Origin of the sequence: Aeromonas dhakensis (genome assembly GCF_002285935.1) — a bacterium.
Classification (GTDB): domain Bacteria; phylum Pseudomonadota; class Gammaproteobacteria; order Enterobacterales; family Aeromonadaceae; genus Aeromonas; species Aeromonas dhakensis.
This window is the reverse complement of the sequence record NZ_CP023141.1, coordinates 442,501-497,994: the sequence shown is the minus strand read 5'-3', so window position 1 is coordinate 497,994 and position 55,494 is coordinate 442,501. Positions and strand designations below refer to the sequence as shown.

The window sequence follows — 55,494 nt, the reverse complement described above, 5'->3', positions numbered from 1 at the left end:
GGCATGACGGCGTGGCTGATGTGCGCCGTCTTTCCCCATGCCGCCGGCACGGGGTGGTAAAGGGGCATGTCGTTCATGAACAGCGCCCATAAAAAAACCGGAGCCAAGGCTCCGGTTTTTCATTGTGCGGCAAGTGATCAGCTGCGACCGAGACGATTGTCCGGGTAGTTCTTGGCCAGCACTTCGCGGGCGTGCTGGGCCAGGGTCGGCATCTTCAGGGTGTCGTAGGAGTTGATCATGATCTCCAGCGCCTTCTCGGTTTCGGCCGTGTCGGGATAGGTCTCGACGATCAGCTTGGCCCGGTTGGCGGCGGCGATCAGCGCATCACGCTTCACATAGTACTCGGCCACGCTCAGATCGTAGCGAGCGAGCCGGTTCTTCAGACCGATCATGCGGGCGCGGGCATCGGCGGCGTAGACGCTGTTGGGGTAGTTCTGCAACAGGGTCTTGAAATCCTGGAAGGCCTGACGGGCATAGGAGGGGTCTTTGTCGTCCCGATCTATGCCCAGGAAGTCCTGGAAGAAGTTGTAATCGCCGGCCATGTTGGTCAGACCGCGCATATAGAAGACGTAATCGATATTTTTATGCGCCGGGTTGAGGCGGATAAAACGGTCGATATTGGCGATCGCCTGGGCAGTGTCATCCTGCTTGTAGTAGGCGTAAATGAGGTCGAGCTGAACCTGGTTGGAGTAGGCACCGAAAGGATAGCGAGAATCCAGCGCTTCCAGTAACTCGATAGCATTCAGGTAGTTACCGGCATCCAGCTTGACGCGTGCTTTCTGGTACAGGGTCTCCGGCGGTTCGTCCGGTACCTTGGGTTTGGTGCTGGAACAGCCTGTGATCAAGGTAGCGACCAAGGCGAGTGACATCAGCAGGTGAGACTTCTTTCCCATCAACAACATCCGGTCCATTTCCACGAAATTGGCAAAGTATCCGTTATGCTTGGCTAAAAGAAAAGCTAGAATACCCGGATTATTTCGAATTGATACCCCCCGCTCAAGAGACCATACATGAGCCAGCATATTGAACTGACAGGCGAATTCCAGGATCACCAATTCGGGCAGCGACTCGACCAGGCCCTGGCCGAATTGTTTCCAGACTACTCCCGCACCCGCATCAAGGAGTGGATTTTACAGGACAGAGTGACCCTGGATGGTCAGGTTGCCAATACCCCGCGCGAGAAGGTGCTGGCCGGGCAGAAGGTGCATGTGGATGTCGAGCTGGAAGATGACACCCGCTTCGATGCGCAGGATATCGAGCTCAACATCGTTTACGAAGATGAACACATTCTGGTGATCGACAAGCCGGCCGGTCTGGTGGTTCACCCGGGCGCCGGTACACCCGATGGCACCATTCTCAACGCCCTGTTGCACCGCTACCCGGACATCGCCGAAGTGCCCCGCGCCGGTATCGTGCACCGTCTGGATAAAGACACCACGGGTCTGATGGTGGTCGCCAAGACAGTGCCGGCCCAGACCCATCTGGTGGAGGCGCTGCAGGCGCGCCAGATCACCCGTGAGTACGAAGCGATCGCCATCGGTCACATGACCGCCGGCGGCACCGTCGATGCCCCCATCGGCCGTCACCCGACCCAGCGCACCCACATGGCCGTGGTGCCTAATGGCCGTCCTTCCGTGACCCACTACCGGGTGCACGAGAAGTTCCGCGGTCACACCCGGCTGCGGCTGCGGCTGGAAACCGGTCGTACCCACCAGATCCGTGTGCACATGGCCCACATCAAGCACCCGCTGGTGGGTGATCCGGCCTACGGCGGTCGTCTGCGTCCGCTGCGCAACGCCATCCCCGAGCTGACCGAAGCCCTGCGCAACTTCCATCGCCAGGCGCTGCACGCCACCATGCTGCAGCTGGCGCACCCCATCACCGGTGAGGTGATGCAGTGGCACTCGCCGACGCCGCAGGACATGCTAGATCTGATGGAAGTGCTGCGGGCTGATACCCTGGCCAATCCGGACGATCTGGTCTGGAACTGATGAAGAGGGCACGCTTGCGACGATTCCTGCCGTGACCCGCCCTGCATGACTCGAAACGGGGCCCCTTGACTGGTTGCAGCCAAGGGGCCCCGTTTTCATATGAACGAAAGGAGCCACAGATGAAATGGATCGAACCCGACTGGCCGGCCCCGGCCAGGGTCAGAGCCCTGTCGACCACCCGTGACGGCGGCGTCAGCGAGGGGGTCTTTGCCGGCCTCAACCTGGGGGCCCACGTGGGGGACGAACCGGCCAGGGTCGAGGCCAACCGGGCCCGACTGCAGCAGGCGGCCTCCATCCCCGGCACTCTCAACTGGCTCAATCAGGTGCACGGCACCGCGGTGCATCCCGTCAGCAGCGACTATGGCTGCGCGCCGGATGCGGATGCTGCCTGCGCCCGAGACGCGGGGCAGGCCTGCATCGTGATGACCGCCGACTGCCTGCCTGTGCTGTTCTGCGATCGGGCCGGCACAGTGGTGGCCGCCGCTCACGCCGGCTGGCGTGGGCTGCAGGGGGGCGTGCTGGAGGCGAGCATCGCCGCCATGGGTCGCGAGCCGGGCGAGATCCTGGCCTGGCTTGGCCCGGCCATCGGCCCGCAGGCCTTCGAGGTGGGTGGCGAGGTGCGCGAGGCCTTTATGGCGGAGCAGGCTGCAGCAGAGGCAGCGTTTGTCCCTTCGCCCAACGAGGGCAAGTGGCTGGCGGACATCTATCAGCTGGCCCGCCTGCGCCTCGCCCGCGCCGGCGTCACCGCCGTTCATGGCGGCGAGCACTGCACCTTCAGCGACAGCGAGCAGTTCTACTCTTATCGTCGCGACGGCCAGACCGGCCGCATGGCTTCCATCATCTGGCTGGCCGAATAAACACTGAGCGGCCCCTTGTTTGCCAAGGGGCCGTGATCCCCTCACGCCTGCATCTGCAGAAAAAATAACCAGCCTCGCCCCTTGAAATAGTCCGTACGGGCCTCATCTTTCATCTCAGAAAGTTATGTTGTTTGCCGCGCAAGCGGCGTCTGCCTGTTTGAAGGGGGAGTGCAATGCGCCTCGATCGCCTGACCAGCAAATTCCAGATTGCTATTTCCGATGCCCAGTCTCTTGCGCTGGGTCGTGACCACCAATTCATTGAACCCGTTCACCTGATGACCGCCCTGGTCAACCAGGATGGCGGCTCCATTCGCCCGTTGCTGACCCTGACCGGGCTGGACATCAATGCCCTGCGTTCGCGTCTGGGTGAAGAACTCGACCGCCTGCCGCGTGTCAGCGGTGTGGAGGGGGACGTGCAGCTCTCCAACGGCCTCGGCCGGCTGCTCAACGTCTGCGACAAGCTGGCCCAGCAGCGCAAGGATCAGTTCATCTCCTCCGAACTGTTCGTGCTGGCGGCCCTCGACGAGAAGGGGACGCTGGGCGAGCTGCTGCGTGCCCAGGGGCTGACCAAGGAGAAACTCGAAGCGGCCATCGACAAGGTGCGTGGCGGCAAGAAGGTGGAGGATGCCAACGCCGAGGAGAATCGCCAGGCGCTGGAGAAGTACACCATCGATCTGACCGAGCGGGCCGAGATCGGCAAGCTCGACCCGGTGATCGGGCGGGATGACGAGATCCGCCGCACCATCCAAGTGCTGCAACGCCGTACCAAGAACAACCCGGTGCTGATCGGGGCTCCCGGCGTCGGCAAGACCGCCATCGTTGAAGGGCTGGCCCAGCGCATCATCAACGGCGAGGTGCCGGAGGGGCTCAAGAACAAGCGGGTGCTCTCCTTGGACATGGGGGCCCTGGTGGCCGGTGCCAAGTATCGCGGCGAGTTCGAGGAACGGCTCAAGGCGGTGCTGAACGACCTGGCCAAGGAGGAGGGCAACGTCATCCTCTTCATCGACGAGCTGCACACCATGGTCGGCGCCGGCAAGGGCGAGGGGGCCATGGACGCGGGCAACATGCTCAAACCGGCGCTGGCGCGGGGCGAGCTGCACTGCGTCGGGGCTACCACGCTCGATGAGTACCGTCAGTACATCGAGAAAGATGCGGCCCTTGAGCGCCGTTTCCAGAAGGTGCTGGTGGAAGAGCCGAGTGTGGAGGACACCATCGCCATCCTGCGCGGCCTGAAAGAGCGTTACGAGCTGCACCATCACGTGCAGATCACCGACCCGGCCATCGTGGCGGCGGCCCAGCTGTCGCACCGCTACATCGCGGATCGTCAGCTGCCGGACAAGGCCATCGACCTCATCGACGAGGCGGCGGCCAGCATCCGGCTGCAGATCGACTCCAAGCCCGAGTCCCTCGACCGGCTCGAGCGGCGCATCATCCAGCTGAAGCTGGAGCAGCAGGCGCTGATGAAGGAGGATGACGACGCCAGCCGCAAACGGCTCGAGCTGATCAACCAGGAGATCGGTGAAAAAGATCGGGAATACAACGAGCTGGAAGAGGTGTGGAAGGCCGAGAAGGCCGCCCTTGCTGGCACCCAGCACATCAAGGCGGCGCTGGAACAGGCCCGTCAGGATCTCGACGTGGCTCGCCGCGCAGGGGACTTGGGCCGCATGTCCGAGCTGCAGTACGGCCGCATTCCGGAGCTGGAGAAACAGCTGGATCTCGCCACCCAGGCCGAGATGCAGGAGACCAGCCTGCTGCGCAACCGGGTCACCGACGTGGAGATCGCAGACGTGCTGGCCCGCTGGACCGGGATTCCGGTGGCCCGCATGCTGGAAGGGGAGCGTGACAAGCTGCTGCGGATGGAAGATCAGCTGCACAGTCGGGTGATCGGTCAGGAGGAGGCGGTCGAAGCGGTCTCCAACGCCATTCGCCGCTCCCGTGCCGGTCTCTCCGATCCGAACCGCCCCATCGGCTCCTTCCTGTTCCTCGGGCCCACCGGGGTGGGCAAGACCGAGCTGTGCAAGGCGCTGGCGGAGTTCCTGTTCGATACCCAGGACGCCATGGTGCGGATCGACATGTCGGAGTTCATGGAGAAACACAGCGTGGCCCGTCTGGTGGGGGCGCCTCCGGGATATGTGGGTTACGAGGAGGGCGGTTATCTGACCGAGGCGGTACGCCGTCGCCCCTACTCGGTGATCCTGCTGGATGAAGTGGAGAAGGCCCACCCGGATGTGTTCAACATCCTGTTGCAGGTGCTGGATGACGGCCGGCTGACCGATGGTCAGGGTCGCACCGTGGATTTTCGCAATACCGTGGTCATCATGACCTCCAACCTGGGGTCGGATCTCATTCAGGAGCACCACTCCGAGAAGGATTACGACGAGATGAAAGCCATGTTGATGGAGGTGCTGGCACGCAGTTTCCGGCCGGAGTTCATCAACCGGATCGACGAGACAGTGGTGTTCCACCCGCTCGGCGAGGAGCACATCAAGTCCATCGCCCGCATTCAGCTCAAGAGCCTGATGAGCCGGCTGGAGGCCCAGGGCTACGAGGTGGAGGTGAGCGAAGCGCTGCTGAACAAGCTGGTGCACGCCGGGTTCGACCCCGTCTACGGTGCGCGTCCCCTCAAGCGGGCGATCCAGCACAAGGTGGAGAACCCGCTGGCGCAGGCGCTGCTCTCCGGCCGCATCGTCCCCGGCAAGAAACTGCTGCTGGGGGCCGACAGCAACGGCCTCACCATGACCCAATAACTGGATCGCTGATAAAAACGCAGGCCCCGAGCCTGCGTTTTTTTGAGGGGTAATTGCATGCTCACCTTTTCCGTACTGGTGGATGACGATGTCCATCTGCCTGGCTGTCTGCCCGAGAAGGGGCTGTCGCTGCTGCTGGAGTGCGACGGCCTCAGGGTGCTGTTCGACAGCGGCCGTGGCCGGGCGCTGCGCCACAACGCCGCCGTGATGGGGATCGATCTCGCCTCGCTCACCCATGTGGTGCTCTCTCACGGTCACTATGACCATGTGGGCGGGGTAGGCTCGCTGCCCGTCTATCCGACCCCCATTCCTCTCATCGCCTGTCCGGACGTGTTCTGCGAGCGGGGCTACTTCCTGCCGCTTCCCTTTTGGCGGCGCAACCTCTATCGCCTGTCGGGAGTACTGGAGCGGGAGTCGCTGGCGGCCAGAGGCTTGCTCCCCCACTGCTCGGCCGAGCCGGTGTGGCTCTCGGAGCGTCTGGTGTTCCTCGGCAGCATTGCGCGGCGCGAGCGGGCAGCCCCCTCGCTGCTTGGCTACATCATGCGGGACGGACGGGTGGAAAAAGACCTTATCAGCGACGATTCCGCGCTGGTCTACAAGAGCGAACAGGGGCTGATCGTCTTTATCGGCTGTGGTCACGCCGGGACCGAGAACATTATCGAGCGGGCCAGGGAGGTGTGTGGCGATGAGCGGATCCACGCCGTCATCGGCGGCCTGCACCTGAAGTTTTCCGGTCCGCAGCGGGCGGCGGCGCTTGGAGCCTATCTGCAGGAGGAGGCGGTGGAGAAGCTGTTTGCCTGCCACTGCACCGGCAGCAGGAAAGCGGATCTGCCGCGCCAGTGCCAGATCGGGGCCGGTTTCGAATACCGTTTTTCGGCGTAAAAAAAACGGCAATCCGAAGATTGCCGGGAGGAATGTAGTGAAGCGACCTGACGTGGGTTGAGCGGGTCGCAGGGGCAAGCCCCCGATGGCGAAGCAAGGCCGCTGCCGGCCTTGCCTCTTACAGCCTGCCGGGGTTGCGCTCGCTCAACCCCGACGGCCACTTGCCTGTCGCCATGCCGGCGTGATGACGCCGGCATGGCCTTCATTCGTTACAGCATGCCTTGCACGGCGGCCTTCATCTCGGCCGGCCAGACACCGACCTGAACCTGACCTATGTGCTCTTTTTGCAGCAGCAGCATGGCCAGACGGGATTGACCGATGCCGCCGCCGATGGTTTGCGGCATCCGCGCTGCCAGCAGATCCTGGTGCCAGTCGTACTGCAGGCGATCCTCGTCGCCGGTGATGGCGAGCTGGCGGCGCAGCGCCTCGGCGTCGACCCGGATCCCCATGGAGGAGATCTCGAAGCTGTCCTGCAGCACCGGGTTCCACACCAGGATGTCACCGTTCAGACCGGCCAGACCCAGCTCGCTGTGGCTGCTCCAGTCGTCGTAGTCCGGGGCACGCACGTCGTGGCGCTCGCCGTGGGAGAGGGCACCGCCGATACCGATCAGGAACACGGCACCCAGCTCCTTGGCGATGGCCCGCTCGCGCCCCTTGGCGTCGAGATCCGGGTAGCGGGTCAGCAGCTCTTCGCTGTGCACGAACTGGATTTCGGCCGGCAGGAAGGGGGTCAGCTCATGTTCGGCACAAACCGCGCGCTCGGTGGCCTTGATGGCGGCCCAGATGCCACGCACCGTCTCCTGCAGGTAGGCCAGATCGCGGCGCTCGCTCGGCATCACCTTCTCCCAGTCCCACTGATCCACGTAGACGGAGTGGATGGGGGTGAGGCGATCCTCGTCCGGACGCAGTGCCTTCATGTGGGTGTAGATGCCTTCGCCCGGACCGAAGCCAAAGCGGCCCAGGGTCTGGCGCTTCCATTTGGCCAGTGAGTGCACCACTTCGTAGCTGTGCTGCGGCAGAGTCTTCACCTTGACCTGCACCGCATTCTCGTGGCCAGAGAGGTTGTCTTGAGTGCCATCACCGACCCGGCTCAGGATGGGGGCTTGTACCTCCATCAGACCCAGTTGCTGGGCGAGTTGGCGGGAGAACATCTCTTTGACGAAGCTGATCTGTTGCTGGCTGCGAATGTAGTGCTGTTTCATGCTGAATACCTGTCTTGAACCCGTTGGATGTGAAGATTTTTCAACAGATCGCCAACTAAATTCAATATTCGATAATAGAAATAGGCTTTGTGTATTTTTTTCTTCAAAATACACCGGTGATTAATGATGAATCATCAAAGGGAGTGCAAAAAAGTGCCGGAAAATTATCGGATCGATAATCTCGATCAGGCCATCCTCACCGCCCTGATGGAGAATGCACGGCTGCCTTACGCCGAGCTGGCCAAACAACTGCTGGTCAGCCCGGGTACCATCCATGTGCGGGTGGAGAAGATGAAGCAGGCGGGGATCATCGAGGGAACGCGGGTGCAGGTGAACCCCAAGAAGCTGGGCTACGACGTCTGCTGCTTCATCGGCATCAACCTCAAGAGCGCCAAGGATTACCCCTCGGCGCTGGCCAAGCTGCAGGCGCTGGACGAGGTGGTGGAGGCTTACTACACCACGGGCCACTACAGCATCTTCATGAAGGTGATGACCCGCTCCATCGACGAGTTGCAGACCGTGCTGATCCACAAGATCCAGACCATCGACGAGATACAGTCCACCGAGACGTTGATCTCGCTGCAGAACCCGATCCTGCGGGATGTGAAGCCTTGAGCCGGGTTGCATGAGAGGGATATAGAGATCCACTCCCGTGCGAGACGCTTGTCTTGTTGCAGAACCCTAGTCTGCGGGATGTGAAGCCCTGACCGGCCGATCAGGGTTCGATATAGGGGATGCCGTACTTGTCGTAGAGGGCCTTGAGGCGGCCGTCGCGTTTCATGCGCAGCAGCTCGGCGTCATAGGCCGCCATCTGGGCCGGGGTATTCTGGTCGGCGCGGGCGCGGGCCCAGGTGTTGAAGTAGGGGCTGCTCTTGAGCGGTTTGGGCAGGTAGTCGAGCTTGCCTTCCAGTCCCTCCTCCCTGATCTGGGCGAAGGCGGTGACCAGCGGCATGGGGACCGTATCGATCCGCCCGGCCAGCAGCTTGCGCAGCTGCAGCTGGTTCATGGTGATCTCCTGGAAGTGATAGGAGGGATCGGTGAGGGCGGCGGCCAGCTCGGGGGTGTAGGAGAAATCCTTGGTCACCCCGATGCGCCAGGGTTTCAGATCGCTCAGCGTCTCGTAGCGGATCTTCAGCAGGTCGGCCTTGCGCACGAAAAAGTGCCAGCTGTGGCGGATATGGGCCTGCTGGGGGTAGATGAGGTAGCGTTCCCGCTCCGCCTTGTAGGAGTGGGTCATCACCACATCGCAGACACCGGTCTCTGCGTTGCGGGTGAGACGGGCACCGGAATCGGCCAGCTCGATCTTGATGGGGATCTTGAGTCTGCCGAAGATGGCGGTGACGATGTCGACATCGAGCCCTCTGGGCTGCTGAGCGGCATCGAGGTATTTGAGCGGGGGTTCCATCGTGCCACAGACGATCAGCTCCCTGGCAAAGGGGCTGAGCGGGAACAGTAGCCAAAGCAGGTGGATTACACGCAAACTACCTCTCCTGAACCCATTTGAAGATTATTTGGCACCTGATACCAGTATATTGGGTTGCCCCTGATTCGTAGAGGCGACTGTATATGGCAAACCCTGAAATTGAAAGCGAGCTGGACGGCATCGACAGGCTGTCGGTCTGCCTCTATCGCCTGGGCTTGAGTCTGGCAGCCTTGCTGCTGCTGTGTCGAGGGGCAAGCTTGCTGATCGGGCAGGATTTTTTGACGCCGGCACAGTGGCTGACAGCGCTGGCAGTGGCCAGCGGGGTATGCGGCCTGTGCCTGCATGTCTATGACAAGCGCATTCGCTTCTTGCTGCAGGGGCTGGGCTGGGGCGCCCTGTTGCTCAGTGCGAGCGGTGCGCCGGATGTGCTGGTGCTGGGAGCGGCCCTGGCCACGCTGGCGGGGCTGGCCTTCAAGGAGCAGTTCTGTTTCGCCATTCCGGGGATCAGGGCGGTGTCCCTGCTGCTACCCCTGTTGTGGCTGCTGGAGCTGACCGGCATCGGCTGGGCCGCCGCCCTGGTGGCGCTGGTGTGTGGCGCGCTGCTCTGCCTGCTCGCGCTGGCCAAGTGGCGGATGCCCCTGCACTTCGATATCGGCGACAAGGGGCGTTACCAGATTTAGGTGGGCAGGCAGGCCTTCATCTGGGCGTTGAGGGCCTGCATCACCTGCCGGCGGTTGATGATGCCAACGACCCGGTTCCCCTCCAGCACCGGATAGACCTTGGGTTTGGCCCCGGTCATCTGGCGGGCCAGCTCCAGTATGCTGTCATCCGGGCTGACCGAGAGCGGGGCCCGGTTCATCAGATCCTCGACCCGGGTGCGGGTATCGCAGTGGTAGCTGCCGGTGAGCAGGCTCGGGATGCAATCCTGCTCGGAGAGAAACCCGATCAGCCGCTGCTGCGGGTCCAGCACCGGCAGGCCGCTCAGGCCGGCGTCATGCAGTCGGTCCAGCGCGTCGGCCAGGCCGAGCTGCGGGGTGAGGGAGTGGGTCAGGCGGCTCATGTGGTCGCGAATATTTAACATGGACGTGGCTCCGTAGGGTGGCAATGGTGCCACTATGCCCACCGGATGGCAGCAACGGCCAATGGCTTGTGCCGTGGGGATCGATAGGCATTCCTGCGGATAAGAGAGGAGGGATTATGCGTGCATTGGTGACAGGATGTGGCCGTCGGCTCGGTTTCTATCTGTGCGAACAGCTGGTGGCGGCAGGCTGGCAGGTAACCGGCAGCTATCGCAGCGAGCGACCGGAGCTGGCGCGGTTGCGGGCGCTGGGGGTGACGCTGGTGCAGGCCGACTTCAACCGGGAGCAAGAGGTGGGCCGGCTCATCGAGGTGCTGGCCTCCCAGCCAGATCTGGCGCTGGTGATCCATAACGCCTCGGCCTTTGAGCCGCAGGCGAGCGAGCCGGCGGCCCAGCTGGCCCAGTTTGATCAATTCTACCGGGTGCACATGGCGGCCCCCTTCCAGCTCAACCGGGGGCTGGCCCCTCAGCTGGCGCGCCATCCCAACGCCAGCATCATCCACATCACCGACATCTATATCCACGCCCCGGCGCCCCAGTTCGCCAGCTATGTGGCCACCAAGGCGGGGGCCCATTCGCTCGCCATGAGCTTTGCCCGCGAGCTGGCGCCGGCCATCCGGGTCAACACCATAGAGCCTGGCCCCATTCTGTTTCTCGACGAGCATGGGGATGAGTGGCGTGAACAGGTGCTGGCGAAGACGCCGCTGGCGCGGGAAGGGGGGCTGGCGCCCATCTGGCAGGCGGTGCAGTTGCTGATGCAGAACGACTACATGACCGGGGCCAGCATCCGGGTGGATGGTGGCCGCGGTCTGGCCGTCATCTAGCCATCAACAGGGGATGGCCATGTCGCGCTGCAGGGCGACGGGGGCCAGGCCGACCAGCCCCTCCTCGATCACCTTGCCTGCCATCAAGCGAGTGTGTAGCGGCAGGGTCACCTTGGGGTCGTGCACCTCTCCTTTGCCGTAGAGTTCTGCCAACAGCTCGTCGAGATAGGCGTCAACCCGGGCGGCGGAGAAGTCGTCGTCCTCGCTGCTGGCCAGGATGTCGATGTCCAGCGGGCGGTCCCGCACCTTGCAGTGCGGATCGCTGCGATCCCGGCCGTGGGCCAGCTCCATGGCGACGAAGTGTGCCTTGAGTCTGGGCTGAGCCAGCTCGCTCTCGGCGACAAACAGGCAGTTGAGAAAGTCATGGCTTGAATGCATGCCGACCGGCTTGGTCTGGATCACCGAACTGAGCCGCAGGCGGCCAAAGTGGGCAAGCAGCTCGGCCACTGCCTGGCCGACATGCTGGTGGGGGTCAAGATTCGACCCTATGCTACACAGATAGAACATGTCATCAGTCCTTTGATAGGGCTCATCTGAAATTCTTACACAGCTCACGGTTATCGGCTTAACTATGCATTAACATCTGTTTGTCTGTTGTGATCAGGCTCTATCATCTTGGCAAGAAAGGAGATTTGCATGAGTGTGGAACTGAAATGGGCACTGCTGACCGCCTCGGGTGCGTTGGCCATGATCCTGATTATCTGTGTGGTATCCGTGGGTCTGGCATGACCCCGGAAGAGAGCATGAACCGGCCTTCTGGCCGGTTTTGCTTTTTGGGGGAGTGCGGATATGCTGACCCACCCCAGATGAAGTGAGACCGCACAAGATGACCAAGGTACGCCCACGCTCCCTGCTGCAAGTGGTATTGATGGGGTTCGTCCTGGTGTTGATGCCGCTGGGTGGCATGATCTGGCATGACAGCCAGGCCCTCGACCACCTCAGCCAGTTGACCAGCGACGAGCTGGAGCGGGCGGTGCGCGATACCCGCCGGGCCACTCTGCTGACCACCCAGGCCATCGATCTTGAGCGCACCCTGCGCCGTTATGCGGTGCTCGGGGATGAGCGCATCCTGACCAGTTACCAGCAGCAGCTGGCGAGCTACCGCGACCAGCTGGCCGCCCACCAGAGTTCCATTCCTGACGCCGAGGCCTATGGCGGCATCGAGCAGGCCCTCGTCTGGCTCGACAGCCTGCAGGATCTCGCCCGTGCCAAGGCCGAATCCAACAGCCCCAAGTTTGACGAGTTCAACGAGGCCAACCAGCAGCTCGAGATCATCACTCGCAGTCAGGTAGACGATCACGTCAGCAAGGTGCGGGCCACCATCGCCGCCCTGATGACCGAGATCTGGTGGGTCAGCGGTTTCGTGGCGGTGCTCAGCCTGCTGCTGGTATTGCTGTTTACCTACCTGATCATCCACCCCGTGCGTCAGATTGAGTCGCGGATCTTGAGTCTGGGGGCCGGTGTGGAGCCGGACAAGCGGCCGGTGGACGGGCCGGCCGAACTGGTGCTGCTGGGGGAGCGGATCGGCTGGCTGCACGACAAACTGAAGGAGCTGGAACAGCAGAAATACCAGTTCCTGCGCCACGTTTCCCACGAGCTGAAGACCCCGCTGGCGGTGCTGCGGGAGGGGGCGGATCTGCTCTCCGAGCAGCTTGTAGGGCCGCTCACCCCGGATCAGCAGGAGATCTGCCAGATGCTGGAGGAGAACAGCCGGCGCCTGCAGACCTTGATCGAGCGGCTGCTCGATTTCAACCGGCTCAGCCAGCAGGAGGTGTTCACTTTGACGCCGGTGGCACTGGCGCCCCTGCTGTCAGAATTATCTGCAGAATACCGGCTGGCGCTGGAATCCAAACAAATCAGTGTACACTTGCCGACCGATCCGATCACGCTGAAAGCGGAGCCATATCGCTTGCGGCTGATCCTCGATAATCTGTTCTCCAATGCGGTCAGCTACGGCGCCAAGGGAGGGCAGATCTGGATCCGCGCCGGGCAGGATGGCAACGGCAGCTGGCTGGAGGTGGCCAACGAGGGGCCCGCCATTCCCGTGGCCGAACGGGAGCGGATCTTCGAACCCTTCGAGCAGGGCAGTATTGTGCGCCAGGGCTTGCTGAAAGGTTCCGGAATGGGGCTCTCCATCGCCCGGGAATCGGCGATGAGCCTTGGCGGCGAGTTGGTATTGGTTGAAGATGAACAGGCGGATGTCTGTTTCCGGTTGACGTTGAAGTGAAGCCCAAGATGAAACAATGTGTTGTTCCGGTATTGATGATGAGCCTGCTCACAGGCTGTTCCCTGCTGCCAGCGCGTGACCCGGCGGCGTCGCCGGATCTCGCCCTCGCCAAGCGGATGGAGTTTGCCAACAAGGAGATGCAGGTGCGCCTGCAATACTCGGACTGGCTGCTGGCCAGCCATGCCCAGCAACGGGCCCAGGAGCGCCAGCGCCTCAAGGGGGCTACCGACCTCGAGAGCAGGGTCAGCCTGGCCATGGTCAATACCCACCCGTCCGAGTCGGTGGCCAGCCGGCGAGCCGGTCTGGACAAGCTCAAGAGCCTGCTGCCCGAGCTCGGCCTGGATGCCCAGGCCTTCCTGCGCAGCTGGATTGCCCTCGGCGAGGAGCTGCTGGCCCGTGACAGCCGGCGTGACGATCAGAGTCAGGAGGTGCAGCGTCTGCGCCGCCAGATCGAACAGCTCTCCGCCATCGATGAACAGCTCAATCAGCGCAAGCTGAACGGCAACGGCGAGGCGCTGAAATGAGTCGCATCCTGCTGGTTGATGATGATGCCAGCCTGCTCAAGCTGATGAGCATGCGTCTGCGCAGCCAGGGTTATGAGGTGGATACCGCCGACAGCGCCGAAGGGGCGCTGGACCGGTTGCGTCAGCAACGGGCCGATCTGGTGCTGAGCGACTTGCGCATGGCCGGCATGGACGGGCTGGCGCTGTTCGAGCGGATCCAGTCCCAGTGGCTGGGGCTGCCGGTCATCATCATGACCGCCCACGGCACCATTCCCGATGCCATTCAGGCGACCCGCTCCGGGGTATTCAGTTTTCTGACCAAGCCCATCGACAAGGACGAGCTGTTCGCCACCATAGAGCATGCGCTGAGCCTGACGCGCCCAAAGCAGCGCCAGGAGTGGCAGTCGCTGATCCTGACCCGCAACCCGCAGATGGAGCAGTTGCTGATCCAGGCCAGCAGCATCGCCACCATGGAGGTGCCGGTGCTGATCATGGGCCCTTCCGGTTCCGGCAAGGGGGTGATGACTCAGGCGCTGCACCAGGCCAGTAGTCGGCGTGATCAGCCGCTGTATGTGATCAACTGTGCCGCGCTGCCCTGGGCTGCGCTGGATCTGCAGCTGTTCGGCGAGGATGGCCAGTCCGGCCTGTTTGAGCAGGCCAAGGGTGCGACCCTGTTTCTTGACGAGATAGGGGATCTGTCGGAGTCGCTGCAGGCCAAGCTGCTGCAGGTATTGCAGGAGTACGGCCAAGGCACGCCTGAGGTGCGGGTCATCAGCTCCAGCCATCAGGATCTGGTGGCGGCGATGGAGGAGGGGCGCTTTCGGGAAGATCTCTTCTATCGGCTCAACGTGGCCAACATCACAATGCCACCCCTCAGTGCCCGCAGCGAGGATATCCCCTTGCTGGCCAGGCAGGCGCTGGACGAGTATCGCAGCCGACACGGCGAGTGCGCCGCCCTCGGCTTCTCGCCGGAGGCGCTGGCGCTGCTGGCGGCGGCGGCCTGGCCCGGCAACGTGCGCCAGCTCTACAGCGTGGTGGAGCAGCTGGCCAGCCTCTGCTGCAGCCCGGTGATCGGCGCAGTCATGGTGGAGTCTGCCCTGAGTGGCGGCAGTGGCGGCATCCCCTCGTTCAACGAAGCGCGGGCCGAGTTCGAGAAGGAGTATCTGATCCGGCTGCTGCGCACCACCGAGGGCAATGTCACCCTGGCGGCCAGCATGGCGGGCAGAAACCGCACCGACTTCTACAAGCTGTTGAACCGGCACGGCATAGAAGCGGCGAACTTCAAGTCGAAGGGATAAATGACAGAGGGGCGGCCCGTCGATGACGGGCCGCCCCTCTGGTTTTAGACCGGATCGGTCACGTTAGGCCGGTTCAAGCCGGGTCGGTGACGCCCGCCGTGGCCTGGGTTTTCTGGGTTTTATGGGAGAGCCAGAGGCCGCTCGCCTTCATCAGGTAGCCGAACAGCGCACCTATCACCAGGGATGGCAGGATCAGTCGCCACTCTCCCGCCGCTCCGAAGGTGGCGCAGCAACCGGCGAAGGTGCCGGGAATGTAGGAGAGCCACTGCTGCCTGGCCTGCACGCACATCAGGGTCGCCACCACCCCGGTCATCAGGTAGCCCGCCACCCCGGCGCCCCACCAGGCGTCGCCATGGATCAGCAACAGGGCCCACAGCATGCCGCTGGCATTGCACAGCAGGGTCTGCAGCAGCGCCTTGTAGCCGCCGCTGGAGGCGAAGTAGCTGGTGCAGCCGAGGAAGCCGACCCAGGAGATGAGGCCGAGGGTGACGGCGACCCAGCCCCAGACGGCGGAGAGGATCCCGGTCGTGATGGCGATGGCGATCAATGGGCTCATGGCGTGACTCTTCAGTAGTGAAATCCGGAAAAAGGGGAGCCTACCCCGCGCAGGGGGGGCGGCAAGCAGGGGCGGAATTGTGTGTGATCTGCATCACTCATTTCAACTCAGGAATACGCTTGCGCTCGCGAAAAAAATTCATGGTGAGGCGGTCGTGTCTGCACCATAGTTAGAGGCCCTGTCCTGCTCATGGAGTGAGTCTGATGGTGCCAAATGTGATCGTTCCCCTGCTGGTGTTCGTAGTGCTGTTTCTGGTCGGAACCATGGCCAAGGCACTGCCCCTCTATCAGTTCATGTAATTTTCCGTGAAATAAAACTCGGCCGGGGCGGGTCTTATGATTGTTACCCTCATCGCCCCGGGAGTTTTTCCATGTTGCTCAAGCGCCGCTCTGCCCATCACCCCACCGAACAGGACGTCACGCCGGAAGCCGTCTATCAGGATCGTCGCCTGATCCTGAAAGGGCTGGGGCTCGGCGCCGCCACCCTGGCGTTGCCGACCCAGGCCGGGGTGCTCGATCTCTTCTCTGGCGACAAGCCGGCACCGGTCGCCACCCGGGCGCTCAACATCCACGCCGCCGCCCGGCCGGAGGGGCTGATCCTCACGCCGGAGGAGAAGGCCACCACCCACAACAACTTCTACGAGCTGGGTACCGACAAGGGGGATCCGGCCCGCAACGGCCACTACCTCAAGCCCGAGCCCTGGACCCTGAAGGTGGAAGGGGAGGTGGCCAAGCCATTTACCCTGGATGTGTGGGATCTCATCAACAAGAGCACGCTGGAGGAGCGTATCTACCGGCTGCGCTGCGTGGAGGCCTGGTCCATGGTGCTGCCCTGGAGCGGCATCGCGCTGGCGGATCTGATACGCCGGGCCGAGCCCACCAGCCGTGCCAGGTTTGTGGCCTTCGAGACCCTCTATGATCCGGAGCAGCTGCCCGGTCAGGCTTCCCGCTCCCTCGGCGGCGGCATCGACTATCCCTATGTCGAGGGGCTGCGCATCGACGAGGCGATGCATCCGCTCTCCTTCCTGGCGATGGGGCTCTACGGCAAGGCGCTGCCAGCCCAGAACGGCGCGCCGATCCGGCTGGTGGTGCCCTGGAAGTACGGCTTCAAGAGCATCAAGAGCATCGTCTCCATCCGGCTGGTGGAGGAGATGCCACCCACTACCTGGAACCTGCTGGCCCCCAACGAATACGGCTTCTACGCCAACGTCAATCCAGCGGTGGATCACCCGCGCTGGAGCCAGGCCAGCGAGCGCTTCATCGGCGAGGGGGGCATCTTCGGCGCCAAGCGCCAGCCGACCCTGATGTTCAATGGCTATGCCGACGAGGTGGCGTCCCTCTATCAGGGCATGGACCTGCGCAAGTGGTATTGAGACGAGAGGAGCTGACATCATGACTCTGCGACTGACGGCGCGTCACATCACCTTGCTGCGGGCGCTGGTACACCTCGCCTCGCTGGGGTTTCTGCTCTGGCTGCTGGTGGCCGTGCCCGGCGGTCTGCTGGGAGGGGATCCGGTACAGGGGCTGACCCACTATCTGGGCAAGGGGGCGCTCAATCTGCTGTTGATTACCCTGCTGGTGTCGCCGCTGGCCAAACGCTGGCGGCAGGGGCCGCTCATCAAGCTGCGCCGCCCGCTCGGGCTCTGGTGCGCCGCCTGGGCCGGTCTGCACTTTATGGTCTGGCTGGGGCTGGATCTGCAGTTTGACTGGCGGCTGATTGGCGGCGAGTTGGTCAAGCGCAGCTATATCGTGGTGGGGATGGTGGCGCTGCTGTTGCTGCTGGCGCTCAGCCTCACCTCGATCCCGGCCCTGCTGCGGCGCATGGGGCCGGCCTGGCAGAAGCTGCACAACTGGATCTACGCGGTGGCCCTGCTGGTGCCGGTGCACTACTGGTGGTCGCTCAAGAGCGGCTGGCAGGAGCCCCTCATCTACCTGTTGCTGGCCTGCGCCCTGCTGGTGCCGCGCCGCGACAAGCTGCTGCGCCCCTGGCGCCGGCTTCGGCCGCAGAAACTGAGGGAAGCATGAGGCAGGCAAGCGGCATTACCCTGACAACCCGCCATAAAAAAGAGGCCTAGTCGGCCTCTTTTTTGATGTCACCCGTATGGGCGTCGACCAGGAGTCGTACCCGCTGCCCCTGGGCATCCAGGGTTTCCACCTCGAATTTGTCCCCTTCCAGCTCCACTTCCCGAATGTCGTGATACCCTTGGGCCACCAGCAGCTTGACCAGCCCGGCCATGTCGAGACGGCTTTCGGCCGCCCAGCCGAGGGTGGAAAAGAGGCAAAGGATCAGCAGGAAACTGCGTCGGATCATATTCATTCCGGATTCATGGCTGGCAGACTATAAACGGCATTATGTTAGGTTTTGGGAGATGAATCATCCATGAATAGAGCCCTGTCTCTGCTTGGGTTGCTGCTGCCGGCACTGGCACAGGCGGCCACGCCGAACGAGGCCTTGCTGCAACAGGCGGTCAGCGAGGGACGGGTGCGCCCCTTTCATGAGGTGATGGAGGTGGCTTCTCGCCTGCCGGTACGGGTGCTGCGGGTCGATCTGGGGGAGGAGGACGGCATCTGGCTGTACGAACTCAAGCTGATCGACAGCGAGAACAGCGTCATCAAGGTGGGCTATCGGGCCGACAATCTGGAGATGGTGTGGCTCAAGGGCCATCATCTGGAGCGGCTGTTCGAACCGCGTCCGCCCCCGGAAGAGGAGTAACGGCGTGAGCCCGCGAACCCACCGTCCGGTTCGTCCCCCCAACCGCTGCCGGTTCCGGCACAACCCTGCTTTGGATACCCATTTATGCGAATTCTGATAGTTGAAGATGAGAAGACCCTGGCTGGCCAGCTGGCGGAACAGCTGCGCCTGTCCGGTTTCGTGACCGACCTCTGCCACGACGGCAACGAGGCCGGCTTTCTCGGCGAGACCGAACCCTACGACGCCATCATTCTGGATCTCGGTCTGCCGGGGCGCGACGGCCTGAGCGTGCTCAAAGAGTGGCGCAGCAAGGGGATCGACACCCCGGTGCTGGTGCTGACAGCTCGTGGCCAGCTGCACGAGAAGATCGAGGGGCTCAACGCCGGGGCCGACGACTACCTCACCAAGCCGTTCCAGGTGGCCGAGCTGGTGGCCCGGGTCCATGCCCTGGTGCGACGGGCGGCGGGCAACGCCAGCTCGATCCTGGAGATCGGCGGAGTGCGCCTGGACATGGCGGCGTCCCAGGTGTGGTACGAAGGCACCCCCATCAAGCTGACCGCCCACGAGTTCCGGGTACTCGGCTATTTGATGCAGCACAGGGGCAAGGTGGTGTCGCGCAGCGAGCTGATCGACCACATCTACGCCCAGGATTTCGACCGCGACTCCAATACGGTGGAGGTGTTCATCGGCCGGATCCGCAAGAAGACCCACGCCGATCTGATCGAGACGGTGCGCGGCCTCGGCTACCGGATCAACGAATGAGCCTGATCTTGATGCCCTTTTGCAGCGGAGCGGCTGAATGAGGCTGGTGCGTACCCTGCGGGGGCGGCTGGTGGTCATCGCCATGGTCTGGTGCGGCCTGTTCCTGTTCGCCACCGGCTTCAGTCTGCAGACCATGATGCGCAACTACTGGCAGGAGGCGGAGGCCGACGGCCTGCGCCTGCAGCTCTACGATCTGCTCTCCCGCCTCGAGATCCAGCCGGATGGCCTGCCGGTGGTCACCGAACCCATGGCCGACCCCCGCTTTCGCCAGCCCTACTCGGGTTACTACTGGCAGCTGGAGCTGGGGGAGAGCGTGGTCAGCCGCTCCCGCTCCCTGTGGGATGTGCACCTCGACGTGCACGGCCTGAAGTCGGCCTTCGGTGATCCGGATCTTTTCGTCGGCAAGGGGCCCAACAAGGAGCCGCTGCTGATCATGACCCGTACCGTGCTGCTGCCCGGTTCGGATCGGGTGTTCACCCTGGTGATGGCCAAGGACAGCAGCGCCTTGACCCAGACCCTGAAGAAGACCCGCATCAGCCTGTTCCTCGGCCTCGGCTTTGCCGCGACCGGGCTGGTGCTCGGCTTCATGTTCCAGATCGTCTACGGCCTGCGGCCGCTGCACCTGTTGCGCCGCGAATTGAGCCGGGTTCATCAGGGCCATCAGGAGGGGTTCCGGCTGCGCTATCCGCTGGAGATCCAGCCGTTGGTGGAAGACATCAACCGGCTGCTGCACCACTACGGCGAGCTGTTGCAGCGGGCCCGCTCCCACACCGGCAACCTGGCCCACGCCCTCAAGACGCCGCTCAGCATCATGCGCAATCAGGTGGCCCAGCTGCCACCGGAGGATCAGGCCGCCCTCGGCGAGCAGCTCGATCAGATCCAGCGCCACATCGACTACCACCTCGGCAAGGCGAGGGTGACCGGCGCCGCCAAGATCCTCGGGGTGTCGACCCCGGTGCGGGCGCGGGTGGAGTACATCTGCCGCGCCTTCTCCCGCCTCTATCCGGGCCGGGAAGTGGACCTGCAGGTGCCGGCCACCCTGGCGGTCGGGGTGGAGGAGCAGGACTTCGACGAGATGGTGGGCAACCTGCTGGAGAACGCCTTCAAGTGGTCGGCCGGCCGGCTGCGCATCTCCAGCGCCGAGCTGGGGGGCTGGATCACCCTGCGCATCGAGGATGACGGCCCCGGCATGAGCGAGGATCAGATCGCCAAGGCGGTGCTGCGCGGGGTGCGCCTCGACGAGAAGGTGCCGGGCTCGGGCCTGGGTCTCAACATCGTCTCCGATCTGGCGGAAGCTTACCGCGGCAGCCTCATCATGGGGCGCGCCGAACTGGGCGGGCTGGCGGCTTCCCTCTCGCTGCCCAAGGTGGCAAGAGTGGAGAGCTAGGCATAAGATATGGCACCTGTTTTAGCCTGAGGAAGAGAACCATGACCGATGATCCATGGGCACTGTGTCACCTCGACGATTCGTTCGATGCCTCCGTGCTGGGCACCAAGGGGGCCCAGATCCAGTGGTTTGAGGATCGCGACAGCCTGATTGCCTTCCTGCTGGAAGATTTCGTTGACCTGCTGGCCGACGTGGGCGAGCTGGATGAGGATCAGACCGAGCGGGCGCGCGAGCGCTTCACCCTGCTGGTGGAGCAGAGCTTCGACGATCGCGGCCTGATGGACGCCATCAACGATCTCGCCTCCGGCCTGCGCCGCATCGCCTGGCTGGGGCCGCTCTCCGAGCTGGCCGAGCTGAGCGATGACTTCGCCTCCGGCCTGCGCCGCTACTTCTGGAGCCAGTACGACGGGGATGAAGATGACCCGGATGCCTGGGTGCCGGAAGAACTCTGGCCTCAGCTGGTGGAGTGTGCGGAAGAGTACATGGTGGAAGGGGACTTCTGATTCTGAGCCCTTGTCCGCGCTCTGGCTGCAAAGCGGGTGGCGTGTGCGTAAGAGTAGATGGTTGAGGGTGGCTTCCGAGTCACACCACAAACCTAGATAAGAAAACGGCGCCTTGATGGCGCCGTTTTTGTTGCTTACTCGTCTGCTCAGGCGTTGGCCGGCACCGCGTGGGCGGTGTTGACCGGGGCCGGGCCCTGGTACTTCTCGATCTGCAGCTGGGCCATGTGACCGCAGTTGCCCTGCGCCAGGCTGGAGGTGCCTTCGTCGAAGGTGAGGCAGTTGACGTTACCGTTCTTGCACAGGCTCCCCGCCTCGCCCGGTTTGGCCGGATCGAACCAGGCCCCTTCGCACACCCGCACCACCCCCGGACGGATGTCGGTCGAGAGCAGGGCCCCCACCAGGATCTGGCCGCGGTCGTTGAAGGCCCGCACCAGATCGCCATCCTGGATGCCGCGCGCCTTGGCGTCGTCCGGGTGGATCAGGATCGCCTCGCGATCGGCGACGGCGAACTTGTCCCGCAGCGGGGTGTTGTCGAGCTGGGAGTGCAGCCGCTGGGTCGGGTGGGAGGTGTTGAGCGACAACGGATAGCGGGTCGCCTCCTTGCTCTTGATCCACTCCTTGGGTTCATACCACTTGGGATGGCCGGCGCAGTCGGCATAGCCCATGCCGGCCACCGTGCTGGAGAAGATCTCGATCTTGCCGGACGGGGTCCCGAGCGGGTTGAGCAGCGGGTTCTCACGGAAATCGGCGTGACGGATCCACTGGCGGTTCGCCTCGGGCACCGGGAAGCGGATGTAGTTGTTGGACTCCCAGAACATGTTGAACGGCGGCAGCGCCACCCGGGCGCCGCGGGCCTGGGCGGCCATGCCGTCGTACATCTGCTTGAGCCACAGCATCTCGTCCTTGCCTTCGGTGTACTGCTCCTGCAGGCCCAGCTTGGCGGCCACGTCACGGAAGATGTCGAAGTCGTTGCGCGCCTCGAACTGGGGCGGCACGCACTGGTGCATCGGGAAGACGTAGCGCTGGGAGTAGTCGCCGCCCATCTCCAGATCGTTGCGCTCGTAGCTGGTGGTGGCCGGCAGGACGATGTCGGCGTGCTTGGCGGTGGCGGTCCAGTAGGGCTCGTGCACGATCACGGTCTGCGGCTTGCGCCAGGCCTTGACCAGGTTGTTGGTGTCCTGGTGGTGGTGGAAGGGGTTGCCGCCCGCCACGTAGACCAGCTTGATGTCCGGGTAGGTCACCTTGCGGCCGTTGAAGTCGATGGTCTTGCCGGGGTTGGCCAGACAGTCGGCGATGCGGGCCACCGGGATCGGCGCCGGCCCGTTCTTCGGTGCATTGCCGGCGGAGATGCCCGCCAGGATGCCGCCCTTGGCGGTGGGGCTGCCACCGGAAGAGTAGTGGTAGCTGAAGCCGTAACCGCCGCCCGGCAGGCCGATCTGGCCCAGCATAGCGGCCAGGGTGACCAGCATCCAGTTGGGCTGCTCGCCGTGCTGCTGCCGCTGCATGCCCCAGCCCGCCATGATCATGGTGCGCTTGGACGCCATGTCGAGGGCCAGCTGGCGGATCACCTTGGCATCGACGCCGCAGATGGAGCTTGCCCACTCGGCGCTCTTCGGCTGGCCGTCTTCCTTGCCGAGCAGATAGGTGAGGAACTTGTCGAAGCCGGTGGTGTAGCGGTCGAGGAAGGCTTGATCGTGCTTCTGCTCGCTGTAGAGGGTGTGGGCCACCCCCAGCATCATGGCCACGTCTGTGTAGGCGTTCGGTGCAATCCACTCGGCCCCGGCCAGCTTGGCGGTTTCGTTGTAGACAGGGTCGATGCTGATGATGCGGGTGCCTTTATCTTTCAGCGCCTTGAAGCCGGCCTGACCCTCGTGATCCGGCATGTTCCAGCTGTTCTTCAGGGTGACCTGGGCGTTGACCCCCCACAGCACCACCAGTTCGGCGTGCTCGATGACGTTGGGCCAGGCGGTCTGCTGTTCATATACCTCGATGGAGCCCATCACGTGGGACATGATCACCTGGGCGGCGCCGGCGGAGTAATCGCCGGCATAACCGGTGAAGCCGCCCGCCAGGTTCATCAGGCGGTGCAGCAGGGTGCGGCTGTTGTGGAACATGCCGACGCTCTTCCAGCCGTAGGAACCGGCGTGGATCGCCTGCGGGCCGAAGTCGCTCTGCACCCGGCTGATTTCGCCGGCCACCAGGGCGATGGCCTTCTCCCAGCTCACCCGCACCCACTCGTCGGCGCCGCGCAGCTCGGGCTTGGCCCCTGGGCCCTGCTCCAGCCAGCTCTTGCGCACCATGGGGTACTTGATGCGGTTCTTGGCGTGGACCTGGAACGGCGCCATGTCGATGAGATCGTTGGGGGCCGGATCATCGGCCACCGGCTGGACCCGTACCATGCGGCCCTCTTCGACGATGGCCTCGAAAGCCCCCCAGTGGGCGCCGGTCAGGATGCCTTTCTGGGCCGGCACCAGGGTCGGGAACTGTTCAAGGGCCGTACTGATGGCCTGGGCCAGCGCACTCTTCGGGAAGACACCGGCCAGCAGCGGCAGGGCGGCGCAGGCGCCGAGCCCCTTGAGCAGGTTGCGGCGGGAGAGATTGGTTTGCTTATCGGTAAAAAAAGTCATGACGATTTCCTCTGTGCCAGCCTTAGTGCGCCGCGTTCATGTCACTGGCATGTTTCTGGACGTATTGGGTCAACATGCGTGCCTGTTCCGGGGTCAGGGAGGTGCGTGATTCCATCCCCTTGATGACGCCGATCCACTGGTTGGCGTTGAAATGATCCAGTGCGGTGAGGCCGTGGCAGCCGGTACAGTTGTTGGACATCAGGGTGGAGGCGTACTGCCACAGCTTGCCCTGATCGCCGATGAGCTGGCTCTGATCCACCCAGGCGGTCAGGCTGACCTGATGCCAGGTGAGGTTGGTGGCGCTGTCGGTTTCGCTCTTGCCGGTGGTGAGCTGCGCCTTGGCCTTGTCGCCGAGCAGGGTGCTCAGGATGCGCTTGCCGGGGGCGGCGTAGAACACCTCGCTAACCCCGTCCTGCTGCCAGCCGTCGATGCGCACCTGGGCACGGCCGTTGTCGTTGGCCAGCACTTCCACCTGGGTGGAGGGCATCAGGGTGCCTTCGTCAGTCTTGGCGCCGGCATCCAGATAGAGCGGGGTGGTGGCGATGGCGTAACGGGTGGTGACGTTGGCCGGGGTCTGGGCGGCGGCTTGCGCCAGCTCGCTGGCACCGGCGGCGGCCAGGCCGCTCATGTCGGGCATGATGTGGGCGACGCCGCGGTGGCAGTCGATGCAGGTCTGGCCCTCCTTGATGGCGACCGGGTGCTCTGCGCGGGCGTTGGGGCGCTGAGCCAGGATGTCCATCGCCGCGTAGCTGTGGCAGCTGCGGCAGGTAGCGGAGTCGTTGACCTTCAGCTCGTCCCACACCGACTGCGCCATGCGCAGCTTGTGGGCCTCGTATTTCTCCGGCGTGTCGAGGGTGCCGATCGCCTCGTGATAGATGTCTTTCACGGCGCGGATCTTGGTCCACAGATAGGAGGTGGGATCACCCGGAATGTGGCAGTCGGCGCACTCGGCGCGGATGCCCTTCACGTTCTGGAAGTGGACGCTGCCCTGATACTCGGCCAGCGGGGTCTGCATGGAGTGGCAGGAGACGCAGAACTCGGTGGAACTGGTCTTGTGCATGACGGTCACCGTGACCCCCAGCGCTGCAACGCCCAGCAGGGCTCCAAGCAGCAGTAGCCAGAACCAGGTTTTTCTCAACAGTTTTCCAAGCATGACGGCGTTTTCCTACGTTCAAATATTACCAATATAGTAGTATCCATGGAGAGGTAGTTGATTGACCTCTATCATGATTTATATTTTGTATTGTTATTTTAAATGCAATTATTATTTTGTTATTTATCATTTAACTGAATTTAATTTAACATCCTGCGATTTTACCGTCTTTTTGCTCCTCGTTTGAGGCGTAATTGATGCCGCTGCGCCACTTTCTCTCCACTTTTTATCGTTGGGCCATGACTCCCTGCTCCCTTCTCTTGCCTGTGCAGTAGCCTGTCGTCTCGCGCCGGGCAGGGGCTTGGGCTTTGCCCTGGGCCCGGTATATACTGTTCGCATATACAGTGTTTAGGTGTTTGCCATGCGACTCTTTATCGCCGAGAAGCCCAGTCTGGGGCGCGCCATTGCCGACGTGCTGCCCAAGCCCCACAAGAAAGGGGAGGGCTTCATCGAAACCGCGCAGGGGGATGTGGTGACCTGGTGCATCGGCCACCTGCTGGAGCAGGCCGAGCCCGATGCCTACGATGCCGCCTACAAGCAGTGGCGCATGGAATCCCTTCCCATCATCCCGAGCCAGTGGCAACTGGTGGCCAAGCCGAAGACCAAGACCCAGCTCACCGTCATCAAGCGCCTGCTCAAGCAGGCCGACTGCGTGGTCAACGCCGGTGACCCGGACCGGGAGGGGCAGCTGCTAGTGGACGAGGTGATCGATTTTCTCGGCTATGGCAAAACCCGGCCGGTGCTGCGCTGTCTCATCAGCGATCTCAACCCGCCGGCAGTGCGCCGCGCCCTCGACAAGCTCAGAGACAACAAGGAGTTCGTGCCGCTGGCGGTATCGGCGCTGGCCCGCAGCCGGGCCGACTGGCTCTACGGCATCAACATGACCCGCGCCTATACCCTGCTTGGTCGCAAGGGGGGCTGCAGCGAGCTGCTCTCGGTCGGCCGGGTACAGACACCGCTACTGGGGCTGGTGGTAAGGCGGGATCTCGAGATAGAAGCCTTCGTGCCCAAACCCTTCTTCGAGGTGCTAGCCCATCTACAGACCGAAGGCAACGAGCGTTTCAGCGCCAAGTGGCTGCCTTCCGAGGCCTGCCTGCCCTGGCAGGACGAGGAGGGGCGGGTGCTCAGCCGGGCACTGGCCGCCAAGGTGGTGGAGCGGATCCAGGGTCAACCCGCACTGGTGGAAGAGGTGGAGGAGCAGGCCCGCAAGCAGGCGGCGCCGCTGCCCTACAACCTCTCCAGCCTGCAGATCGATGCCGCCAAGCGGTTCGGCATGGACGCCAAGCGGGTGCTGGACGTCTGCCAGAGCCTCTATGAACGGCACAAGCTCATCACCTACCCCAGATCCGACAGCCGCCATCTGCCGAGCGAGCACTTCAATCGGGCCGGCCAGGTGCGGGAGGCCATCGCCAGCACGGCGCCGGCGCTGGCCAGGGCGGTAAGCGAAGCGGACGGCAAGATCCGCAGCAAGGCGTGGAACGACAGCAAGGTGGATGCCCACCACGCCATCATCCCCACCGAGAAGCACGGCAACGAGGGGAGCCTGAGTGGCGATGAAGCCAGGCTGTATGGCCTGATTGCCCGCCAGTATCTGCTGCAGTTCTACCCGCCGTTCGAGTACAACGACAGCAAGGTGCTGCTGCGCATCGCCGGCGGGCAGTTTCAGGCCAAGGCGCGGCGGATCCTCAAGGCGAGCTGGAAGGCGCTGCTGGGGGTGGAGGAAGATGACGAGGAGGAGGCGGGAACCCTGCCTGCCCTGCGTCAGGGCGAGCAGCTGCTGTGCGAGCGGGGGGAGTTGCTGGAGAAGATGACCCAGCCCCCCAAGTCGTTCACCGATGCCACCCTGCTGGCCGCCATGACCGGCATCGCCTGCTACGTGCAGGATCCCGAGATCCGCAAGACCCTGCGCGAAACCGACGGCCTCGGCACCGAGGCGACCCGGGCCGGCATCATCGACTTGCTGTTCAAGCGCCGCTTTCTGGTGCGCCAGGGCAAGAGCATCAAGGCGACCCCGACCGGGCGGGCATTGATCCAGGCCCTGCCGGCCACGGCCACCACCCCGGACATGACGGCGCTGTGGGAGCAGCACCTCGGCCGGATTGCCGAGCGGCAGGCGAGCTATCAGCAGTTCATGGGGCCGCTCACCGAGCAGTTGAACGGTTTGATCGACGGCGCCAGGCAGGATTCGGGGGCCAGCTTCAGCGCCCTACCCAAGGCGGCGCCCGGGGCCGACAAGCGTCGCTTCACCAAACGCAAGCGCAGCCCGGAGAGTGGTGGCACGACGGGGGCAGGCAAGCGGGGGAGCAAGCGGCCAGCCCGGGCCGCCTGATAAAAAAACGCCCCTGTCGGGGCGCAAAAAGGCATTGTCGTCAGGCGTCGGCCAGTCTGGCGCGACTCAAATTCAGGTAGTGCCAGGCAACGCCGAGCAGCACCAGATCCTTGAAAATGAAAAACTCGGTGACCGGCACTCCGTCGACCAGCTTCCAGACGCCCGGCAGGGTCAGCAGAAAGCTGAGGGTCACGAGGAAGGTCAGGATGGCCCCCAGGCTGCTCCAGTAGCCCAGACGTGGCCGCCACAGGCCGACAATCAGGCCGCAGGCGATCAGGATCTCGACCAGCCCGATCAGATTGGAGACCGCCTGCTCCGAGAGCACGGCATAGAGCCAGCTCATCAGCGGGTGGCTTGCCACCAGCGGCCGGATGGCCGCCGCCTCGGTCGGTGTGAACTTGAACACGCCGATCCAGAGCAGGGTCAGTACCACCCCCGCGAGGGCGATCAGAAAACCTCGGTCATGGCGTTCCATTTCTGCTCCTCTGTCAGGGGGTGAGCGTGACGGGCGGAAAGTCGATGTCGGTTTCCGCCAGATGATTGCCGTAGTTGGTCAGGGTATTGATGACCACCTGCCCCAGCACCTCCATCATCAGCTCATCATCCACGCCCGCCGCCCGGGCGGCGGCCAGTTGCGCATCGCTGATGACGCCGCGCTGGGTGACCAGGGCGACCGCTAGCTGCAACAGGGCGTGATCGAGCGGATCCGTCGCCTGGGCGAGACGGGCAGCCCGGATGGCGTCGTCATCGAAACCGGCCCGGCCAGCCAGCAGGGTGTGGGCCGACAGGCAGTACTGGCAGGCGTTGGCCTGACCGATGGCCAGTGCCAGCAGCTCCCGCTGGCGGGCGCTGAGCCGCCCCTTGCCCAGCGCGTCGGCAAAGCCGAGCAGACCGTTGAGCAGGGCCGGTGAGTGGGCCAGGGTTGCGTAGAGGTTGGGGACCATGCCCAGGCTGCTTTTAAGAGCGGCGAAGGTGGGGGCGGCTGCCGGTTTGGGCTGCACGACGGCGTGAATGCGACTCATGATGTGCTCCTGTTTGGGTTGGGTACGGGAGACACTATGCCGGTTTTAATGGTACGGTTTATCACCCAGAGTCCATCATTGACTACCAGGCGTCTCAAATATGGATCCACTCTCGATATTGCTGGCCCATGCCGCTCCCCAGGCCAGTCTCTTTTTCGCCGGCAACCTGTGTCAGCACTCTCACAGCAGCGACTATCCCGCCGGCGGCCATCTGCACTTGTTGCGCCGTGGCGAACTGCTGCTGCGCGAAGAGGGGGGTGAACCCCTGTTGCTGACCGAGCCGACCCTGATCCTCTACGCCAGGGGGCAGGCTCACAGGCTCGAACCCCGCCAGCTGGCGGGCTGCGACCTGGTGTGTGCCAGCGTGTCGTTCGGGCCGGCAGGAGACTCACCACTGCAGCTGGCGTTGCCGGATACCTTGGTGCTGCCGTTGCAGACGATCCCGGCCATTGCGCCGGTACTGACCCTGCTGTTCGAGGAGGCCTTCGCCGAGCGTTACGGTCAGCCGCCGATCCTCTCCCGTCTGCTGGAAGTGCTGCTGATCCTCTTGCTGCGCCATCTGGTGGAACAGGGGATCTGTCGGCAGGGGATGTTGGCCGGTCTCTCCGACCCGCGACTGGCACGGGCCATCGCGGTCATGCATCAGCGCGGGGACGAGCCCTGGACGGTGGCGACCCTGGCGCGGGAGGCGGGCATGTCGCGCGCCCGCTTCGCCGCTCATTTTCAGGCGCTGACCGGGCAGACGCCGCTGGACTATCTGACGCGCTGGCGGATGGTGCTGGCCAGTCAGCAACTGCTGGCGGGGGAGTCCATTACCCAGGTGGCGCTGGGGGCGGGGTACAGCGGGGGCACCGCCTTCGGGCGGGCGTTCGAACGGGAGTTTGGCATGAGTCCGGGGCGCTGGCTCAAGGCGCGGCAGCGCGAGTGACCGGGGCCGCGATGGGCCCCGGTGTCATCAGCCGGTGTAGACTGTCTCTTCCGGGTACTTGATGCGGGTTTCGACCGGGCGAGCCAGCATGAAGGCCAGAGTGAGCGGGCCGAGACGACCGCAGATCATCACCAGCACCAGGATGAGCTTGCCAGGCTCGCTCAGGGTGGCGGTGATGCCGGTGGAGAGCCCCACGGTGGCAAACGCCGAGATGGTCTCGAACATGATCTTGTCGAAGGGCAACTGCTCGGTGAGCATCAGCAGGAACATGGCCAGCATCAGCACCATGGTGCTGACCATGATGATGGCCAGCGATCGGGTCACTATCTGGGACGAGAGGGTGCGGCCAAAGGCGGTGACGTGGGGGCGCTTGGTCAGAAACGCCTTGGTCGCCAGCAGCACCACCGCGAAGGTGGTCACCTTGATACCGCCACCGGTGGAGGTGGCACCCGCCCCGATGAACATCAGCATCATCAGGAACAGCAGGGCGGCCGGGGTCATCAGGCCGATGTCGATGGTGTTGAAACCTGCGGTACGGGCGCTGGCGGACTGGAAGAAGGCCGCCAGCCACTGGCCGCCGAAGGAGACCTTGCCGAGGGTGCCAGGGTTGTTGTGCTCCAGCAGCCAGAACATCAGGGTTCCCAGCAGCAGCAGGCCCGGGGTCATGATCAGCATCAGCTTGCTGTGCAGCTTGAGCTTGCGCCAGCGGCGGTTGCGCACCAGATCGACGATGACGGTAAAGCCGATCCCGCCGAGGATCAGCAGACCGGCGATGGTCAGGCTGATGACGGGGTCGTCCCGGTAGTCCATGAGATTGTTGGCAAACAGCGAGAAGCCGGCGTTGTTGAAGGCCGACACTGCGTGGAAGAAACTGACGTAGAGGCCGCGCTCCCACCCCATCTCGGGCACCCAGCGAATGGCCATCAGGGCGGTGCCGATGAGCTGGGCGATGAAGGCGAACAGCACGATGCGCTTCACCAGCTGAATGATGTTGACCGAGCCCTCCTGGCCCAGCGCCTCCTTGGCCAGCACCTGCTGGCGCAGGCCGACCCGTTTGCTGAACATGGCGATGAGCAGCAGGGTCATGGTCATCTGGCCCAGGCCGCCAATCTCCATCAGCATCAGCAGGAAGATCTGCCCCTGCAGGGTGAAGGCGGTACCGGTGTCCACCACCCCGAGCCCGGTCACGCTGATGGCCGAGGTGGCGGTGAACAGGGCATTGATGAAGCTCACCTGGCCGTTGTGGCTGGAAGGCTGCACCAGAAACAGGGTGCCGATCAGCAGGATGACCAGAAAACTGCCGAGGATCAGCTTGGCTTCACTCCAGCGGGACTCGTCTTCCCGCTGCAGGGCAAAGGCGTAGCTGCTGCGCCAGCGGGTCATAGGGTTTCCAGCCAGTGGTCGATGGCGTGCTTGTTGCCGGCCAGGATCAGGATGTCACCCAGCTGCAGCTCCATCTTGCCGGTCAGCACGTTGTGCAGGGTTTCGCCACGCTTGATGGCGAGCAGCTGGAATTCGCTCTGCTGCAGCAGATGGAAGTCGCTGAGGGCCCGACCGTTCAACTGCAGGCCGATGACGAACTCGGTCAGCACCATGTCGTGACCCAGCTCCAGATAGTCGAACAGCCGGTTATCCAGCATGCTCTGGGCGACCCGACGACCCATGTCCCACTCCGGATTGATCACCTTGTCGGCACCCACCTTTTGCAGGATCTTGGCGTGGAACTTGTCGCGCGCCTTGACCCAGACCTTCTTCACCCCCGCCTCCTTGAGGACGAGGGTGGTGAGTATGCTGGTCTCGAGGTTGTCACCGATGGCGACGAAGACGATGTCGAAGTCGGCCAGGCCCAGCTCGGCGACGGTGGCCTCGTCGGTGGCGTCGGCCACGATGACGTGGTTGCAGAGGGTGGCGATCTGGCGGGTCTTGCTCTCGTCGATGTCAATCGCCAGCACCTCGGCATCCTGGCGCTGCAGCTCTTCACACAGCGCGCTGCCAAACAGCCCCAGGCCGATGACGGCAAATTGGTTGTTCATGAGTACTTCCTCAAGAGTCGGAGCGGGATACTCTACTCCAGCTATATGAGTCCGAAAAGAGGGCGGGATTTTTCGTCCGGCGGCAATATAAGGTAGACTGCCCGCTTGCCATTGTCGGAACACGCAGATGAAACTCACCCCGCACGCCTCCCTGTTGACGCTCAACACCCTCGCCCTCGATGCCCACTGCCACTGGCTGGCCGAAGTGGAGCAAACCGACGACCTGCCGCAGCTGGTTGCCAACGCCGAGCTGGCCGGCTTGCCGCGGCTGGTGCTGGGCGGTGGCAGCAACGTGCTGTTTTGCGATGACTTCGCCGGGGTGGTGGTGCTCAACCGGCTCAAGGGGATAGCGCTGCACGACGAGGGGGATCACTGGCTGCTGCACGTGGCCGCCGGCGAGAACTGGCACGAGCTGGTGTGCCACACCCTGCAGCAGGGCTGGTACGGTCTCGAAAACCTGGCGCTCATCCCCGGCACGGTCGGGGCGGCGCCGGTGCAGAACATCGGCGCCTACGGGGTCGAGCTGGCCAGCGTCTGTGCCTACGTCGAGGCGTTCAACTGGCAGAGCGGCGAGATGGAGCGCATCGCCGCGGCTGACTGCCGCTTCGGCTATCGCGACAGCATCTTCAAGCACGACTATCAGGACAGCCACTTCATCACTGCGGTCGGTCTGCAACTGGCCAAGGCCTGGCAACCAAGCCAGGGCTATGGTCCGCTGGCCGCACTGGGCGAACAGCCCTCGGCACAGGCCATCTTCGACACCGTCTGCGCCACCCGCATGGCCAAGCTGCCGGATCCGGCCGTGCTCGGCAACGCGGGCAGCTTCTTCAAGAACCCGGTGGTGCCTGCCGCGCTGGCGACGTCGCTCAAGCTGAAATATCCCCAGATGCCGCTCTATCCGGCTGGTGAAGGGCTGGCCAAGCTGGCCGCGGGCTGGCTCATCGACCAGTGCGGCCTCAAGGGCTTTGCCATCGGCCGCGCCGCCGTCCATCAGGAGCAGGCGCTGGTGCTGGTCAATCTGGGCGGCGCCAGCGCCATGGAGCTGATCGCGCTGGCGGCCCACGTGCGTGACAGCGTGGAGCAGAAATTCGGGGTGGTGCTGGAGCACGAAGTGCGCTTCATGGGCCGCCGTGGTGAAACTTGGCTCGACGAGGTACTGGCATGACCCTGACTCCCATCCGGCAAACTCTGATCTCCCTGCTCAGCGACGGGCAGTTCCACTCCGGCGAACAGCTTGGCGAGCAGCTCGGCATCAGTCGGGCGGCGGTCAGCAAGCACATGGCGGCTCTCAAGGAGCTGGGGCTGGATCTCTTCAGCCTGACCGGCAAGGGGTACCGGCTGGCGGTGCCGATGGCGCTCTATGACGAAGAGCAGCTGCAGGCGCTGGCGCCCATGGCACCGGTGCACTGCTTCCCGGTCATCGACTCCACCAACCAGTACCTGCTGGAGCGGGTCAACCAGCTGCAGTCGGGCGAGAGCTGCCTGGCCGAGTGCCAGACCGCCGGGCGCGGCCGGCGCGGCAAGCCCTGGGTTTCTCCCTTCGGCTGCCAGCTGATCTTGAGCATGTACTGGCGGCTGGAGCAGGGCATGGCGGCCGCCATGGGGCTGAGTCTGGCGGTCGGGGTGGCCGTGGTGCAGACGCTGGAGTCCCTCGGTTATCCGGGCGTTGAGCTCAAGTGGCCCAACGATCTCTACTATCAGGGCCGCAAGCTGGCGGGGATCCTGGTGGAGATGAGCGGTAGTGCCGGCGCCAGCTGCCACCTGGTGATCGGGGTCGGCCTCAACCTGGCGATGCCGAGCCGGGAGGCGGAGCGGATCGATCAGGCCTGGTCCGAATTGCGCCACATCCAGCCGGAACTGGTGGATCGCAATCTGCTGGCCGGCCGGGTGATTGAACATCTGCAGCAGGCCATGCTCACCTTCGAACAGGAGGGGCTCGCCAGCTTCGTGGCGGACTGGAACCGACTCGACCATTTCGCCGGCCGGCCGGTACGACTGCTGATGGGCGAGCAGGAGATCCGCGGCGTGGCGCGCGGCATAGATGATCGCGGTGCGCTGCGGCTGGAGACGGAGGAGGGGATCAAGTTCTATCTGGGCGGGGAGATCTCCCTGCGTCGGGGCGACTGATGACGGCGCTGACCGTCACCCAATGAAGAGAGGGCCTGCGGGCCCCCTCTTCATTGATGCGTGAGCTGCCGCCGTTACTTGCGCAGCTTGATCTGCTCGATGGCGTGCTCGTTGCCCTTGGTCAGGATCAGGTTGGCCCGCTCCCGGGTAGGCAGGATGTTCTCTTTCAAATTCAGATAGTTGATATCTTGCCAGATGTTGCTGGCGATCTTGGTCGCCTCGCTCTCGGCCAGCTTGGCGTAGTGGTGGAAGTAGGAGTCCGGATCCGAGAAGGCGCCGCTGCGAAACTTGAGGAAACGCTCGATATACCAGGTGCGCAGCAGTTCGGCGTCGGCATCCACATAGATGGAGAAGTCGACGAAGTCCGATACGAAGACGCGGTGCGGATCCTGCGGGTAGTCCATGCCGCTTTGCAGCACATTGAGCCCTTCCAGGATCAGGATGTCCGGCTGCTCCACCACCTTCTTCTCATCCGGAATGATGTCGTAGATGAGATGGGAGTAGACGGGGGCCTCGACTTTCTCGTGGCCGGCGCGGATGTTGGCGACAAACTCCACCAGATGGCGGATGTCGTAGGACTCCGGGAACCCCTTGCGGCGCATCAGGCCGCGCTCTTCCAGCACCTTGTTGGGGTAGAGAAAGCCGTCGGTGGTGACCAGCTCCACCCGCGGGTGCTCCGGCCAGCGCTCCAGCAGCGCCTGCATGATGCGCGCCGTGGTGCTCTTGCCGCCTGCCACACTGCCGGCGATGCTGATGATGTAGGTGCCCTTGCCGCGAGACTGACCGAGGAACTGTTCCAGCACCCGGCTGCGGCGCTGCTTGGCCTTGACGTAGAGATTGAGCAGACGGGAGAGGGGCAGATAGATCTCTTCCACCTCCTGCAATGACACCTTCTCGTTGATCCCGCGCAGGGTCTGCAGATCGTGCTCGGTCAGGGTCAAAGGGACCGAGTCGCGCAATAACGCCCATTGTTCGCGGGTGAATTGCAGATAGGGGTTATGCTCTGTCGTCATGGTGTCGTCACTGTTTCTTGGGCAGGGCGACCATACACCAAGGGGGGCGGGAGCGACAAGAGAAGCGACGGTTTCGAGCGGAGAGTGAGTCCTTTTTTGCCTGGTTCCTGGCAATAATGCACATTTTGCAAGGCGCAATGGTTGCATCCCCAAAATCCTTACCATAAAATGCGCGACGCTTAGATGTCTGTCGTCTATTTGCCCAGCAAAAGCGATAAATCAACGGGTGCAAGCAGAATTACCGTTGTGACATTGACGTAACGGAGGGGTTCCCGAGCGGCCAAAGGGATCAGACTGTAAATCTGACGGCTCTGCCTTCGAAGGTTCGAATCCTTCTCCCTCCACCATATTTCTCTGCGGTTTGAGTTCTTTGGGTTAGAGAAATGCGGGCATCGTATAATGGCTATTACCTCAGCCTTCCAAGCTGATGATGCGGGTTCGATTCCCGCTGCCCGCTCCAAGATGCTGATTGGCTCAGGCGATAGCAGAGTCACACCCTAGGGTGAGTTCGGCAATCGAACCAGCCTGTCAGCACCAGCCTCTCTTCCCTACCAGATTCAAATCCATCATATAAACTGTTCTGTGGTTAGCTTGCCACCGCGTACTCAGCGTTAGTTTAGAGGGACGATCATGTCTAAAGAAAAATTTGAGCGTAATAAACCGCACGTTAACGTGGGTACCATCGGCCACGTTGACCACGGTAAAACCACCCTGACCGCCGCCATCACCAACGTGCTGGCCAAGCACTTCGGTGGTAAAGCTTTCGCCTTCGACCAGATCGACAAGGCGCCGGAAGAGCGTGAGCGTGGTATCACCATCAACACCTCCCACGTAGAATACGACACCGCTACCCGTCACTACGCCCACGTAGACTGCCCGGGTCACGCCGACTACGTTAAAAACATGATCACCGGTGCTGCCCAGATGGACGGCGCGATCCTGGTAGTAGCAGCGACTGACGGCCCGATGCCGCAGACTCGTGAGCACATCCTGCTGGGTCGTCAGGTAGGCGTTCCGTACATCATCGTGTTCATGAACAAGTGCGACATGGTAGATGACGAAGAGCTGCTGGAACTGGTCGAGATGGAAGTTCGCGAACTGCTGTCCGAGTACGACTTCCCGGGTGATGACCTGCCGGTGGTACGTGGTTCCGCACTGAAAGCGCTGGAAGGCGAAGCTCAGTGGGAAGAGAAGATCCTGGAACTGGCTGGCCACCTGGACACCTACATTCCGGAGCCGGAGCGCGCAATCGACCAGCCGTTCCTGATGCCGATCGAAGACGTATTCTCCATCGCAGGCCGTGGTACCGTAGTAACCGGTCGTGTAGAGCGCGGTATCGTTAAAGTTGGTGAAGAAGTGGAAATCGTTGGTATCAAAGATACCACCAAGACCACCTGTACCGGCGTTGAAATGTTCCGCAAACTGCTGGACGAAGGTCGCGCAGGTGAGAACGTTGGCGCGCTGCTGCGTGGCGTGAAGCGTGAAGACGTAGAGCGTGGTCAGGTACTGGCCAAGCCGGGCACCATCAAGCCGCACACCAAGTTCGAATCTGAAGTGTACGTACTGTCCAAAGAAGAAGGTGGTCGTCACACCCCGTTCTTCAAAGGCTACCGTCCGCAGTTCTACTTCCGTACAACCGACGTGACCGGTACCATCGAACTGCCGGAAGGCGTAGAGATGGTCATGCCGGGCGACAACATCAAGATGGTTGTTACCCTGATTGCGCCGATCGCGATGGACGACGGCCTGCGTTTCGCCATCCGTGAAGGTGGCCGTACCGTAGGTGCTGGTGTTGTAGCTAAAGTTATCGCTTAATCTTTGGCTTACATAAATAAAGCAAAGCCCCTATAATAGGGGCTTTCTTATGCAGGGGCGTAGTTCGAATTGGTAGAACAGCGGTCTCCAAAACCGATGGTTGCGGGTTCGAGTCCTGCCGCCCCTGCCATATACCTCGTCTCGTACGGGGCTTTTGTGTCTTTGGTTACGTCAGATACAGGTGGGTTGTATGAGTGTTAGTTCTGAGAGCCAGGGCGGAAGCAAGGATACCCTGCTTTGGGGCCTGGTTTTCATTATCCTGGCGGCCGCTGTAGTGGGTAATTACCTGCTCAACGATGTTGTCGCTGCCGTCCGCGCCCTGGGTGTGGTCGTTGTCATTGCTGCTGCCGGTGCAGTAGCCCTGCAAACCACCAAGGGAAAGGCAACACTGGCATTTGCCCGTGAGTCTCGCCTGGAAGTACGCAAGGTCGTATGGCCAACCCGTCAGGAAGCCATTCAGACAACCCTGATTGTGCTGGCGGTGACTGCCGTGATGGGGCTGCTGCTGTTCGTTCTGGACGGTGCCCTGGTCTGGTTGGTCAACCTGATTACCGGTGTGTAAGGATAAGCCATGACTGAACAACGTGAACAGCGTATGAGATGGTATGTCGTGCAGGCGTTTTCCGGCTATGAAGGCCGTGTCGCCAAATCCCTGCGTGAACATATCAAGATGCATGGCATGGAAGACATGTTCGGTGAAGTGCTGGTCCCGACCGAAGAAGTGGTCGAGATGCGTGCTGGCCAGAAGCGCAAGAGTGAGCGCAAGTTTTTCCCGGGCTACGTCCTGGTGCAGATGATCATGGATGAAACCACATGGCACCTGGTACGCAACGTACCGCGCGTCATGGGCTTCATCGGTGGCACCTCTGATCGTCCTGCTCCTATCTCCGATAAGGAAGCGGATGCCATCCTCAATCGTCTGCAAGATGCCCACGACAAGCCGCGTCCGAAAACCCTGTTTGAACCGGGTGAGATGGTGCGGGTTGCCGATGGTCCGTTCGCCGATTTCAACGGTACCGTTGAAGAAGTGGACTACGAAAAGAGCCGCGTGAAGGTCTCCGTACTGATCTTCGGCCGTTCTACTCCGGTAGAGCTGGATTTTGGTCAGGTCGAAAAAGGCTGATTAAACTCTGTTCGTTAACGGTTGTCAGGGGCAGCGAATGTCATTATAATTCGCTGCCCCTTTATTAGTTGGGGAGCCGTTTGCAGGAGCATGTCTCCGAGGCGTTAGAACCCATTTCTGAGGTATTTTTGTAATGGCTAAGAAAGTCACAGCTTATATCAAGCTGCAAGTTAAGGCTGGCAGTGCTAACCCCAGCCCTCCCGTTGGTCCTGCTCTGGGTCAGCACGGTGTTAACATCATGGAATTCTGTAAAGCGTTCAACGCTCGTACAGAGAAGCTGGAAAAAGGTTCTCCGACTCCGGTCGTGATCACCGTTTACAGCGACCGTTCCTTCACCTTCGAAACCAAGACTCCGCCCGCTTCCTTCCTGCTGAAGAAAGCTGCTGGTATCCAGTCTGGTTCCGCCAAGCCGAACAAAGACAAGGTTGGTAAGGTGACTGTTGCCCAGCTGCAAGAAATCGCCAAGACCAAAGAGCCGGATATGACCGGTGCCGATCTGGATGCAAAAGTACGTTGCATCGCCGGCTCCGCTCGTTCCATGGGCCTGGTAGTGGAGGAGTAAGACAATGGCTAAACTGTCCAAGCGTATGCGCGTTATTCGCGAAAAAGTTGACGGTACCAAAGAGTACTCCATCAACGAAGCCATTGCCCTGCTGAAAGAACTGGCTACCGCCAAGTTCGTTGAAAGCGTTGACGTTGCCGTTAACCTGGGTATCGATGCTCGTAAATCTGACCAGAACGTACGTGGTGCTACTGTACTGCCGCACGGTACCGGTCGTGATGTACGCGTAGCCGTGTTCACCCAAGGTGCCAACGCCGAAGCTGCCAAAGCTGCCGGTGCTGAGCTGGTTGGCATGGATGACCTGGCCGATCTGGTCAAGAAAGGCGAGATGAACTTCGACGTCGTGATCGCATCCCCGGATGCCATGCGCGTTGTTGGTCAACTGGGTCAAATCCTGGGCCCGCGCGGCCTGATGCCGAACCCGAAAGTTGGTACTGTAACCCCGAACGTAGCCGAAGCCGTCAAGAACGCCAAGGCTGGTCAGGTTCGTTACCGTAACGACAAGAACGGTATCATTCACACTACCCTGGGCAAAGTTTCCTTCAACGAAGTTCAGTTGAAAGAGAACTTGGAAGCTCTGCTGGTTGCCTTGAAAAAGGCCAAGCCGTCCTCCGCCAAGGGTCAGTACATCAAGAAGGTAAGCATCTCCACCACTATGGGTGCCGGTGTTGCCGTAGACCAAGCTACTCTGGAAGCTCAGGCCTAATTGATGGATTTTACAAGGCGCAAAATTTAATCTATAATTTTGCGCCTTGATTGGTTGGGGGCTTCGACCTCCGTCCAAGACCGCAGGAGGCCGCTAGGCCTTAATACTTCCTGCGTAGACGGTGCCGGAAACCCAGCGAGAAAGATTCTTTCTCTTCTGGAATCCTGCTACCGCATCGTTCCCCTCTGTTGTAAAGGTAGGGGGGATGTGTCAGTACTGGGTCAATTGACCCGGATTCAATCCAGGAGTTAAGCCAATGGCATTGGGACTCGAAGACAAAAAGGCAATTGTTGCTGAAGTCAACGAAGCTGCCAAAGGCGCTCTTTCTGCAGTGATTGCCGATTCTCGCGGCGTGACTGTAGACAAGATGACCGTCCTGCGTAAAACCGCTCGTGAAGCTGGTGTGTACATGCGCGTTGTGCGTAACACCCTGCTGCGTCGCGCGGTAGAAGGTACCGAATACGAGTGCCTGAACGACGCATTTACCGGTCCTACCTTGATTGCTTTCTCTAACGAACACCCGGGCGCTGCCGCTCGTCTGTTCAAAGAGTTTGCCAAAGCGAACCAAAAGTTCGAAATCAAGGCTGGCGCTTTTAACGGTGAGTTTATCGCCGCAGCACAAATTGATCGTCTGGCCACGCTGCCGACTTACGAAGAAGCAATTGCGAAGCTGATGGCTACCATGAAGGAAGCCTCTGCTGGCAAGCTGGTTCGTACTATCGCTGCTGTTCGCGACCAGAAACAAGCTGCTGCTTGATTCTCGCCTATCTAGGCTGTTTGAGTTTATTCAACATCAGGAATTTTTGTCATGTCTATCACTAAAGACCAAATCATCGAAGCCGTTGCTTCCATGTCCGTAATGGAAGTTGTTGAGCTGATCGAAGCTATGGAAGAGAAGTTCGGTGTTTCTGCCGCTGCTGCCGTAATGGCCGGCCCGGCTGCTGCTGAAGCAGTAGAAGAGAAGACCGAGTTCGACGTAGTTCTGACTGCTGCTGGCGCCAACAAAGTTGCCGTTATCAAAGCCGTTCGTGGCGCTACCGGTCTGGGCCTGAAAGAAGCCAAAGATCTGGTAGAAGCTGCCCCGGCTAACCTGAAGGAAGGCGTGTCCAAGGACGAAGCTGAAGCTCTGAAGAAAGAGCTGGAAGCTGCCGGTGCTTCTGTTGAGATCAAATAATCTGCATTTATGTAGATTAGCCTGATAAAACAGGCTAGGGCTGGTGAATTTTTGTTCACCAGCCTTTTTGCGCTGTAGACTGAGAGCATTTCACACCGTTTACGACTCTCGGTGCACCAGCAATCCGGACTGTTTTCTTTCGTCCGGGCCAACACAAAACGGTGTTGAGACAGAGCTGTCCCGTGGGACAGAGTGGGTCACTTATCAGCGAGCTGAGGAACCCTATGGTTTACTCTTATACCGAAAAAAAACGCATTCGTAAGGACTTCGGTAAGCGAGACCAGGTACTGGACACGCCTTATCTGTTGTCCATTCAGCTGGACTCCTTCAAGCAGTTCATCGAGGCTGACCCGGAAGGTGAATATGGCCTAGAGGCCGCTTTCCGTAGCGTTTTCCCGATCACCAGTTACTCCGGTAGTGCTGAGCTTCAGTATGTCAGCTATCGCCTGGGTGAGCCGGTATTTGACGTAAAAGAATGCCAGATCCGTGGAGTGACCTACTCCGCGCCGCTGCGTGTCAAGCTTCGTATGGTTCTGTACGACCGTGAAGCAGCTGCCGGCACCGTCAAAGACATCAAGGAACAAGAAGTATACATGGGCGAAATTCCGCTCATGACCGAGAACGGCACCTTTGTCATCAATGGTACCGAGCGGGTAATCGTCTCCCAGCTGCACCGCAGCCCGGGCGTCTTCTTCGACCACGATAAAGGCAAAACACATTCATCCGGTAAGGTGCTGTATAACGCTCGCGTTATTCCCTACCGTGGCTCCTGGCTGGACTTCGAGTTCGATGCGAAAGACAACTTGTTTGTCCGTATCGACCGTCGTCGCAAACTGCCGGCATCCATTATTCTGCGTGCCCTGGATTTCAGTTCCGAACAGATTCTGGCCACCTTCTTCGAGACCATCGGTTTCGAAGTCAAAGATGGCAAGCTGATGATGGATCTGGTGCCGGAGCGCCTGCGTGGTGAAACTGCGACCTTTGACATCGTGGCCAATGGCGCCGTGGTGGTTGAGACCGGTCGTCGAGTGACTGCGCGTCACATCCGTCAGTTGGAAAAAGATTCCGTTACCCAGATTGAGGTACCGGTTGAGTATGTTGTTGGCAAAGTTGCTGCTAAGGACTACGCACATCCGCAAACTGGCGAGATGGTAGTGACTGCCAACCAGGCGCTGAGCCTGGAAGCGGTAGCCAACCTCTCCCAAGCCGGCTTCAAGCATTTCGAGGTTCTGTTCACCAACGAACTGGACCACGGTGCCTACATGTCCGAGACCCTGCGTATCGACTCCAGCTCCAGCCGCTTGGAAGCCCTGGTCGAGATCTATCGCATGATGCGTCCGGGTGAGCCGCCGACTCGCGAAGCCGCAGAGCAGCTGTTCGAGAACCTGTTCTTCTCTTCCGAACGTTACGACCTGTCTACCGTAGGTCGGATGAAGTTCAACCGCCGTCTGGCTCGTGAAGACGAGACCGGCGTGGGCACCCTGACCAAAGACGATATCGTCGATGTGATGAAGCGCCTGATCGACATCCGTAACGGTAACGACGAAGTGGACGATATCGACCACCTGGGCAACCGTCGTATCCGTTCTGTCGGTGAAATGGCCGAGAACCAGTTCCGTGTCGGTCTGGTGCGTGTCGAGCGTGCGGTCAAGGAGCGTCTCTCCCTGGGCGACCTGGACACCCTGATGCCGCAGGATCTGATCAACGCCAAGCCGATCTCCGCCGCAGTCAAAGAGTTCTTTGGTTCCAGCCAGCTGTCCCAGTTCATGGACCAGAACAACCCGCTGTCCGAAGTAACCCACAAGCGCCGTATCTCCGCGCTGGGCCCGGGCGGTTTGACTCGTGAGCGTGCCGGCTTTGAAGTTCGAGACGTACACCCGACCCACTACGGTCGTCTGTGCCCCATCGAGACTCCTGAAGGTCCGAACATCGGTCTGATCAACTCCTTGTCCGTGTACTCTCGTACCAACGAGTACGGTTTCCTCGAGACCCCGTACCGCAAGGTCATTGACGGTGTGATCACCGACGAAGTGGACTATCTGTCTGCTATTGAAGAAGGCAAGTACGTGATCGCACAGGCTAACGCCGCGACCACCGAAGATGGCCGTCTGAAAGATGAATTGATCCCGTGCCGTCACAAAGGTGAATCCACCTTTATGAACGCCGACCAGATCCAGTATATGGACGTGAGCCCGCAACAGATCGTCTCTGTGGCAGCGGCCCTGATCCCCTTCCTGGAACACGATGACGCGAACCGCGCATTGATGGGCTCAAACATGCAACGTCAGGCTGTACCGACTCTGCGCGCCGACAAGCCGCTGGTTGGTACCGGTATGGAACGCGCTGTGGCCGTTGACTCCGGTGTTACCGTAGTGGCCAAGCGTGGCGGCATGATCGACTACGTCGATGCTTCCCGTATCGTTATCAAGGTCAACGAAGATGAGCTGCTGCCTGGCGAAGCCGGCATCGACATCTACAGCCTGACCAAATACACCCGTTCCAACCAGAACACCTGTATCAACCAGCGTCCGTGCGTGATGTTGGGCGAGCCGGTAATGGCGGGCGACGTACTGGCTGACGGCCCGTCCACCGACTTGGGTGAACTGGCGCTGGGTCAGAACCTGCGCGTCGCGTTCATGCCGTGGAACGGTTACAACTTCGAAGACTCGATCCTGGTGAACGAGCGTGTTGTTCAGGAAGATCGCCTGACCACCATTCACATCCAGGAACTGGCCTGTATCTCCCGTGACACCAAACTGGGTCCGGAGGAGATCACTGCCGACATCCCGAACGTGGGTGAAGCCGCTCTGTCCAAGCTGGACGAATCCGGTATCGTCTACGTGGGTGCCGAAGTGAAGGGCGGCGACATTCTGGTAGGTAAGGTGACCCCGAAAGGTGAAACCCAGCTGACCCCGGAAGAGAAGCTGCTGCGCGCCATCTTCGGTGAGAAGGCGTCCGACGTGAAGGACTCTTCCCTGCGTGTGCCGAACGGTGTGTACGGTACCGTGGTTGACGTGCAGGTCTTTACCCGCGATGGCGTGGAAAAAGACAAGCGCGCCAAAGAAATCGAAGAGATGCAGCTGAAGGAAGCGAAGAAGGACTTGACCGAAGAGTTCAAGATCCTGGAAGACGGCATTTTCGGCCGCTCCCGCAACCTGCTGCTGGCCGCCGGTTACAGCGAAGACCGTCTGAACAAGCTCGATCGCTCCAAGTGGTTTGAACTGGCCATCGAAGATGAAGCCAAGCAAATCGAGCTGGAACAGATCGCTGAACAGCACGTTGAGCTGAAGGCCGAGTTCGACAAGAAATTCGAGAACAAGCGTCGCAAGATCATCCAGGGCGATGACCTGGCGCCGGGCGTCCTGAAGATCGTCAAGGTCTATCTGGCCGTCAAGCGTCGCATCCAGCCAGGTGACAAGATGGCGGGTCGTCACGGTAACAAGGGTGTTATCTCCAAGATCTGTCCGGTCGAGGATATGCCCCATGACGAGTACGGCCGTCCGGTCGACATCGTTCTGAACCCGTTGGGCGTACCGTCCCGTATGAACATCGGTCAGATCCTTGAAGTGCACCTGGGCCTCGCGGCCAAGGGTATTGGCGAGAAGATCGACCGCATGGTCAAGGAACAGCGCGAGCTGCACGAGATGCGTGACTTCCTGCAACAGGTCTATGACCTGGGCGAGAAAGACACCCAGCAAGTGAACGTGGCCGAGCTGTCCGACGACGACGTACGTACCCTGGTCGGTAACCTGCGCAAGGGTCTGCCGGTGGCAACTCCGGTATTTGATGGCGCCAAAGAGCGTGAAATCAAGGCCCTGCTGAAGCTGGCCGACCTGCCGGAATCCGGTCAGATCGCCCTGTTCGACGGTCGTACCGGTAACGCCTTCGAGCGTAAGGTCACCGTGGGTTACATGTACATGCTGAAGCTGAACCACCTGGTAGACGACAAGATGCACGCGCGTTCTACCGGCTCCTACAGCCTGGTTACCCAGCAGCCGCTGGGTGGTAAGGCGCAGTTCGGTGGTCAGCGTTTCGGTGAGATGGAAGTGTGGGCCCTGGAGGCTTACGGTGCGGCATATACCCTGCAGGAGATGCTGACCGTCAAGTCTGACGATGTGAATGGCCGTACCAAGATGTACAAGAACATCGTGGATGGCGACCACCGTATGGAGCCGGGCATGCCCGAATCCTTCAACGTATTGCTGAAGGAAATCCGCTCTCTGGGTATCAACATCGAGCTGGACGAAGAGTAAGAGCTCGCTCTTATTGTTCGAGAATTGACGTGGGCGCCCCGAGAGGGGCGCCGAGGTTAGACTCCTGACAGGGGAAACACGTGAAAGACTTACTCAAGTTTTTGAAGGCTCAGACCAAGACCGAAGAGTTTGACAGTATCAAGATCGGTCTGGCCTCTCCTGACATGATCCGCTCCTGGTCATTCGGTGAGGTCAAAAAGCCTGAGACCATCAACTACCGGACTTTCAAGCCGGAGCGTGATGGTCTGTTCTGCGCCCGTATCTTCGGACCGGTGAAGGACTACGAGTGTCTGTGCGGCAAGTACAAGCGCCTGAAACACCGTGGTGTGATCTGTGAGAAGTGCGGCGTAGAAGTGACCCAGACCAAGGTCCGTCGTGAGCGTATGGGCCACATCGAGCTGGCCAGCCCGACTGCCCACATCTGGTTCCTGAAGTCCCTGCCGTCCCGTATCGGCCTGCTGCTGGACATGACCCTGCGTGACATCGAGCGCGTGCTGTATTTCGAATCCTATGTAGTGATCGAACCCGGTATGACCAACCTCGAGCGCAGCCAGATGCTGTCCGAAGAGCAGTACCTGGACGCACTGGAAGAGTGGGGCGACGAATTCGACGCCAAGATGGGTGCCGAAGCAATCCTGGCATTGCTGCGCGCCATCGATCTGGAAGGCGAAGTGCGCACCATGCGCGAAGAGCTGGATCAGACCAACTCCGAGACCAAGCGCAAGAAGACCACCAAACGTCTGAAGCTGATGGAGGCCTTCCTGCAGTCCGGCAACAAGCCGGAGTGGATGATCATGACAGTGCTGCCTGTGCTGCCGCCGGACCTGCGTCCGCTGGTACCGCTGGACGGCGGCCGTTTCGCGACCTCCGATCTGAACGATCTGTACCGTCGCGTGATCAACCGTAACAACCGTCTGAAGCGTCTGCTGGATCTGGCTGCACCGGACATCATCGTGCGCAACGAAAAGCGCATGCTGCAAGAGTCCGTGGATGCCCTGCTGGACAACGGCCGTCGTGGCCGTGCCATCACCGGCTCCAACAAGCGCCCGCTGAAATCCTTGGCCGACATGATCAAGGGTAAGCAAGGTCGTTTCCGTCAGAACCTGCTCGGTAAGCGTGTCGACTACTCCGGTCGTTCCGTTATCACCGTAGGTCCGACCCTGCGCCTGCATCAGTGCGGTCTGCCGAAGAAGATGGCGCTGGAACTGTTCAAGCCCTTCATCTATGGCAAGCTGGAAACTCGCGGCCTGGCGACCACCATCAAGGCCGCCAAGAAGATGGTTGAGCGCGAAGAAGCTGTTGTCTGGGACATCCTGGACGAAGTGATCCGCGAACACCCGGTCCTGCTGAACCGTGCACCGACTCTGCACCGTCTGGGTATCCAGGCGTTCGAGCCGACCCTGATCGAAGGCAAGGCCATCCAGCTGCACCCGCTCGTCTGTGCCGCCTATAACGCGGACTTCGACGGTGACCAGATGGCGGTCCACGTACCGCTGACCCTGGAAGCCCAGCTGGAAGCGCGCGCCCTGATGATGTCCACCAACAACATCCTGTCGCCTGCCTCCGGTGAGCCGATCATCGTTCCGTCTCAGGACGTGGTCTTGGGTCTGTACTACATGACCCGTGCCCGTATCGCCGCCAAGGGCGAAGGTATGGTGCTGTCCGGTCCGAAAGAGGCCGAAAAGGTCTACCGTGCCGGCCTGGCCGACCTGCATGCGCGCGTCAAGTGCCGCATCACCGAGTACGTGAAGAACGAAGGCGGTGAGCTGGTTGCCAAGACCGAGATGAAGAACACCACCGTTGGTCGCGCGATCCTGAGCCTGATCCTGCCGAAAGGCATGGAATACGCCCTGATCGACGAGCCGAAGGTGCTGACTGCCGCCGAACAGGCTGATCTGGATGCCAACCCGCAGAACTGGATCAAGTGCGTCTCCAACAAGGCGCTGGGCAAGAAGCTGATCTCTCGTCTGCTGAACACCTGCTATCGCAAGCAGGGCCTGAAGGACACCGTTATCTTCGCTGACCAGCTGATGTATACCGGTTTCCACTACGCGGCCCTGTCCGGTGCGTCCGTTGGTATCGATGACATGGTCATCCCGGATGCCAAGAAGGACATCATCGCTTCTGCCGAAGCCGAAGTTGCCGAGATCCAGGACCAGTTCCTGTCCGGTCTGGTGACCGCGGGCGAACGTTACAACAAGGTTATCGATATCTGGGCCAGCGCCAACGAGCGTGTATCCAAGGCCATGATGGAGAACTTGTCCAAAGAGCGTAACGTCAACTCGCTGGGTGAAGAAGAAGAGCAAGCCTCGTTCAACAGCATCTTCATGATGGCTGACTCCGGTGCGCGGGGTTCCGCAGCCCAGATTCGTCAGCTGGCCGGTATGCGTGGCCTGATGGCCAAGCCGGATGGCTCCATCATCGAGACGCCGATCGTGGCGAACTTCCGCGAAGGTCTGAACGTACTGCAGTACTTCATCTCCACTCACGGTGCTCGTAAGGGTCTGGCGGATACCGCACTGAAGACTGCGAACTCCGGTTACCTGACTCGTCGTCTGGTAGACGTTGCACAGGACATGGTGATCACCGAGGACGATTGCGGCACTACCGAAGGTCTGTGGATGACTCCGCTGATCGAGGGTGGCGACGTGGTCGAGCCGCTGCGCGAGCGCGTACTGGGCCGTGTGGTTGCCGATGACGTGATCAAGCCGGGTACCGAAGATGAAGTGCTGGTAGCACGCAACACTCTGCTCGACGAGCAGCTGTGTGACCTGCTGGAGCGCAACTCCGTCGACCGCGTGAAGGTACGTTCTGCCATCACCTGTGAGACCGACTTCGGTAACTGTGCTCACTGCTACGGCCGTGATCTGGCCCGTGGTCACCTGGTTAACAAGGGTGAGGCTGTCGGTGTTATCGCCGCCCAGTCCATCGGTGAACCGGGTACCCAGCTGACGATGCGTACCTTCCACATCGGTGGTGCCGCATCCCGTGCCGCTGCCGAGAGCAGCATCCAGGTCAAGAACACCGGTAGCATCAAGCTGCAGAACGCCAAGTTCGTTCACAACAGCGACGACAAACTGGTTATCACCTCTCGTTCTACCGAACTGACCATCATGGACGAGATGGGCCGTACCAAGGAAAGCCACAAGCTGCCTTACGGTGCCGTGCTGGAAGTGAAGGATGGCCAGGCCGTGAGCGCCGGTGAAACCGTCGCCAACTGGGATCCGCACACTCACCCGATCATCACCGAAGTGGCGGGTCGCCTGCACTTCGAACACATGATCGACGGCGTTACCATTACTCGTCAGACCGACGAACTGACCGGTCTCTCCTCCATCGTCGTGCTGGATGTCAACGAGCGTCCGAGCGCCGGTAAAGAGATGCGTCCGACCGTGAAACTGGTCGACCTGAACGGCAAGGACGTGATGATCCCGGGTACCGATGTAGCCGCCCAGTACTTCCTGCCGGGCAAGGCGATCGTGAACCTGGAAGATGGTGCCAACGTGGGCGTGGGTGACGCGGTAGCGCGTATCCCGCAAGAGTCCGGCGGTACCAAGGACATCACCGGTGGTCTGCCGCGCGTTGCGGATCTGTTCGAAGCACGTCAACCGAAAGAGCCGGCCATCCTGGCCGAGATCTCCGGTACCATCTCCTTCGGGAAAGAAACCAAGGGCAAACGCCGTCTGGTCATCACCCCGACCGATGGTGGCGACGTCTACGAGGAGATGATTCCGAAGTGGCGTAACCTGAACGTGTTCGAAGGTGAAAAAGTTGAGAAGGGTGAAGTGCTGGCGGACGGTCCTGAGTCTGCTCACGACATCCTGCGTCTGCGCGGTATCAGCCCGGTCGCCAACTACATCGCCAACGAAGTGCAGGACGTTTACCGTCTGCAAGGCGTTAAGATCAACGACAAGCACATCGAAGTCATCGTTCGTCAGATGCTGCGCAAGTGCGAGATCCTGACTGCTGGCGACACCGACCTGATCGAAGGCGAACAGGTTGAAGTGGCTCGCGTGAAGATTGCCAACCGTAAGCTGGTTGCTGAGGGCAAGACCCCGGCCACCTACCGTCACATCCTGATGGGTATTACCAAGGCATCTCTGAGCACCGAGTCCTTCATCTCCGCGGCTTCCTTCCAGGAAACCACCCGCGTTCTGACCGAAGCTGCCGTTGGCGGCAAGCGCGACGAACTGCGTGGCCTGAAAGAGAACGTGATCGTAGGTCGTCTGATCCCGGCTGGTACCGGCTTTGCCTACCACCACAGCCGGATCAACCAGCGTGCCGCAGCCGCTCGTGCCGTTGCCGCACCGCAGGTGACTGCCGATGAAGCTCAGCAAAACCTGGCGGATCTGCTCAACGCAGCCGGCAGCTTTGACGAAGAGTAATCTTCTGCTGCAGTGATTGAAAAAGGGCCCCTTTATGGGGCCCTTTTTATTGGCTGTTTTCTCGGCAAAGCCTGATGCCACGCGGATATTCGGATGATCCAGAGCAAGGTTGCGGAGTAAAAAATCAAAAAAAGTTGACATTGAACCCTCGCAACTGAAAACTCGGGAAAGTTGAATGGGTATTGCAGGGGTAGAACATGACTGTCGGTATCGAGGAAGTGATGCTTCCCGAAGAGCAACTGATCGGTCGCACTTTTACAGACGAAGACAGGGAATTGTTGCGCTCATACGATGGGCTTATCGACGGCTTGGCTGAGCTGTTCGGCAAGCACTGTGAAGTGGTGCTCCACTCCCTGGAAAATCTGCACGAGTCCGTGATCAAGATTGCCAACGGGTTCAATACGGGACGTAATGAGGGGGCCCCCATTACCGATCTCGCGCTGCGTATGCTCAAGGACATAGAGAATACCGGCCAGGATTACACCCAGAGCTATTTTGCTCGCAGTCGCACCGGTGCCCTGATGAAGTCGAGCACCATCGCCATCAGGAACAGCGACAGGCAGGTGATCGGCCTTATCTGTATCAACCTGCACATCAATGCGCCTTTTCACGAGTTTGTCGCCGAATTCTTCCCGACGCCGCAACAAGTCGAGCGTCAGTCGCCGGAGACCTTTGCCAACAGTGTGGAAGAGCTGGTTGCCCAGACGGTGGACAATACCATCGACGAAATCAACCGCGATCCGACCGTTGCCAACAATGCCAAAAACAGGTTTATCGTGACCCAGTTGTTCGAGAAGGGCATATTTGATATCAAGGACTCGATCAACCTGGTCGCCGACAAACTGAATATTTCCAAACACACCGTTTATCTGTACATCCGACAGCGCAAGCAGGGTGAAGACGAAAACGAATAAGCGCCATAGAAGGGGATAGACAAGAATGGCTAAAGAAGTTATTGCAACCGACAAGGCTCCTGCCGCAATTGGTCCATATGTTCAGGCCACCAAACTGGGCGAGCTGGTCTTCACCTCAGGGCAGATCCCGCTCGATCCGGCCACCATGGAGATCGTGGCTGGCGGTATCGAGGCTCAGGCCGAGCAGGTGATGAAGAACCTGGTTGCAGTATTGAAGGCAGCGGGTGCCGACACCAGCAAGGTGCTGAAGACCACCTGTTTCCTCAGCGACATGAACAACTTTGTTGCCTTCAACCAGGTTTATGCCCGTTACTTCGGTGAATCGGCCCCGGCCCGCTCCTGCGTGGAAGTGGCGCGCCTGCCCAAGGACGTGCTGGTTGAAGTCGAAGCCATCGCTTACGTCTGATCCAAGGCGGTACGAAGAGCCCCTCCCAGGAGGGGCTTTTTCGTATTTGGCGTAGAATGGGCTGATACATGCGCAGGAGTCCGGATATGAGTCTCAATTTCGCCTTGCTGGTGACGGGGCCGGCCTATGGTACCCAGTCGGCCAGCACGGCCTATCGCTTTGCCCTGAGCGTCATCGAACAGGGTCATCGACTGTCTCACCTGTTTTTCTATCAGGATGGGGTCTGCAACGGCAACGGTCTGCATGCTCCCGCCTCCGATGAGAGCAACCTGGTCGCCCTGTGGCGCGAGCTCGCCATCCAGCAGGGGATCCGTATCGACGTGTGCGTGGCGGCGGCCATGCGTCGTGGTGTACTGGATGAGCAGGAAGCCAAGGGGATGGGCAGAGCGCAGTTCAATCTGGAAGCGCCCTTTTGCCTGAGCGGGTTGGGCCAGCTGGCGGAAGCCAGCCTGACCGCCGATCGCTTTGTCCAGTTCTAGGGGGGAAGCATGCACAAGATAGCGTTCATTTGCCGGCGCGGGCCTCATGGTACTGCGGCTGGCCGGGAAGGTCTCGACGCCCTGCTGGCCACGTCTGCCATGACGGAGTCGCTGGCGCTGTTTCTCATCGAGGACGGCGTGCTGCAATTGCTCAAGGACCAGCAGCCGCAGACCATCTTGCAGCGTCACTATGCGCCGACCTTCAAGATGCTCGAGCTGTACGACATCGAAGAGGTCTATGTGTGTACCGACTCGTTGGCGGAACGGGGGCTGACGCCCGAGGAGCTGCTGATCCCGGTGACCGGTCTCTCCCGATCCGACATTCGTCGTCAGTGGGGCGACTGCAGCACCCACATCTGTTTTTGAGGTAGCCATGATACAGCTGATATTGACTTCTCCCTTCCAGAGTCGGGAGCTGGAGCAGGCACTGGCCTATCGCCAGCCTGACGATGTGTTGGTGCTGATGCAGGACGCCGTCGTCGCGGCAACGGCCCCGTTGTGGAGCGAGCGGCTGACAGGCATGCCGCTCTACGTGATGCGGGAGGACCTGCAGGCGAGGGGGTTGCAGTCACGGATCGGGATGGATTTGGAGATGGCCGACCTGGTCGCGCTGATCGCCGAAAAAGGCTCACCGCAGACCTGGGGTGGCTAGAAACTGTTTTTATAAAATAATTTCAGTGACTTACCGTGCCTTTACACACATTCTGCCGTGCCGTTCCCGACACGGATTGTATAAATCTTGACTCCCTTGACAACAGGGCATAAAATTTCGCGTCCCCGTATCTGCGGGGAGGATTTTTCACATGTTTATGAAGTCATTATCAGGAGCCTTTTGATGGCAACTATTAACCAGTTGGTTCGCAAGCCACGCATCAAGCTCGTTGTGAAAAGCAACGTGCCGGCGCTGGAAGCGTGCCCTCAGAAGCGTGGCGTGTGCACTCGTGTATACACCACCACCCCGAAGAAGCCTAACTCTGCACTGCGTAAAGTGTGCCGTGTACGTCTGACCAACGGCTTCGAAGTCACCTCCTACATCGGTGGTGAAGGTCACAACCTGCAAGAGCACTCTGTTGTTCTGATCCGTGGCGGTCGTGTAAAAGACTTGCCAGGTGTTCGTTACCACACCGTTCGTGGTGCGTTGGACTGTGCCGGTGTTAAAGACCGTAAGCAGGCTCGCTCCAAGTACGGCGTGAAGCGTCCGAAAGCTTAATGGTTCTCCGTTAAGTAAGGCCAAACGTTAATTCGTTTCTAGTTAGATAACTTTCTAGTTTTGGGTAACCCCTGAAGTTACGGAGAATTTGAAATGCCAAGACGTCGTGTTGTTGGTCAGCGTAAAATCCTGCCGGATCCCAAGTTCGGATCAGAGCTGCTGGCTAAATTCGTCAACGTAGTAATGGTTGACGGTAAGAAATCTGTTTCCGAAGCCATCGTATATGGCGCGCTGGACATCATTGCCACCAAGACTGGCAAAGAGCACCTGGCCGTATTCGAAGAAGCCCTGGACAACATTCGTCCGGCCGTCGAGGTTAAATCTCGTCGTGTCGGTGGTGCAACCTATCAGGTACCGGTAGAAGTTCGTCCGGTTCGTCGCAATGCCCTGGCAATGCGCTGGTTGGTTGATGCCGCTCGTAAACGTGGTGAAAAATCAATGGCTCAGCGTTTGGCTGGCGAGCTGCTGGATGCCGCTGACAATAAGGGTTCGTCTGTCAAGAAACGTGAAGACGTTCACCGTATGGCTGAAGCGAACAAGGCCTTCGCTCACTTCCGCTGGTAATCCGCTTGCGCAGGGTCTTTTGGCTCTGCGCACCTTCAATTATCTGGGGACAAGTGCCCTAGTAAGAGGATGACAATGGCTCGTACAACCCCCATTGAGCGTTATCGTAATATCGGTATCTCCGCTCACATCGACGCCGGTAAGACTACTACTACCGAGCGCGTTCTGTTTTACACCGGTGTAAGTCACAAGATCGGTGAAGTTCACGATGGCGCTGCCACCATGGACTGGATGGAACAGGAACAAGAGCGTGGTATCACCATCACCTCCGCCGCGACCACCGCTTTCTGGTCCGGTATGGGTAAACAGTTCCAACCGCACCGTATCAACATCATCGATACCCCGGGCCACGTTGACTTTACTATCGAAGTAGAGCGCTCCATGCGTGTTCTGGATGGCGCCGTGATGGTGTACTGTGCCGTAGGTGGCGTACAGCCCCAGTCTGAGACCGTATGGCGTCAGGCTAACAAGTACAAGGTTCCCCGTATCGCGTTCGTCAACAAGATGGACCGTACCGGTGCCAACTTCCTGCGCTGCGTTGAGCACATCAAGACCCGTCTGAAAGGTAACCCGGTTCCGCTGCAACTGAACATCGGTTCAGAAGAGAACTTCAAGGGCGTTATCGATCTGGTCAAGATGAAAGCCATCAACTGGAGCGAAGCTGACCAGGGCGTTTCCTTCGATTACGAAGACGTGCCGGCCGAGCTGCTGGAACAGGCGCAAGAAATGCGCATGAACCTGGTTGAAGCCGCTGCTGAAGCGTCTGAAGACCTGATGGAAAAATACCTGGGTGGTGAAGAACTGACCGAGGAAGAGATCAAGAAAGCTCTTCGTCAGCGCGTTCTGAACAACGAAATCATCCTGGTTACCTGTGGCTCCGCGTTCAAGAACAAGGGCGTACAGGCCATGCTGGATGCCGTGATCGAGTATCTGCCGGCGCCGACCGACGTTGCTGCGATCGACGGTCTGAAGCTGGATGGCGAGACCAAAGACGAGCGTCACGCTTCCGATGACGAGCCGTTCTCTGCTCTGGCGTTCAAGATTGCTACCGACCCGTTCGTGGGCAACCTGACCTTCTTCCGCGTTTACTCCGGTGTGGTTAACTCCGGTGACTCCGTGCTGAACTCCGTTAAAGAGAAGCGCGAGCGTTTTGGCCGTATCGTTCAGATGCACGCCAACAAGCGTGAAGAGATCAAAGAAGTTCGCGCAGGCGACATCGCTGCTGCCATCGGCCTGAAGGACGTCACCACCGGTGATACCCTGTGTGACGAGAACGCACCGATCATCCTGGAGCGTATGGAATTCCCGGAGCCGGTAATCTCCATCGCCGTTGAGCCGAAATCCAAGGCCGACCAGGAGAAGATGGGTCTGGCTCTGGGCCGTCTGGCTCAGGAAGATCCGTCCTTCCGCGTATGGACCGACGAAGAGTCTGGTCAAACCATCATCGCCGGTATGGGTGAGCTGCACCTGGACATCATCGTTGACCGTATGCGTCGCGAGTTCAAGGTAGAAGCGAACGTAGGTAAGCCGCAGGTTGCCTACCGTGAAACCATTCGTAACACCGTCAAGGATATCGAAGGTAAGCACGCCAAGCAGTCCGGTGGTCGTGGTCAGTACGGTCACGTCGTTATCGACATGTACCCGCTGGAAGAAGGCAAAGCCTACGAGTTCGTCAATGACATCAAGGGTGGCGTCATTCCGGGCGAATTCATCCCGGGTGTTGACAAGGGTATCCGCGAGCAGCTGAAGTCCGGCCCGCTGGCAGGTTATCCGGTAATGGATCTGGGCGTGCGTCTGCACTTCGGTTCTTACCACGATGTCGACTCTTCCGAACTGGCGTTCAAGATCGCTGCTTCTCTGGCGTTCAAGGCTGGCTTCATGAAGGCCAACCCGGTACTGCTCGAGCCGATCATGAAGGTCGAAGTCGAGACTCCGGAAGACTACATGGGCGACGTTATCGGTGACCTGAACCGTCGTCGCGGCCTGATCGAAGGCATGGAAGATGGCCCGTCCGGCAAGATCGTACGTGCTCTGGTGCCGCTGGCCGAAATGTTCGGTTACGCCACCTCCCTGCGTTCTGCTACCCAGGGTCGTGCTTCCTACGCCATGGAATTCGCCAAGTATCACGATGCTCCGACCAACGTCGCCCAGGCCGTGATCGAAGAGCGCAAATCCAAGTAATTTAAGATTCCCCGCCTACGACGGTAGGCGGGTTTAACCTAGAAGGACTACGTCGTGTCTAAAGAAAAATTTGAGCGTAATAAACCGCACGTAAACGTCGGCACCATCGGCCACGTTGACCACGGTAAAACCACCCTGACCGCCGCCATCACCAACGTGCTGGCCAAGCACTTCGGTGGTAAAGCTTTCGCCTTCGACCAGATCGACAAGGCGCCGGAAGAGCGTGAGCGTGGTATCACCATCAACACCTCCCACGTAGAATACGACACCGCTACCCGTCACTACGCCCACGTAGACTGCCCGGGTCACGCCGACTACGTTAAAAACATGATCACCGGTGCTGCCCAGATGGACGGCGCGATCCTGGTAGTAGCAGCGACTGACGGCCCGATGCCGCAGACTCGTGAGCACATCCTGCTGGGTCGTCAGGTAGGCGTTCCGTACATCATCGTGTTCATGAACAAGTGCGACATGGTAGATGACGAAGAGCTGCTGGAACTGGTCGAGATGGAAGTTCGCGAACTGCTGTCCGAGTACGACTTCCCGGGTGATGACCTGCCGGTAGTACGTGGTTCCGCACTGAAAGCGCTGGAAGGCGAAGCTCAGTGGGAAGAGAAGATCCTGGAACTGGCTGGCCACCTGGACACCTACATTCCGGAGCCGGAGCGCGCAATCGACCAGCCGTTCCTGATGCCGATCGAAGACGTATTCTCCATCGCAGGCCGTGGTACCGTAGTAACCGGTCGTGTAGAGCGCGGTATCGTTAAAGTTGGTGAAGAAGTGGAAATCGTTGGTATCAAAGATACCACCAAGACCACTTGTACCGGCGTTGAAATGTTCCGCAAACTGCTGGACGAAGGTCGTGCAGGTGAGAACGTTGGCGCGCTGCTGCGTGGCGTGAAGCGTGAAGACGTAGAGCGTGGTCAGGTACTGGCCAAGCCGGGCACCATCAAGCCGCACACCAAGTTCGAATCTGAAGTGTACGTGCTGTCCAAAGAAGAAGGTGGTCGTCACACCCCGTTCTTCAAAGGCTACCGTCCGCAGTTCTACTTCCGTACTACCGACGTGACCGGTACCATCGAACTGCCGGAAGGCGTAGAGATGGTCATGCCGGGCGACAACATCAAGATGGTTGTTACCCTGATTGCCCCGATCGCAATGGACGACGGCCTGCGTTTCGCCATCCGTGAAGGTGGCCGTACCGTAGGTGCTGGTGTTGTAGCTAAAGTTATCGCTTAATCGATACTTTATATGCACACATGAAAGGGGTGGCTTCGGCCACCCCTTTTACTTTTGGGGCTTTAAATGGCCTGTGAGATACTTTTGCGAAATCATCTATAGAGGTAGCTGCTGTGAGTAAACCCGCCATTTTTCTGGATCGCGATGGTGTCATCAACAAGGACACGGGTTATGTCAGCCAGGTTGATGACTTCCATTTTCTGCCCGGGGTGATTGAGGCCATGCAATTGCTGAAGAAAAAGGGCTATTTGCTGGTCGTGGTGACCAACCAATCCGGCATCGCCCGTGGCTACTTCACTGAAGATGACTTCATGAACCTG

At 60.7% G+C, this 55,494-nt stretch carries 54 protein-coding genes and 3 tRNA genes (1 of these 57 only partly in view); 43 read left to right on the top strand and 14 right to left on the bottom strand.

Annotated elements, in window-relative coordinates; genetic code table 11:
* Window positions 1–137 precede the first annotated feature (137 nt).
* Entirely contained in the window at window positions 138–893 is a 756-nt protein-coding gene (locus CK627_RS02615; RefSeq protein ID WP_005306434.1) for an outer membrane protein assembly factor BamD, read from the bottom strand.
* A 117-nt stretch (window positions 894–1,010) separates the two neighbouring features.
* Here CK627_RS02615 and rluD point away from each other — a divergent pair, with 117 nt between their 5' ends.
* From rluD to CK627_RS02595, 4 genes are all read left to right on the top strand, one after another.
* Window positions 1,011–1,991: a 23S rRNA pseudouridine(1911/1915/1917) synthase RluD gene (gene rluD / locus CK627_RS02610; protein WP_010635820.1), complete on the top strand. Its 981-nt coding sequence runs from the start codon at window positions 1,011–1,013 to the stop codon at window positions 1,989–1,991.
* Window positions 1,992–2,110: 119 nt separating this feature from the next.
* Window positions 2,111–2,848: a peptidoglycan editing factor PgeF gene (gene pgeF / locus CK627_RS02605; RefSeq protein WP_095591610.1), complete on the top strand. Its 738-nt coding sequence runs from the start codon at window positions 2,111–2,113 to the stop codon at window positions 2,846–2,848.
* A 173-nt stretch (window positions 2,849–3,021) separates the two neighbouring features.
* A complete protein-coding gene (gene clpB, locus CK627_RS02600) occupies window positions 3,022–5,595 on the top strand; it encodes an ATP-dependent chaperone ClpB (protein ID WP_095591609.1) in 2,574 nt (857 codons plus the stop codon).
* A 57-nt stretch (window positions 5,596–5,652) separates the two neighbouring features.
* Window positions 5,653–6,477 (top strand): MBL fold metallo-hydrolase, encoded by an 825-nt coding sequence (locus CK627_RS02595; RefSeq protein WP_095591608.1) that lies wholly within the window; start codon window positions 5,653–5,655, stop codon window positions 6,475–6,477.
* Between the two features lie 209 nt (window positions 6,478–6,686).
* Here the strand turns inward: CK627_RS02595 and asnA are convergent, their stop codons facing one another.
* Window positions 6,687–7,679: an aspartate--ammonia ligase gene (gene asnA / locus CK627_RS02590; RefSeq protein ID WP_010635824.1), complete on the bottom strand. Its 993-nt coding sequence runs from the start codon at window positions 7,677–7,679 to the stop codon at window positions 6,687–6,689.
* Window positions 7,680–7,832: 153 nt separating this feature from the next.
* On the opposite strand from asnA, the gene asnC reads away from it, so the two are divergent.
* A complete protein-coding gene (gene asnC, locus CK627_RS02585; RefSeq protein ID WP_005306422.1) occupies window positions 7,833–8,294 on the top strand; it encodes a transcriptional regulator AsnC in 462 nt (153 codons plus the stop codon).
* 100 nt (window positions 8,295–8,394) lie between these two features.
* Here the strand turns inward: asnC and CK627_RS02580 are convergent, their stop codons facing one another.
* Entirely contained in the window at window positions 8,395–9,159 is a 765-nt protein-coding gene (locus CK627_RS02580) for a substrate-binding periplasmic protein (protein WP_005306420.1), read from the bottom strand.
* 86 nt (window positions 9,160–9,245) lie between these two features.
* Between CK627_RS02580 and CK627_RS02575 the strand changes: the two genes are divergently transcribed.
* Window positions 9,246–9,782 (top strand): DUF2301 domain-containing membrane protein, encoded by a 537-nt coding sequence (locus CK627_RS02575; RefSeq protein ID WP_095591606.1) that lies wholly within the window; start codon window positions 9,246–9,248, stop codon window positions 9,780–9,782.
* On the opposite strand, the gene CK627_RS02570 is transcribed toward CK627_RS02575, so the two are convergent.
* Window positions 9,779–10,183 (bottom strand): CBS domain-containing protein, encoded by a 405-nt coding sequence (locus CK627_RS02570; protein WP_042005716.1) that lies wholly within the window; start codon window positions 10,181–10,183, stop codon window positions 9,779–9,781. The two genes, CK627_RS02575 and CK627_RS02570, sit on opposite strands and share 4 nt — an antisense overlap.
* Window positions 10,184–10,299: 116 nt before the next feature.
* Here CK627_RS02570 and CK627_RS02565 point away from each other — a divergent pair, with 116 nt between their 5' ends.
* A complete protein-coding gene (locus CK627_RS02565) occupies window positions 10,300–11,004 on the top strand; it encodes an SDR family oxidoreductase (protein WP_017779306.1) in 705 nt (234 codons plus the stop codon).
* Window positions 11,005–11,007: 3 nt separating this feature from the next.
* Here CK627_RS02565 and CK627_RS02560 read toward each other — a convergent pair whose 3' ends face one another.
* Window positions 11,008–11,511 (bottom strand): 2-amino-4-hydroxy-6-hydroxymethyldihydropteridine diphosphokinase, encoded by a 504-nt coding sequence (locus CK627_RS02560; RefSeq protein WP_005306412.1) that lies wholly within the window; start codon window positions 11,509–11,511, stop codon window positions 11,008–11,010.
* A 129-nt stretch (window positions 11,512–11,640) separates the two neighbouring features.
* Here CK627_RS02560 and cydH point away from each other — a divergent pair, with 129 nt between their 5' ends.
* From cydH to CK627_RS02540, 4 genes are all read left to right on the top strand, one after another.
* Complete coding sequence (gene cydH, locus CK627_RS02555; protein ID WP_005306410.1) at window positions 11,641–11,733, top strand: cytochrome bd-I oxidase subunit CydH; 93 nt, start codon at window positions 11,641–11,643, stop codon at window positions 11,731–11,733.
* A gap of 97 nt (window positions 11,734–11,830) precedes the next feature.
* Window positions 11,831–13,231, top strand: coding sequence for a sensor histidine kinase (locus CK627_RS02550; protein ID WP_017764804.1), 1,401 nt, complete (start codon window positions 11,831–11,833; stop codon window positions 13,229–13,231).
* 8 nt (window positions 13,232–13,239) lie between these two features.
* Window positions 13,240–13,755: a hypothetical protein gene (locus CK627_RS02545; protein ID WP_017764803.1), complete on the top strand. Its 516-nt coding sequence runs from the start codon at window positions 13,240–13,242 to the stop codon at window positions 13,753–13,755.
* The gene (locus tag CK627_RS02540; protein WP_095591605.1) at window positions 13,752–15,032 is read left to right on the top strand and encodes a sigma 54-interacting transcriptional regulator; all 1,281 of its coding nucleotides are present in this window, start codon (window positions 13,752–13,754) and stop codon (window positions 15,030–15,032) included. The genes CK627_RS02545 and CK627_RS02540 overlap by 4 nt, the downstream gene beginning before the upstream one ends.
* A gap of 73 nt (window positions 15,033–15,105) precedes the next feature.
* On the opposite strand, the gene CK627_RS02535 is transcribed toward CK627_RS02540, so the two are convergent.
* Window positions 15,106–15,588, bottom strand: a complete 483-nt coding sequence (locus tag CK627_RS02535) for a DUF1097 domain-containing protein (protein ID WP_005306399.1) — start codon at window positions 15,586–15,588, stop codon at window positions 15,106–15,108.
* A 370-nt stretch (window positions 15,589–15,958) separates the two neighbouring features.
* Here CK627_RS02535 and msrP point away from each other — a divergent pair, with 370 nt between their 5' ends.
* Window positions 15,959–16,960: a protein-methionine-sulfoxide reductase catalytic subunit MsrP gene (msrP, locus tag CK627_RS02525; protein WP_043170622.1), complete on the top strand. Its 1,002-nt coding sequence runs from the start codon at window positions 15,959–15,961 to the stop codon at window positions 16,958–16,960.
* 19 nt (window positions 16,961–16,979) lie between these two features.
* Window positions 16,980–17,612: a protein-methionine-sulfoxide reductase heme-binding subunit MsrQ gene (gene msrQ, locus CK627_RS02520; RefSeq protein ID WP_095591604.1), complete on the top strand. Its 633-nt coding sequence runs from the start codon at window positions 16,980–16,982 to the stop codon at window positions 17,610–17,612.
* A 46-nt stretch (window positions 17,613–17,658) separates the two neighbouring features.
* Here the strand turns inward: msrQ and CK627_RS02515 are convergent, their stop codons facing one another.
* On the bottom strand, window positions 17,659–17,904 hold the full coding sequence (locus CK627_RS02515) for a PepSY domain-containing protein (RefSeq protein ID WP_010635834.1): 246 nt from the start codon (window positions 17,902–17,904) through the stop codon (window positions 17,659–17,661).
* 63 nt (window positions 17,905–17,967) lie between these two features.
* On the opposite strand from CK627_RS02515, the gene CK627_RS02510 reads away from it, so the two are divergent.
* The 4 genes from CK627_RS02510 (at window position 17,968) to CK627_RS02495 (ending at window position 20,931) form a co-directional block, all read left to right on the top strand.
* Window positions 17,968–18,300 (top strand): PepSY domain-containing protein, encoded by a 333-nt coding sequence (locus tag CK627_RS02510; protein ID WP_011707718.1) that lies wholly within the window; start codon window positions 17,968–17,970, stop codon window positions 18,298–18,300.
* 84 nt (window positions 18,301–18,384) lie between these two features.
* The gene (locus CK627_RS02505; protein WP_005306366.1) at window positions 18,385–19,041 is read left to right on the top strand and encodes an AHA_4052 family stress response regulator transcription factor; all 657 of its coding nucleotides are present in this window, start codon (window positions 18,385–18,387) and stop codon (window positions 19,039–19,041) included.
* Window positions 19,042–19,078: 37 nt separating this feature from the next.
* Entirely contained in the window at window positions 19,079–20,428 is a 1,350-nt protein-coding gene (locus tag CK627_RS02500; RefSeq protein ID WP_005306363.1) for a sensor histidine kinase, read from the top strand.
* A 41-nt stretch (window positions 20,429–20,469) separates the two neighbouring features.
* On the top strand, window positions 20,470–20,931 hold the full coding sequence (locus CK627_RS02495) for a hypothetical protein (protein ID WP_010635837.1): 462 nt from the start codon (window positions 20,470–20,472) through the stop codon (window positions 20,929–20,931).
* A 146-nt stretch (window positions 20,932–21,077) separates the two neighbouring features.
* Here CK627_RS02495 and torA read toward each other — a convergent pair whose 3' ends face one another.
* A complete protein-coding gene (gene torA, locus CK627_RS02490) occupies window positions 21,078–23,558 on the bottom strand; it encodes a trimethylamine-N-oxide reductase TorA (protein ID WP_095591603.1) in 2,481 nt (826 codons plus the stop codon).
* Window positions 23,559–23,580: 22 nt separating this feature from the next.
* Window positions 23,581–24,711, bottom strand: a complete 1,131-nt coding sequence (locus CK627_RS02485) for a NapC/NirT family cytochrome c (RefSeq protein WP_095591602.1) — start codon at window positions 24,709–24,711, stop codon at window positions 23,581–23,583.
* 361 nt (window positions 24,712–25,072) lie between these two features.
* Between CK627_RS02485 and CK627_RS02480 the strand changes: the two genes are divergently transcribed.
* Window positions 25,073–27,040, top strand: a complete 1,968-nt coding sequence (locus CK627_RS02480) for a DNA topoisomerase III (RefSeq protein WP_095591601.1) — start codon at window positions 25,073–25,075, stop codon at window positions 27,038–27,040.
* Between the two features lie 40 nt (window positions 27,041–27,080).
* Here CK627_RS02480 and CK627_RS02475 read toward each other — a convergent pair whose 3' ends face one another.
* The gene (locus tag CK627_RS02475) at window positions 27,081–27,515 is read right to left on the bottom strand and encodes a DUF417 family protein (protein WP_095591600.1); all 435 of its coding nucleotides are present in this window, start codon (window positions 27,513–27,515) and stop codon (window positions 27,081–27,083) included.
* A 13-nt stretch (window positions 27,516–27,528) separates the two neighbouring features.
* Window positions 27,529–28,062: a carboxymuconolactone decarboxylase family protein gene (locus tag CK627_RS02470; RefSeq protein WP_005306347.1), complete on the bottom strand. Its 534-nt coding sequence runs from the start codon at window positions 28,060–28,062 to the stop codon at window positions 27,529–27,531.
* Window positions 28,063–28,162: 100 nt separating this feature from the next.
* Between CK627_RS02470 and CK627_RS02465 the strand changes: the two genes are divergently transcribed.
* The gene (locus CK627_RS02465) at window positions 28,163–28,990 is read left to right on the top strand and encodes an AraC family transcriptional regulator (RefSeq protein ID WP_095591599.1); all 828 of its coding nucleotides are present in this window, start codon (window positions 28,163–28,165) and stop codon (window positions 28,988–28,990) included.
* A 27-nt stretch (window positions 28,991–29,017) separates the two neighbouring features.
* Here the strand turns inward: CK627_RS02465 and CK627_RS02460 are convergent, their stop codons facing one another.
* Both CK627_RS02460 and CK627_RS02455 read right to left on the bottom strand, forming a co-directional pair.
* On the bottom strand, window positions 29,018–30,373 hold the full coding sequence (locus CK627_RS02460) for a TrkH family potassium uptake protein (protein ID WP_005306341.1): 1,356 nt from the start codon (window positions 30,371–30,373) through the stop codon (window positions 29,018–29,020).
* The gene (locus tag CK627_RS02455; protein ID WP_005306338.1) at window positions 30,370–31,023 is read right to left on the bottom strand and encodes a potassium channel family protein; all 654 of its coding nucleotides are present in this window, start codon (window positions 31,021–31,023) and stop codon (window positions 30,370–30,372) included. The genes CK627_RS02460 and CK627_RS02455 overlap by 4 nt, the downstream gene beginning before the upstream one ends.
* Before the next feature lie 127 nt (window positions 31,024–31,150).
* Here CK627_RS02455 and murB point away from each other — a divergent pair, with 127 nt between their 5' ends.
* A complete protein-coding gene (gene murB / locus CK627_RS02450) occupies window positions 31,151–32,188 on the top strand; it encodes a UDP-N-acetylmuramate dehydrogenase (RefSeq protein WP_095591598.1) in 1,038 nt (345 codons plus the stop codon).
* Complete coding sequence (birA, locus tag CK627_RS02445) at window positions 32,185–33,150, top strand: bifunctional biotin--[acetyl-CoA-carboxylase] ligase/biotin operon repressor BirA (protein ID WP_095591597.1); 966 nt, start codon at window positions 32,185–32,187, stop codon at window positions 33,148–33,150. Before murB ends, birA begins: the two co-directional genes overlap by 4 nt.
* Window positions 33,151–33,224: 74 nt before the next feature.
* Here birA and coaA read toward each other — a convergent pair whose 3' ends face one another.
* A complete protein-coding gene (coaA, locus tag CK627_RS02440; protein ID WP_005306328.1) occupies window positions 33,225–34,163 on the bottom strand; it encodes a type I pantothenate kinase in 939 nt (312 codons plus the stop codon).
* Window positions 34,164–34,425: 262 nt separating this feature from the next.
* On the opposite strand from coaA, the gene CK627_RS02435 reads away from it, so the two are divergent.
* The 22 genes from CK627_RS02435 to gmhB all read left to right on the top strand — a co-directional run.
* Window positions 34,426–34,510, top strand: a tRNA-Tyr gene (locus CK627_RS02435).
* A 38-nt stretch (window positions 34,511–34,548) separates the two neighbouring features.
* Window positions 34,549–34,623, top strand: a tRNA-Gly gene (locus CK627_RS02430).
* A 170-nt stretch (window positions 34,624–34,793) separates the two neighbouring features.
* Window positions 34,794–35,978 (top strand): elongation factor Tu, encoded by a 1,185-nt coding sequence (tuf, locus tag CK627_RS02425; protein WP_005306325.1) that lies wholly within the window; start codon window positions 34,794–34,796, stop codon window positions 35,976–35,978.
* A 53-nt stretch (window positions 35,979–36,031) separates the two neighbouring features.
* Window positions 36,032–36,108: transfer RNA gene (locus tag CK627_RS02420), tRNA-Trp, on the top strand.
* Window positions 36,109–36,168: 60 nt separating this feature from the next.
* Window positions 36,169–36,540 (top strand): preprotein translocase subunit SecE, encoded by a 372-nt coding sequence (gene secE / locus CK627_RS02415; protein WP_005306322.1) that lies wholly within the window; start codon window positions 36,169–36,171, stop codon window positions 36,538–36,540.
* Between the two features lie 9 nt (window positions 36,541–36,549).
* A complete protein-coding gene (gene nusG / locus CK627_RS02410; protein WP_005306318.1) occupies window positions 36,550–37,101 on the top strand; it encodes a transcription termination/antitermination protein NusG in 552 nt (183 codons plus the stop codon).
* A gap of 133 nt (window positions 37,102–37,234) precedes the next feature.
* Window positions 37,235–37,663 (top strand): 50S ribosomal protein L11, encoded by a 429-nt coding sequence (gene rplK, locus CK627_RS02405; RefSeq protein WP_005306313.1) that lies wholly within the window; start codon window positions 37,235–37,237, stop codon window positions 37,661–37,663.
* A 4-nt stretch (window positions 37,664–37,667) separates the two neighbouring features.
* Window positions 37,668–38,369: a 50S ribosomal protein L1 gene (gene rplA / locus CK627_RS02400; protein WP_005306309.1), complete on the top strand. Its 702-nt coding sequence runs from the start codon at window positions 37,668–37,670 to the stop codon at window positions 38,367–38,369.
* A 256-nt stretch (window positions 38,370–38,625) separates the two neighbouring features.
* Entirely contained in the window at window positions 38,626–39,126 is a 501-nt protein-coding gene (gene rplJ / locus CK627_RS02395) for a 50S ribosomal protein L10 (protein WP_005306307.1), read from the top strand.
* Between the two features lie 51 nt (window positions 39,127–39,177).
* On the top strand, window positions 39,178–39,543 hold the full coding sequence (gene rplL / locus CK627_RS02390) for a 50S ribosomal protein L7/L12 (RefSeq protein WP_005306304.1): 366 nt from the start codon (window positions 39,178–39,180) through the stop codon (window positions 39,541–39,543).
* A gap of 224 nt (window positions 39,544–39,767) precedes the next feature.
* A complete protein-coding gene (rpoB, locus tag CK627_RS02385; RefSeq protein ID WP_010635847.1) occupies window positions 39,768–43,796 on the top strand; it encodes a DNA-directed RNA polymerase subunit beta in 4,029 nt (1,342 codons plus the stop codon).
* An 80-nt stretch (window positions 43,797–43,876) separates the two neighbouring features.
* Window positions 43,877–48,181 carry a DNA-directed RNA polymerase subunit beta' gene (gene rpoC / locus CK627_RS02380; protein WP_095591596.1) on the top strand — a complete coding sequence of 1,435 codons (4,305 nt, stop codon included), beginning with the start codon at window positions 43,877–43,879 and terminating at the stop codon, window positions 48,179–48,181.
* A 197-nt stretch (window positions 48,182–48,378) separates the two neighbouring features.
* On the top strand, window positions 48,379–49,095 hold the full coding sequence (locus tag CK627_RS02375; RefSeq protein WP_010635848.1) for a helix-turn-helix transcriptional regulator: 717 nt from the start codon (window positions 48,379–48,381) through the stop codon (window positions 49,093–49,095).
* 25 nt (window positions 49,096–49,120) lie between these two features.
* A complete protein-coding gene (locus CK627_RS02370) occupies window positions 49,121–49,501 on the top strand; it encodes a RidA family protein (RefSeq protein ID WP_005306289.1) in 381 nt (126 codons plus the stop codon).
* 86 nt (window positions 49,502–49,587) lie between these two features.
* Window positions 49,588–49,980 carry a sulfurtransferase complex subunit TusD gene (tusD, locus tag CK627_RS02365; RefSeq protein ID WP_017765117.1) on the top strand — a complete coding sequence of 131 codons (393 nt, stop codon included), beginning with the start codon at window positions 49,588–49,590 and terminating at the stop codon, window positions 49,978–49,980.
* A gap of 9 nt (window positions 49,981–49,989) precedes the next feature.
* Window positions 49,990–50,346 (top strand): sulfurtransferase complex subunit TusC, encoded by a 357-nt coding sequence (gene tusC, locus CK627_RS02360; RefSeq protein ID WP_017765118.1) that lies wholly within the window; start codon window positions 49,990–49,992, stop codon window positions 50,344–50,346.
* A 7-nt stretch (window positions 50,347–50,353) separates the two neighbouring features.
* Window positions 50,354–50,632, top strand: coding sequence for a sulfurtransferase complex subunit TusB (gene tusB, locus CK627_RS02355; RefSeq protein ID WP_095591595.1), 279 nt, complete (start codon window positions 50,354–50,356; stop codon window positions 50,630–50,632).
* 183 nt (window positions 50,633–50,815) lie between these two features.
* A complete protein-coding gene (rpsL, locus tag CK627_RS02350) occupies window positions 50,816–51,190 on the top strand; it encodes a 30S ribosomal protein S12 (protein WP_005306278.1) in 375 nt (124 codons plus the stop codon).
* 93 nt (window positions 51,191–51,283) lie between these two features.
* The gene (gene rpsG, locus CK627_RS02345) at window positions 51,284–51,754 is read left to right on the top strand and encodes a 30S ribosomal protein S7 (RefSeq protein ID WP_005306266.1); all 471 of its coding nucleotides are present in this window, start codon (window positions 51,284–51,286) and stop codon (window positions 51,752–51,754) included.
* Window positions 51,755–51,829: 75 nt separating this feature from the next.
* Complete coding sequence (gene fusA, locus CK627_RS02340; RefSeq protein ID WP_005306261.1) at window positions 51,830–53,935, top strand: elongation factor G; 2,106 nt, start codon at window positions 51,830–51,832, stop codon at window positions 53,933–53,935.
* Between the two features lie 54 nt (window positions 53,936–53,989).
* Window positions 53,990–55,174, top strand: a complete 1,185-nt coding sequence (tuf, locus tag CK627_RS02335) for an elongation factor Tu (protein ID WP_005306325.1) — start codon at window positions 53,990–53,992, stop codon at window positions 55,172–55,174.
* 113 nt (window positions 55,175–55,287) lie between these two features.
* A protein-coding gene (gene gmhB / locus CK627_RS02330; RefSeq protein WP_010635852.1) for a D-glycero-beta-D-manno-heptose 1,7-bisphosphate 7-phosphatase crosses the window boundary here: on the top strand, window positions 55,288–55,494 show its start. It continues 336 nt past the right edge of the window; only the first 207 of its 543 coding nucleotides appear in the window; the start codon lies at window positions 55,288–55,290; its stop codon lies off the right edge, out of view.

What these genes read in the sequence shown, in the direction of transcription:
- CK627_RS02615 (WP_005306434.1), bottom strand. Translation starts at nt 893, where the DNA reads ATGGGAAAGAAGTCTCACCTGCTGATGTCACTCGCCTTGGTCGCTACC.
- CK627_RS02460 (WP_005306341.1), bottom strand. Translation starts at nt 30,373, where the DNA reads ATGACCCGCTGGCGCAGCAGCTACGCCTTTGCCCTGCAGCGGGAAGAC.
- asnA (WP_010635824.1), bottom strand. Translation starts at nt 7,679, where the DNA reads ATGAAACAGCACTACATTCGCAGCCAGCAACAGATCAGCTTCGTCAAA.
- rluD (WP_010635820.1), top strand. Translation starts at nt 1,011, where the DNA reads ATGAGCCAGCATATTGAACTGACAGGCGAATTCCAGGATCACCAATTC.
- clpB (WP_095591609.1), top strand. Translation starts at nt 3,022, where the DNA reads ATGCGCCTCGATCGCCTGACCAGCAAATTCCAGATTGCTATTTCCGAT.
- tusC (WP_017765118.1), top strand. Translation starts at nt 49,990, where the DNA reads ATGCACAAGATAGCGTTCATTTGCCGGCGCGGGCCTCATGGTACTGCG.
- CK627_RS02515 (WP_010635834.1), bottom strand. Translation starts at nt 17,904, where the DNA reads ATGAATATGATCCGACGCAGTTTCCTGCTGATCCTTTGCCTCTTTTCC.
- CK627_RS02575 (WP_095591606.1), top strand. Translation starts at nt 9,246, where the DNA reads ATGGCAAACCCTGAAATTGAAAGCGAGCTGGACGGCATCGACAGGCTG.
- CK627_RS02495 (WP_010635837.1), top strand. Translation starts at nt 20,470, where the DNA reads ATGACCGATGATCCATGGGCACTGTGTCACCTCGACGATTCGTTCGAT.
- tuf (WP_005306325.1), top strand. Translation starts at nt 34,794, where the DNA reads ATGTCTAAAGAAAAATTTGAGCGTAATAAACCGCACGTTAACGTGGGT.
- CK627_RS02375 (WP_010635848.1), top strand. Translation starts at nt 48,379, where the DNA reads ATGACTGTCGGTATCGAGGAAGTGATGCTTCCCGAAGAGCAACTGATC.
- CK627_RS02540 (WP_095591605.1), top strand. Translation starts at nt 13,752, where the DNA reads ATGAGTCGCATCCTGCTGGTTGATGATGATGCCAGCCTGCTCAAGCTG.
- rpoB (WP_010635847.1), top strand. Translation starts at nt 39,768, where the DNA reads ATGGTTTACTCTTATACCGAAAAAAAACGCATTCGTAAGGACTTCGGT.
- CK627_RS02560 (WP_005306412.1), bottom strand. Translation starts at nt 11,511, where the DNA reads ATGTTCTATCTGTGTAGCATAGGGTCGAATCTTGACCCCCACCAGCAT.
- rpsG (WP_005306266.1), top strand. Translation starts at nt 51,284, where the DNA reads ATGCCAAGACGTCGTGTTGTTGGTCAGCGTAAAATCCTGCCGGATCCC.
- tusD (WP_017765117.1), top strand. Translation starts at nt 49,588, where the DNA reads ATGAGTCTCAATTTCGCCTTGCTGGTGACGGGGCCGGCCTATGGTACC.
- CK627_RS02370 (WP_005306289.1), top strand. Translation starts at nt 49,121, where the DNA reads ATGGCTAAAGAAGTTATTGCAACCGACAAGGCTCCTGCCGCAATTGGT.
- CK627_RS02480 (WP_095591601.1), top strand. Translation starts at nt 25,073, where the DNA reads ATGCGACTCTTTATCGCCGAGAAGCCCAGTCTGGGGCGCGCCATTGCC.
- CK627_RS02505 (WP_005306366.1), top strand. Translation starts at nt 18,385, where the DNA reads ATGCGAATTCTGATAGTTGAAGATGAGAAGACCCTGGCTGGCCAGCTG.
- coaA (WP_005306328.1), bottom strand. Translation starts at nt 34,163, where the DNA reads ATGACGACAGAGCATAACCCCTATCTGCAATTCACCCGCGAACAATGG.
- CK627_RS02455 (WP_005306338.1), bottom strand. Translation starts at nt 31,023, where the DNA reads ATGAACAACCAATTTGCCGTCATCGGCCTGGGGCTGTTTGGCAGCGCG.
- murB (WP_095591598.1), top strand. Translation starts at nt 31,151, where the DNA reads ATGAAACTCACCCCGCACGCCTCCCTGTTGACGCTCAACACCCTCGCC.
- msrP (WP_043170622.1), top strand. Translation starts at nt 15,959, where the DNA reads ATGTTGCTCAAGCGCCGCTCTGCCCATCACCCCACCGAACAGGACGTC.
- secE (WP_005306322.1), top strand. Translation starts at nt 36,169, where the DNA reads ATGAGTGTTAGTTCTGAGAGCCAGGGCGGAAGCAAGGATACCCTGCTT.
- CK627_RS02595 (WP_095591608.1), top strand. Translation starts at nt 5,653, where the DNA reads ATGCTCACCTTTTCCGTACTGGTGGATGACGATGTCCATCTGCCTGGC.
- cydH (WP_005306410.1), top strand. Translation starts at nt 11,641, where the DNA reads ATGAGTGTGGAACTGAAATGGGCACTGCTGACCGCCTCGGGTGCGTTG.
- fusA (WP_005306261.1), top strand. Translation starts at nt 51,830, where the DNA reads ATGGCTCGTACAACCCCCATTGAGCGTTATCGTAATATCGGTATCTCC.
- CK627_RS02485 (WP_095591602.1), bottom strand. Translation starts at nt 24,711, where the DNA reads ATGCTTGGAAAACTGTTGAGAAAAACCTGGTTCTGGCTACTGCTGCTT.
- pgeF (WP_095591610.1), top strand. Translation starts at nt 2,111, where the DNA reads ATGAAATGGATCGAACCCGACTGGCCGGCCCCGGCCAGGGTCAGAGCC.
- rplJ (WP_005306307.1), top strand. Translation starts at nt 38,626, where the DNA reads ATGGCATTGGGACTCGAAGACAAAAAGGCAATTGTTGCTGAAGTCAAC.
- CK627_RS02535 (WP_005306399.1), bottom strand. Translation starts at nt 15,588, where the DNA reads ATGAGCCCATTGATCGCCATCGCCATCACGACCGGGATCCTCTCCGCC.
- CK627_RS02500 (WP_005306363.1), top strand. Translation starts at nt 19,079, where the DNA reads ATGAGGCTGGTGCGTACCCTGCGGGGGCGGCTGGTGGTCATCGCCATG.
- CK627_RS02545 (WP_017764803.1), top strand. Translation starts at nt 13,240, where the DNA reads ATGAAACAATGTGTTGTTCCGGTATTGATGATGAGCCTGCTCACAGGC.
- rpsL (WP_005306278.1), top strand. Translation starts at nt 50,816, where the DNA reads ATGGCAACTATTAACCAGTTGGTTCGCAAGCCACGCATCAAGCTCGTT.
- msrQ (WP_095591604.1), top strand. Translation starts at nt 16,980, where the DNA reads ATGACTCTGCGACTGACGGCGCGTCACATCACCTTGCTGCGGGCGCTG.
- CK627_RS02465 (WP_095591599.1), top strand. Translation starts at nt 28,163, where the DNA reads ATGGATCCACTCTCGATATTGCTGGCCCATGCCGCTCCCCAGGCCAGT.
- rplA (WP_005306309.1), top strand. Translation starts at nt 37,668, where the DNA reads ATGGCTAAACTGTCCAAGCGTATGCGCGTTATTCGCGAAAAAGTTGAC.
- torA (WP_095591603.1), bottom strand. Translation starts at nt 23,558, where the DNA reads ATGACTTTTTTTACCGATAAGCAAACCAATCTCTCCCGCCGCAACCTG.
- tusB (WP_095591595.1), top strand. Translation starts at nt 50,354, where the DNA reads ATGATACAGCTGATATTGACTTCTCCCTTCCAGAGTCGGGAGCTGGAG.
- CK627_RS02565 (WP_017779306.1), top strand. Translation starts at nt 10,300, where the DNA reads ATGCGTGCATTGGTGACAGGATGTGGCCGTCGGCTCGGTTTCTATCTG.
- nusG (WP_005306318.1), top strand. Translation starts at nt 36,550, where the DNA reads ATGACTGAACAACGTGAACAGCGTATGAGATGGTATGTCGTGCAGGCG.
- CK627_RS02550 (WP_017764804.1), top strand. Translation starts at nt 11,831, where the DNA reads ATGACCAAGGTACGCCCACGCTCCCTGCTGCAAGTGGTATTGATGGGG.
- CK627_RS02475 (WP_095591600.1), bottom strand. Translation starts at nt 27,515, where the DNA reads ATGGAACGCCATGACCGAGGTTTTCTGATCGCCCTCGCGGGGGTGGTA.
- rplK (WP_005306313.1), top strand. Translation starts at nt 37,235, where the DNA reads ATGGCTAAGAAAGTCACAGCTTATATCAAGCTGCAAGTTAAGGCTGGC.
- birA (WP_095591597.1), top strand. Translation starts at nt 32,185, where the DNA reads ATGACCCTGACTCCCATCCGGCAAACTCTGATCTCCCTGCTCAGCGAC.
- CK627_RS02570 (WP_042005716.1), bottom strand. Translation starts at nt 10,183, where the DNA reads ATGTTAAATATTCGCGACCACATGAGCCGCCTGACCCACTCCCTCACC.
- CK627_RS02470 (WP_005306347.1), bottom strand. Translation starts at nt 28,062, where the DNA reads ATGAGTCGCATTCACGCCGTCGTGCAGCCCAAACCGGCAGCCGCCCCC.
- CK627_RS02510 (WP_011707718.1), top strand. Translation starts at nt 17,968, where the DNA reads ATGAATAGAGCCCTGTCTCTGCTTGGGTTGCTGCTGCCGGCACTGGCA.
- rplL (WP_005306304.1), top strand. Translation starts at nt 39,178, where the DNA reads ATGTCTATCACTAAAGACCAAATCATCGAAGCCGTTGCTTCCATGTCC.